The 55,922-nt window shown below is 68.8% G+C and carries 52 protein-coding genes and 1 pseudogene (1 of these 53 running past the window's edge); 31 read left to right on the forward strand and 22 right to left on the reverse strand.

Annotated elements, in window-relative coordinates; all coding sequences use genetic code 11:
* Positions 1-189: 189 nt before the first annotated feature.
* Positions 190-660, reverse strand: a complete 471-nt coding sequence (locus ACWFRU_RS36945; protein ID WP_453692483.1) for an MmcQ/YjbR family DNA-binding protein — start codon at positions 658-660, stop codon at positions 190-192.
* Between the two features lie 171 nt (positions 661-831).
* Here ACWFRU_RS36945 and ACWFRU_RS36950 point away from each other — a divergent pair.
* Together ACWFRU_RS36950 and ACWFRU_RS36955 are read left to right on the forward strand one after the other, a co-directional pair.
* A protein-coding gene (locus ACWFRU_RS36950) for an IS5 family transposase (RefSeq protein ID WP_453692484.1) occupies positions 832-1,649 on the forward strand; the annotation gives its coding sequence in 2 pieces (ribosomal slippage) (positions 832-1,183 and positions 1,183-1,649; 819 coding nt in all).
* A 141-nt stretch (positions 1,650-1,790) separates the two neighbouring features.
* A complete protein-coding gene (locus ACWFRU_RS36955; RefSeq protein ID WP_453692485.1) occupies positions 1,791-2,597 on the forward strand; it encodes a lysozyme in 807 nt (268 codons plus the stop codon).
* A 100-nt stretch (positions 2,598-2,697) separates the two neighbouring features.
* Here ACWFRU_RS36955 and ACWFRU_RS36960 read toward each other — a convergent pair whose 3' ends face one another.
* Positions 2,698-3,075 carry a nuclear transport factor 2 family protein gene (locus ACWFRU_RS36960; protein ID WP_453692486.1) on the reverse strand — a complete coding sequence of 126 codons (378 nt, stop codon included), beginning with the start codon at positions 3,073-3,075 and terminating at the stop codon, positions 2,698-2,700.
* Between the two features lie 94 nt (positions 3,076-3,169).
* On the opposite strand from ACWFRU_RS36960, the gene ACWFRU_RS36965 reads away from it, so the two are divergent.
* Entirely contained in the window at positions 3,170-4,558 is a 1,389-nt protein-coding gene (locus ACWFRU_RS36965) for a CoA transferase (RefSeq protein WP_453692487.1), read from the forward strand.
* A 26-nt stretch (positions 4,559-4,584) separates the two neighbouring features.
* On the opposite strand, the gene ACWFRU_RS36970 is transcribed toward ACWFRU_RS36965, so the two are convergent.
* Positions 4,585-5,424 carry a helix-turn-helix transcriptional regulator gene (locus ACWFRU_RS36970; RefSeq protein ID WP_453692488.1) on the reverse strand — a complete coding sequence of 280 codons (840 nt, stop codon included), beginning with the start codon at positions 5,422-5,424 and terminating at the stop codon, positions 4,585-4,587.
* Positions 5,425-5,563: 139 nt separating this feature from the next.
* Between ACWFRU_RS36970 and ACWFRU_RS36975 the strand changes: the two genes are divergently transcribed.
* On the forward strand, positions 5,564-6,343 hold the full coding sequence (locus ACWFRU_RS36975; protein ID WP_453692489.1) for an NAD(P)H-dependent oxidoreductase: 780 nt from the start codon (positions 5,564-5,566) through the stop codon (positions 6,341-6,343).
* Between the two features lie 15 nt (positions 6,344-6,358).
* On the opposite strand, the gene ACWFRU_RS36980 is transcribed toward ACWFRU_RS36975, so the two are convergent.
* The 3 genes from ACWFRU_RS36980 to ACWFRU_RS36990 all read right to left on the reverse strand — a co-directional run bounded on the left by ACWFRU_RS36980 (position 6,359) and on the right by ACWFRU_RS36990 (position 9,925).
* Positions 6,359-7,288: a hypothetical protein gene (locus tag ACWFRU_RS36980; protein WP_453692490.1), complete on the reverse strand. Its 930-nt coding sequence runs from the start codon at positions 7,286-7,288 to the stop codon at positions 6,359-6,361.
* Between the two features lie 254 nt (positions 7,289-7,542).
* Positions 7,543-8,556: a S1 family peptidase gene (locus ACWFRU_RS36985; RefSeq protein ID WP_453692491.1), complete on the reverse strand. Its 1,014-nt coding sequence runs from the start codon at positions 8,554-8,556 to the stop codon at positions 7,543-7,545.
* A gap of 436 nt (positions 8,557-8,992) precedes the next feature.
* Positions 8,993-9,925 carry an alpha/beta fold hydrolase gene (locus tag ACWFRU_RS36990; protein ID WP_453692492.1) on the reverse strand — a complete coding sequence of 311 codons (933 nt, stop codon included), beginning with the start codon at positions 9,923-9,925 and terminating at the stop codon, positions 8,993-8,995.
* A gap of 205 nt (positions 9,926-10,130) precedes the next feature.
* Here ACWFRU_RS36990 and ACWFRU_RS36995 point away from each other — a divergent pair, with 205 nt between their 5' ends.
* Both ACWFRU_RS36995 and ACWFRU_RS37000 read left to right on the forward strand, forming a co-directional pair.
* Positions 10,131-10,727 (forward strand): TetR/AcrR family transcriptional regulator, encoded by a 597-nt coding sequence (locus tag ACWFRU_RS36995; RefSeq protein WP_453692493.1) that lies wholly within the window; start codon positions 10,131-10,133, stop codon positions 10,725-10,727.
* Positions 10,724-11,455, forward strand: coding sequence for an alpha/beta fold hydrolase (locus ACWFRU_RS37000; RefSeq protein WP_453692494.1), 732 nt, complete (start codon positions 10,724-10,726; stop codon positions 11,453-11,455). Before ACWFRU_RS36995 ends, ACWFRU_RS37000 begins: the two co-directional genes overlap by 4 nt.
* 380 nt (positions 11,456-11,835) lie before the next feature.
* Here the strand turns inward: ACWFRU_RS37000 and ACWFRU_RS37005 are convergent, their stop codons facing one another.
* Positions 11,836-12,600 carry a hypothetical protein gene (locus tag ACWFRU_RS37005; protein ID WP_453692495.1) on the reverse strand — a complete coding sequence of 255 codons (765 nt, stop codon included), beginning with the start codon at positions 12,598-12,600 and terminating at the stop codon, positions 11,836-11,838.
* Positions 12,601-13,279: 679 nt separating this feature from the next.
* On the opposite strand from ACWFRU_RS37005, the gene ACWFRU_RS37010 reads away from it, so the two are divergent.
* Positions 13,280-13,669, forward strand: coding sequence for a nitroreductase family protein (locus tag ACWFRU_RS37010; protein WP_453692496.1), 390 nt, complete (start codon positions 13,280-13,282; stop codon positions 13,667-13,669).
* A gap of 88 nt (positions 13,670-13,757) precedes the next feature.
* Positions 13,758-14,321, forward strand: a complete 564-nt coding sequence (locus ACWFRU_RS37015; protein ID WP_453692497.1) for a dihydrofolate reductase family protein — start codon at positions 13,758-13,760, stop codon at positions 14,319-14,321.
* 90 nt (positions 14,322-14,411) lie between these two features.
* On the opposite strand, the gene ACWFRU_RS37020 is transcribed toward ACWFRU_RS37015, so the two are convergent.
* Positions 14,412-14,696 carry a hypothetical protein gene (locus ACWFRU_RS37020; protein WP_453692498.1) on the reverse strand — a complete coding sequence of 95 codons (285 nt, stop codon included), beginning with the start codon at positions 14,694-14,696 and terminating at the stop codon, positions 14,412-14,414.
* Between the two features lie 475 nt (positions 14,697-15,171).
* Here ACWFRU_RS37020 and ACWFRU_RS37025 point away from each other — a divergent pair, with 475 nt between their 5' ends.
* The gene (locus tag ACWFRU_RS37025) at positions 15,172-15,906 is read left to right on the forward strand and encodes an esterase/lipase family protein (protein WP_453692499.1); all 735 of its coding nucleotides are present in this window, start codon (positions 15,172-15,174) and stop codon (positions 15,904-15,906) included.
* Positions 15,907-16,005: 99 nt separating this feature from the next.
* Here ACWFRU_RS37025 and ACWFRU_RS37030 read toward each other — a convergent pair whose 3' ends face one another.
* Together ACWFRU_RS37030 and ACWFRU_RS37035 are read right to left on the reverse strand one after the other, a co-directional pair.
* Complete coding sequence (locus ACWFRU_RS37030) at positions 16,006-16,428, reverse strand: CBS domain-containing protein (protein ID WP_453692500.1); 423 nt, start codon at positions 16,426-16,428, stop codon at positions 16,006-16,008.
* A 238-nt stretch (positions 16,429-16,666) separates the two neighbouring features.
* Positions 16,667-16,939 (reverse strand): DUF4873 domain-containing protein, encoded by a 273-nt coding sequence (locus ACWFRU_RS37035; RefSeq protein WP_453692501.1) that lies wholly within the window; start codon positions 16,937-16,939, stop codon positions 16,667-16,669.
* Positions 16,940-17,152: 213 nt separating this feature from the next.
* Here ACWFRU_RS37035 and ACWFRU_RS37040 point away from each other — a divergent pair, with 213 nt between their 5' ends.
* The 3 genes and pseudogenes from ACWFRU_RS37040 to ACWFRU_RS37050 all read left to right on the forward strand — a co-directional run.
* Complete coding sequence (locus tag ACWFRU_RS37040) at positions 17,153-17,641, forward strand: hypothetical protein (RefSeq protein ID WP_453692502.1); 489 nt, start codon at positions 17,153-17,155, stop codon at positions 17,639-17,641.
* A 165-nt stretch (positions 17,642-17,806) separates the two neighbouring features.
* Positions 17,807-18,313 (forward strand): hypothetical protein, encoded by a 507-nt coding sequence (locus tag ACWFRU_RS37045; RefSeq protein WP_453692503.1) that lies wholly within the window; start codon positions 17,807-17,809, stop codon positions 18,311-18,313.
* 157 nt (positions 18,314-18,470) lie between these two features.
* Positions 18,471-18,761 (forward strand): annotated as a pseudogene (locus ACWFRU_RS37050) (transposase family protein); the annotation flags it as partial.
* 167 nt (positions 18,762-18,928) lie between these two features.
* On the opposite strand, the gene ACWFRU_RS37055 reads toward ACWFRU_RS37050, so the two are convergent.
* Complete coding sequence (locus ACWFRU_RS37055; RefSeq protein ID WP_453692504.1) at positions 18,929-19,606, reverse strand: hypothetical protein; 678 nt, start codon at positions 19,604-19,606, stop codon at positions 18,929-18,931.
* A gap of 182 nt (positions 19,607-19,788) precedes the next feature.
* Between ACWFRU_RS37055 and ACWFRU_RS37060 the strand changes: the two genes are divergently transcribed.
* Both ACWFRU_RS37060 and ACWFRU_RS37065 read left to right on the forward strand, forming a co-directional pair.
* Positions 19,789-20,265, forward strand: a complete 477-nt coding sequence (locus tag ACWFRU_RS37060) for a multicopper oxidase family protein (RefSeq protein ID WP_453692505.1) — start codon at positions 19,789-19,791, stop codon at positions 20,263-20,265.
* 9 nt (positions 20,266-20,274) lie between these two features.
* A complete protein-coding gene (locus tag ACWFRU_RS37065) occupies positions 20,275-20,520 on the forward strand; it encodes a multicopper oxidase domain-containing protein (protein ID WP_453692506.1) in 246 nt (81 codons plus the stop codon).
* Between the two features lie 158 nt (positions 20,521-20,678).
* On the opposite strand, the gene ACWFRU_RS37070 is transcribed toward ACWFRU_RS37065, so the two are convergent.
* Positions 20,679-23,438 carry a hypothetical protein gene (locus tag ACWFRU_RS37070; RefSeq protein ID WP_453692507.1) on the reverse strand — a complete coding sequence of 920 codons (2,760 nt, stop codon included), beginning with the start codon at positions 23,436-23,438 and terminating at the stop codon, positions 20,679-20,681.
* A gap of 728 nt (positions 23,439-24,166) precedes the next feature.
* Positions 24,167-25,375 (reverse strand): serine hydrolase domain-containing protein, encoded by a 1,209-nt coding sequence (locus ACWFRU_RS37075; RefSeq protein ID WP_453692508.1) that lies wholly within the window; start codon positions 25,373-25,375, stop codon positions 24,167-24,169.
* Between the two features lie 720 nt (positions 25,376-26,095).
* Here ACWFRU_RS37075 and ACWFRU_RS37080 point away from each other — a divergent pair.
* Positions 26,096-26,770, forward strand: coding sequence for a LysE family translocator (locus tag ACWFRU_RS37080; protein ID WP_453692509.1), 675 nt, complete (start codon positions 26,096-26,098; stop codon positions 26,768-26,770).
* 22 nt (positions 26,771-26,792) lie between these two features.
* On the opposite strand, the gene ACWFRU_RS37085 is transcribed toward ACWFRU_RS37080, so the two are convergent.
* Positions 26,793-27,986 carry an MFS transporter gene (locus ACWFRU_RS37085; protein WP_453692510.1) on the reverse strand — a complete coding sequence of 398 codons (1,194 nt, stop codon included), beginning with the start codon at positions 27,984-27,986 and terminating at the stop codon, positions 26,793-26,795.
* Between the two features lie 136 nt (positions 27,987-28,122).
* On the opposite strand from ACWFRU_RS37085, the gene ACWFRU_RS37090 reads away from it, so the two are divergent.
* Positions 28,123-28,701 carry a helix-turn-helix domain-containing protein gene (locus ACWFRU_RS37090; RefSeq protein ID WP_453692511.1) on the forward strand — a complete coding sequence of 193 codons (579 nt, stop codon included), beginning with the start codon at positions 28,123-28,125 and terminating at the stop codon, positions 28,699-28,701.
* Between the two features lie 32 nt (positions 28,702-28,733).
* Here ACWFRU_RS37090 and ACWFRU_RS37095 read toward each other — a convergent pair whose 3' ends face one another.
* On the reverse strand, positions 28,734-29,468 hold the full coding sequence (locus ACWFRU_RS37095; protein WP_453692512.1) for a maleylpyruvate isomerase family mycothiol-dependent enzyme: 735 nt from the start codon (positions 29,466-29,468) through the stop codon (positions 28,734-28,736).
* A gap of 209 nt (positions 29,469-29,677) precedes the next feature.
* Here ACWFRU_RS37095 and ACWFRU_RS37100 point away from each other — a divergent pair, with 209 nt between their 5' ends.
* Both ACWFRU_RS37100 and ACWFRU_RS37105 read left to right on the forward strand, forming a co-directional pair.
* Positions 29,678-30,226 (forward strand): hypothetical protein, encoded by a 549-nt coding sequence (locus ACWFRU_RS37100; RefSeq protein WP_453692513.1) that lies wholly within the window; start codon positions 29,678-29,680, stop codon positions 30,224-30,226.
* A gap of 151 nt (positions 30,227-30,377) precedes the next feature.
* Positions 30,378-31,232: a calcium-binding protein gene (locus ACWFRU_RS37105; RefSeq protein WP_453692514.1), complete on the forward strand. Its 855-nt coding sequence runs from the start codon at positions 30,378-30,380 to the stop codon at positions 31,230-31,232.
* A 75-nt stretch (positions 31,233-31,307) separates the two neighbouring features.
* Here ACWFRU_RS37105 and ACWFRU_RS37110 read toward each other — a convergent pair whose 3' ends face one another.
* Positions 31,308-32,681: a hypothetical protein gene (locus tag ACWFRU_RS37110; RefSeq protein WP_453692579.1), complete on the reverse strand. Its 1,374-nt coding sequence runs from the start codon at positions 32,679-32,681 to the stop codon at positions 31,308-31,310.
* A gap of 355 nt (positions 32,682-33,036) precedes the next feature.
* Here ACWFRU_RS37110 and ACWFRU_RS37115 point away from each other — a divergent pair, with 355 nt between their 5' ends.
* The 6 genes from ACWFRU_RS37115 (at position 33,037) to ACWFRU_RS37140 (ending at position 41,221) form a co-directional block, all read left to right on the forward strand.
* On the forward strand, positions 33,037-34,641 hold the full coding sequence (locus ACWFRU_RS37115; protein ID WP_453692515.1) for a hypothetical protein: 1,605 nt from the start codon (positions 33,037-33,039) through the stop codon (positions 34,639-34,641).
* A 258-nt stretch (positions 34,642-34,899) separates the two neighbouring features.
* Positions 34,900-35,646, forward strand: a complete 747-nt coding sequence (locus tag ACWFRU_RS37120; protein ID WP_453692516.1) for a methyltransferase domain-containing protein — start codon at positions 34,900-34,902, stop codon at positions 35,644-35,646.
* A 186-nt stretch (positions 35,647-35,832) separates the two neighbouring features.
* Complete coding sequence (locus ACWFRU_RS37125; RefSeq protein ID WP_453692517.1) at positions 35,833-36,345, forward strand: EF-hand domain-containing protein; 513 nt, start codon at positions 35,833-35,835, stop codon at positions 36,343-36,345.
* Positions 36,346-36,528: 183 nt separating this feature from the next.
* Positions 36,529-38,457 (forward strand): hypothetical protein, encoded by a 1,929-nt coding sequence (locus tag ACWFRU_RS37130; RefSeq protein WP_453692518.1) that lies wholly within the window; start codon positions 36,529-36,531, stop codon positions 38,455-38,457.
* Between the two features lie 173 nt (positions 38,458-38,630).
* Positions 38,631-39,611 carry an SDR family NAD(P)-dependent oxidoreductase gene (locus tag ACWFRU_RS37135; RefSeq protein ID WP_453692519.1) on the forward strand — a complete coding sequence of 327 codons (981 nt, stop codon included), beginning with the start codon at positions 38,631-38,633 and terminating at the stop codon, positions 39,609-39,611.
* Between the two features lie 305 nt (positions 39,612-39,916).
* On the forward strand, positions 39,917-41,221 hold the full coding sequence (locus ACWFRU_RS37140) for an ATP-binding protein (RefSeq protein WP_453692520.1): 1,305 nt from the start codon (positions 39,917-39,919) through the stop codon (positions 41,219-41,221).
* Positions 41,222-41,380: 159 nt separating this feature from the next.
* Here the strand turns inward: ACWFRU_RS37140 and ACWFRU_RS37145 are convergent, their stop codons facing one another.
* On the reverse strand, positions 41,381-41,737 hold the full coding sequence (locus ACWFRU_RS37145; RefSeq protein WP_453692521.1) for a DUF3662 domain-containing protein: 357 nt from the start codon (positions 41,735-41,737) through the stop codon (positions 41,381-41,383).
* Positions 41,738-42,461: 724 nt separating this feature from the next.
* Between ACWFRU_RS37145 and ACWFRU_RS37150 the strand changes: the two genes are divergently transcribed.
* Together ACWFRU_RS37150 and ACWFRU_RS37155 are read left to right on the forward strand one after the other, a co-directional pair.
* Positions 42,462-43,046: a DinB family protein gene (locus tag ACWFRU_RS37150; RefSeq protein WP_453692522.1), complete on the forward strand. Its 585-nt coding sequence runs from the start codon at positions 42,462-42,464 to the stop codon at positions 43,044-43,046.
* Between the two features lie 519 nt (positions 43,047-43,565).
* Positions 43,566-44,588 carry a cation diffusion facilitator family transporter gene (locus ACWFRU_RS37155; RefSeq protein ID WP_453692523.1) on the forward strand — a complete coding sequence of 341 codons (1,023 nt, stop codon included), beginning with the start codon at positions 43,566-43,568 and terminating at the stop codon, positions 44,586-44,588.
* Positions 44,589-44,882: 294 nt separating this feature from the next.
* Here the strand turns inward: ACWFRU_RS37155 and ACWFRU_RS37160 are convergent, their stop codons facing one another.
* Together ACWFRU_RS37160 and ACWFRU_RS37165 are read right to left on the reverse strand one after the other, a co-directional pair.
* Positions 44,883-45,350 (reverse strand): cupin domain-containing protein, encoded by a 468-nt coding sequence (locus ACWFRU_RS37160; RefSeq protein WP_453692524.1) that lies wholly within the window; start codon positions 45,348-45,350, stop codon positions 44,883-44,885.
* A gap of 83 nt (positions 45,351-45,433) precedes the next feature.
* Entirely contained in the window at positions 45,434-46,267 is an 834-nt protein-coding gene (locus ACWFRU_RS37165) for a helix-turn-helix domain-containing protein (protein WP_453692525.1), read from the reverse strand.
* A 127-nt stretch (positions 46,268-46,394) separates the two neighbouring features.
* On the opposite strand from ACWFRU_RS37165, the gene ACWFRU_RS37170 reads away from it, so the two are divergent.
* Together ACWFRU_RS37170 and ACWFRU_RS37175 are read left to right on the forward strand one after the other, a co-directional pair.
* Positions 46,395-46,991, forward strand: coding sequence for a GNAT family N-acetyltransferase (locus ACWFRU_RS37170; RefSeq protein WP_453692526.1), 597 nt, complete (start codon positions 46,395-46,397; stop codon positions 46,989-46,991).
* A gap of 145 nt (positions 46,992-47,136) precedes the next feature.
* Positions 47,137-47,805, forward strand: a complete 669-nt coding sequence (locus ACWFRU_RS37175; protein ID WP_453692527.1) for a hypothetical protein — start codon at positions 47,137-47,139, stop codon at positions 47,803-47,805.
* A gap of 76 nt (positions 47,806-47,881) precedes the next feature.
* Here ACWFRU_RS37175 and ACWFRU_RS37180 read toward each other — a convergent pair whose 3' ends face one another.
* Positions 47,882-48,427 (reverse strand): hypothetical protein, encoded by a 546-nt coding sequence (locus tag ACWFRU_RS37180; RefSeq protein ID WP_453692528.1) that lies wholly within the window; start codon positions 48,425-48,427, stop codon positions 47,882-47,884.
* A 131-nt stretch (positions 48,428-48,558) separates the two neighbouring features.
* On the opposite strand from ACWFRU_RS37180, the gene ACWFRU_RS37185 reads away from it, so the two are divergent.
* Complete coding sequence (locus ACWFRU_RS37185; protein WP_453692529.1) at positions 48,559-49,719, forward strand: serine hydrolase domain-containing protein; 1,161 nt, start codon at positions 48,559-48,561, stop codon at positions 49,717-49,719.
* Between the two features lie 101 nt (positions 49,720-49,820).
* Here ACWFRU_RS37185 and ACWFRU_RS37190 read toward each other — a convergent pair whose 3' ends face one another.
* A complete protein-coding gene (locus ACWFRU_RS37190; protein ID WP_453692530.1) occupies positions 49,821-50,747 on the reverse strand; it encodes a LysR family transcriptional regulator in 927 nt (308 codons plus the stop codon).
* Between the two features lie 99 nt (positions 50,748-50,846).
* Here ACWFRU_RS37190 and pcaD point away from each other — a divergent pair, with 99 nt between their 5' ends.
* Positions 50,847-51,653 carry a 3-oxoadipate enol-lactonase gene (pcaD, locus tag ACWFRU_RS37195; RefSeq protein ID WP_453692531.1) on the forward strand — a complete coding sequence of 269 codons (807 nt, stop codon included), beginning with the start codon at positions 50,847-50,849 and terminating at the stop codon, positions 51,651-51,653.
* A 135-nt stretch (positions 51,654-51,788) separates the two neighbouring features.
* Here pcaD and ACWFRU_RS37200 read toward each other — a convergent pair whose 3' ends face one another.
* Complete coding sequence (locus tag ACWFRU_RS37200) at positions 51,789-55,565, reverse strand: CHAT domain-containing protein (protein WP_453692532.1); 3,777 nt, start codon at positions 55,563-55,565, stop codon at positions 51,789-51,791.
* Positions 55,566-55,646: 81 nt separating this feature from the next.
* Here ACWFRU_RS37200 and ACWFRU_RS37205 point away from each other — a divergent pair, with 81 nt between their 5' ends.
* On the forward strand, positions 55,647-55,922 hold the 5' portion of the coding sequence (locus ACWFRU_RS37205; RefSeq protein ID WP_453692533.1) for a hypothetical protein. Its footprint extends 120 nt past the window's final position; 276 of the gene's 396 nt are visible here — the first part of the coding sequence; its start codon is at positions 55,647-55,649; its stop codon lies off the right edge, out of view.

Below are 55,922 nucleotides of genomic sequence, written 5' to 3' on the forward strand. Positions count from 1 at the left end.
GGCCGCCAAGGCCCTGCCGCGCCCTTAGCCGGCCGCACCCGCCGGACCCGCGAGAGCGTCGCGGGTCCGGCGGCTGCGGCTGTTGGGCGGCCTTGGGGCGGGTGCGGCGGGTGTACGCTCCCGCCGCTCCGGGGCGGACCGGAAGGAGCCGTGCCTGACCCGTGGCTGGAGCACGGGGTGGGTGACAGCTCAGCGAGGCAGTCCGGGACCGGCGGTGATGTCACCGGGCGGGCTCGCCGGGCTGCCCTCCGCATCGAGGCGCGTCACCCGCCGGACGCCGGCGACCTGACGGTAGGACGTGTCCAGGAGCTCGGCCACCTCCTGCCAGTCCACCTCCTGCGGAGCCGTGGTGCCGCCGGCTGCGAGGTCGATGCCGATCCAGCCGGACGGTGCGAGGTAGGCAGGGACGAAGAACCGCTTGTCCCCGGCGAGGGCCGCACGGCCCGCGTCGTCCGGCAGGACGATCAGGGCCTGGTCGTAGCGGATACGGTCATCAGCGGAGCCCTTGGTCGAACCGCCGTACCAGGCGAAGTATTTGCCGGCCCGGAAGCCCGGCCGGCCATGGGCGATCTGCTCCTCCGCATCCGGGAACGCCAGCGCCACCGTGCGCAGCCGTACCAGGTACGGGTCGTCGTCCTCGAACATCACAGCATGTGGCATAGCCCCAGGTCCCGTCTTGACGCGTTTACGACCTCCTCCAAGGTAGACGTGGCCGGGCGGAGCCGCCGAGACAAGGCGCCCAGCAGCCGCTCGCCGTCGACGCCGTACTTAGAGGTCCTAACAGAAGCTGTGATCGTGTGACTGTCGGCTTGATCGCTCGTTGTCGTTGTTGTGGGAAAGAGGGATTCGCGGCCGTGGATCGTCTCTGACGAACTGTGGTCGCTCATCGAGCCGTTGCTGCCCCAGCCGGGACCGAAGCTGGCGGAGGGCAGACCTCGGGTCCCCGACCGGCAGGCACTGTGCGGGATCCTGTTCGTGCTGCATACCGGCATCCAGTGGGAGTACCTGCCCCAGGAGCTGGGCTTCGGCTCGGGGATGACGTGCTGGCGGCGTCTTGCCGCGTGGAACGAGGCCGGCGTGTGGGACGAACTGCACCTGGTGCTGCTGGAGAAGCTGCGGGCCGCGAAGAAGCTGGACTGGTCGCGGGCGGTGATCGATTCCTCCCACGTCAGGGCGGCCCGGCGGGGCCCAAAAGCGGCCCCAGCCCGGTCGACCGAGCGCGGCCGGGCAGCAAGCACCACGTCGTCACCGACGCCGCGGGCATCCCGCTCGCGGTGTCGCTGACCGGCGGAAACCGCAACGACGTCACGCAGTTGCTTCCCCTGCTGGACAAGATTCCAGCGGTGGCGGGTGCCGTCGGCCGGCCGCGACGCAGACCCGATGCCCTGCTCGCCGACCGCGCCTACGACCACGACAAGTACCGTCGCCAGCTCTGGCAGCGCCGCATCCGCCCGGTCATCGCCGAACGAGGCGTCGAACACGGCTCTGGCCTGGGCGTCTTCCGTTGGGTGGTGGAGCGCACGATTGCCTGGCTGCACGGCTTCCGACGGCTGCGGATCCGTTGGGAACGACGCGACGACATCCACGAAGCCTTCCTCAGCCTCGCCACCTGCCTGATCACCCACCGACACGTCCAACGCCTTTGTTAGGACCTCTTAGGGCGTTTCAGGTGACGTGAGTCGCGCTCTCCGCGCGCCCATCGGGGATGGTCCCTGTCTCCATGCACGCTGAGCGTGCTCTAGAGGAGGAGTCCCATGTCTGTGTCTGTGCCCGCCCGTACACCTTGCCGGATGTCGACTGCCCTCACCGCCCTGGGTGGCGGCGTCTGCGCTCTTGCCCTGGTCCTGTCCGGCACAGCAGATGCCGCACCAGCAGCCCCCGAGCCCACTCACCCCGACGATGATTTCGCCGGCTCCCAGATCCTCAAGCATGAGGCAACGACCAGGAACGCCGTTGGACTCACCGCCGCCGCGGGAACCGAAGGCGTGGACGTCAGCAGCCATCAGCGCAAAGTCGCATGGTCCACGCTGCGCAAGTCCGGGGTGAGATTCGCCTACATCAAAGCCACGGAGTCCAAGAGCTACAAGAACCCCTACTTCACCCAGCAGTACAACGGGGCATACAACGTCGGCATGATCCGGGGTGCCTACCACTTTGCCCTGCCCAACACCTCCAGCGGCGCGACCCAGGCCCGCTACTTCCTCGCTCACGGCGGTGGCTGGTCCAAGGACGGCAGGACGCTTCCCGGTGCGCTGGACATGGAGTACAACCCCTACGGAGCCACTTGCTACGGACTGAGCAAGCAGGCCATGGTCAACTGGGTCAGAGACTTCTTCAGGACCTACAAGGCCAGCACCGGCCGGGACGTCGTCCTGTACACCTCGACCAACTGGTGGAAGAACTGCACCGGCAACTACACCGGGTTCGGCAAGACCAATCCGCTGTGGGTTCCGCGCTACGGTTCGTCGGTCGGTGCCCTGCCCGGGGGCTGGAAGTACCAGACCATCTGGCAGTACACGTCAAAGGGACCGACGGTCGGCGACCACGACCGGTTCAACGGGGGCATGGACCGCGTGCAAGCGCTGGCGAACGGCTGAGCGATGGTCCACCCCAGCCGCCCCTGGGACGCACAGGACGTCGGCCGCGGACGGGCGGGCTATTTCTGATGCAGCCGAAGCCTGGAGCTGATCGACCGGCCTACATCCGCTGCACGTACGGAGCCCGCCATTCCGGCGAGGGGTCCGTACCCAGCTCCGTCCAGTACTCCCGCCCAGCCATGACCTGGCCGTCCCGAACGGTCCAGAACGACGCCACGCGGTGGACCCCCATGGAGTCGTGCGGGACCTCCACCTCGGAGACCACACTCTCGCCATCCGCCACGATGCGCAGTACGCGGATCGACCACCCCTCCGGATACTCCGCGTTGATACGCACGAAGTTGGCGCGGCCCACGATCCGCTCTCCACTCACGGGCCACTCGACCACCACCTTCTCGGCAAGCAATCCACCGAGCCCCTCCCAGTCCCGCGCCTGCATGCGGTCCCACAACGCTTCAACGACCTTCGATGACTCCATGCCGCATCCTGACAGGCGCCACTGACAACCCTCGTAGGGCCCAGCCGATGGCGACGCCCTTCCCGTAGGTGGCCCTCAGTGCCACAGTGCGGGTATGAATTCTCCGATCATGGCCGGGACTTCGCAGGCTTGGGCGGCACTGGGTGCCGACCCTTCGCTGCTCGAGCGGGTGTCCTACGGCGGCACGTCGGGAGGGCTGCCGGCGCGGCTGCCGGTCATGGAGCTGGCGCGGGCCACCGTTGCGGTGTGCTCGCTCGCGGCTGCCGAGCTTGCTTCCCTGCGCACGGGACGCCCCGTGCCCCGTGTGCGGGTGGATGACGAGGCCGTCGCGACGGCGTTCCTCAGCGACCGGTTGGTGCGGGTCGACGGCACGGCGTGGTCGACCTTCTCGCCGCTGTCCCGATTCTGGCGGGCAGCCGATGGGTGGGTTCGTACGCACGCCAACTACCCCCACCACCGGGGCCGACTGCTCGCCGCTCTCGGGGCGGCGCGGGACCTCGGCGAGGAGGCAGTGGACGCGGTGGCCCGGGCGATCGCGGGGCTGACCGCGCTCGAGGTGGAGGAGAGCGTGTACGCGAGGGGCGGTTTGGCCGTCGCGGCACGGGGCGCTGACGCCTGGGCCAAGAGCGAGCAGGGGATTCTGGTCGCGGGGCAGCCGCTGCTGACGACGGCGCGCATCGATGAAGCCCCCGAGCGGATGCTCAGGCATGCCGCACTGCCGTGCGCGGGGCTGCGCGTCCTGGATCTGACCCGGGTACTGGCCGGACCGGTCGCCACCCGAACGCTGGCGTTGCTCGGCGCCGACGTGCTGCGGATCGATGCCCCGCAGCTGCCGGAAAGCCAGGAGGCCCACAACGACACAGGGATGGGGAAACGCTCGACCACACTGGACCTGGCACAGCCCACGGACCGGAAGGTCTTCGGAGATCTGCTCGAGACGGCGGACGTGGTGGTCACCGGCTACCGGCCGGGAGCGCTGGAGCGGTTCGGGCTGACCCCCGAGGCGCTCGCCGAGCGCCGTCCGGGTCTGGTGATCGCCCAACTCTCCGCGTGGGGCCGTTACGGGCCGTGGCACGAGCGGCGCGGCTTCGACAGCCTGGTCCAGGTGGCCACCGGCATCGCCCAGTTGGAGGGCTCACCGGACGCGCCGGGTGTGCTGCCCGCCCAGGCCCTGGACCATGGCACCGGCTATCTGCTCGCGGCCGGAGTGCTGCGCGCGCTCACCGAGCAACACCGCACCGGCGGCACTCGACTGATCCGCCTGGCCCTGACACAGACCGCGCACTGGCTGGTCCACGACCTGGCACCCGCTCCGGGCAAGAATGAGGGCTTCGACGCCACGCGCCGGCTGACCGAGACCGACAGCCCCATGGGTCGACTGCGGCACGCACTGCCGCCCATCTCGTACGAGGGGGGCGCGACGAACTGGGCACGCCCGCCGGGCCGGTGGGGGACAGACGCCCCGGTCTGGAAGGACGCCTGACCAACCCTCTCGGGGCGGTACACCCGTCACACCGAGCTCGACGTCGAGGATGAATGCCCTGCCGTCGTGTCAAGGCCCGCCAGCAGGCGCAGCCCGTCCGCGGCGGGGCTGCCGGTGGCCGCGGTCAGTACCAGCAGTTCCATGCCCGAGTCATCGGGCAGCGCGAAGTTCTCCTGGTGCAGCTCAAGGAGTCCGACCAGCGGGTGCTGGTACACCTTGCGGCCATGTGTGCGGGCGCGTACGTCCGCGCGGGCCCAGAGGCGGCGGAAGCGCTCGCTGCTCATCGCCAGTTCGCCGATGAGCGAGGCCAGGCGGGGGTCGTCGGGGTATTTGCCGGCGGCCAGGCGCAGGTGTCCGACCACGTCGAGGGTGCAGTTCTCCCATTCCGCGTACAGGCCGCGCTCGGCCTCCTCGAGGAAAATGTGCCGGGCGGTGTTCAGGCCCGGCAGTGCCCGGCCGAAGAGGAGCCCGGCGAGACGGTTGCCGGCGAGTACGTCAAGGCGATGATCCATGATCAGCGCGGGTACGTCGGTGACCAGGTCGAGGATGCGCAGGACCTCTGGGCGGACCCGCCCGCCGGGCGCCGTCGCGCGCCGGCGGGGCTGCCGGGCGAGCCGGGAGAGATGTCCTCGTTCGGTCTCGTCCAGGCCGAGGACGCGGGCGAGCGCGTCGAGGACCTGCTCGGAGGGCTGGGTCGCGCGGCCCTGCTCCAGGCGTACGTAGTAATCGACGCTGACTCCGGACAGGTGCGCGACCTCTTCGCGGCGCAGCCCGTCGACCCGGCGGCGGCTGTCGGTGGGGATGCCGACGGCCTTCGGGTCGACCCGGGAACGCCGGGTCCGCAGGAAGCTCGCGAGATCGTCCATGCCGCCCAGTATGGCCTCTGCGGGCCCTGCGAAGGTGGTCCTGCCGATACCAGGAAGTCCGGTCCGACGGACGCGGCGCCCCTGAACGCCCGGTGTCACGGTGCCCAGAATCGAAGGCATCCGATCCGAAGGAGTTCCCATGAAGACGCTGATCGTCCATGCCCACCCCGAGCCGAAGTCGCTCAACGGCTCACTGAAGGACCTCGCAGTCTCCACCTTGGAGAACGCAGGGCATCAGGTGCGGGTGAGCGACCTGTACGCGATGAACTGGAAGGCGGTGGTGGACGCCGCGGACTACGGCCCGCACGCTTCAAGTCCGCTGCAGGTCGCGCGGGATTCGGGCCGGGCCTTCGACGCCGGGGCACTCACTCCGGACGTCCGCAGCGAGCAGGAGAAGCTGCTGTGGGCCGACACGATCATCTTCCAGTTCCCGCTGTGGTGGTACTCGATGCCCGCGATCCTCAAGGGCTGGGTGGACCGGGTGTTCACCTTCCACTTCGCCTACGGCGTGGGTGAGCACAGCGACACCAAGTACGGCGAGCGCTTCGGCGAAGGCACCCTCGCGGGCCGCAAGGCCCTGCTGTCGGTGACCGCGGGCGGCCCGGAGTCGCATTACGCCGCCCGCGGGATCAATGGCCCCATCGACGATCTGCTGTTCCCGATCCACCACGGCATCCTCTACTACCCCGGCATCGAGGTGCTGCCGCCGTTCGTGCTCTACGGCACCGACCGGCTGACCGAGGAGGAGTACTCGGACGTCGCCAAGGCCTGGGAACAGCGGTTGCTCACTTTGGAGTCGACCGAGCCGCTCGCGTTCCGGCAGCAGAACTTCGGCGACTACGAGATCCCCTCGCTGCAACTGAAGGAGGGTTTGGAGCCCGCGGGTCGCACGGGCTTCGGGCTGCATCTGCGGGGCTGAGTGCGGCCAGGGAAGTCAACTCCAGCTCGGTGAGAAGCTGTTCGGCTCGCCGTACGGTATGGGCCGTGCGGTGAACGCGTCCAGAAGAGTGCGCTCTCCGACGGGCCGGTTCAGTTTCACGGTCACTTCCTCGCCGCGCAGCTCACTGGTGCAGGAACCGTCCTGTGTTCCCACCACAGACGCAGAAAGCAGCACGCTGCCGTCTGTCTCCAGCACGTCCACGGTGGGGCCGTCGTCACAGCTTCCATGATTGGCCACTACGGTGACGGACTGCCCGTCCGCCGCCAACTCGACCAGCCGTCCGACCGGCGACAGCTCGTTGGCGGAGACATCCTTGGACGGCCCGATGGGTGAGGTGGGGAGCTTCGACGGTCTCACTGCGGCACGCTTGAGCGGAGTCTTGTAGCCCTCCAAGGTGAACAGCCATGCGGGAACGGTGGCGGGTCCGCGGCTGGTGGCCAGGTCCATCTCGCCCAGTTGCGCCCCGGTCACGACGAGCTTGGCTCCGTCGTTGCCGCCGCGAGCCACTGTCTCGTATGCCTGCCTGGCGCTCACGACGGGGAGCATGAGTGAGCCTCCGTTCTTCCACCTCACCGTCCCTTCGCCGTGTGAGGTGTGGGGGAGGGGGCTGCGCAGGGCGAAGTTCTGGGTCTTGTATGCCTGCTTGTCGTCTTCGTTGTGCAGTCCTTCTTCAGGCAGTTGGACCGCCTCACCCATCGGGTAGTAGCCCTTGCCCCACACCTCAGCTGCTTTGGAGCCGTCCCAGGCCTCGGCGACCCGGCGGGCCCGGACCTCCGGCTTCGGCGCCGAGCTTGGGTCGTGGGTCTCCGCCCCGCTGTCGCGGGACTCCTCGCTGCCGCAACCTGCGAGCGCACCGGCTCCCGCAGTGAGCAGGATCGATGCGATGAGCAGGCTGGTGGTGGTGCGCGCGTTCTTCGAGCGCATGTGTCTCCCAAGGGCTGACGTCGGCGAGTGACGGCCGGATGGCGCGGTGCAAGCAAGGCGGTGCCACCGGAGCTGCGCAGTGCGGACGTGCGGCGAGTGGCGTTGGCGCCGGTCCGCACTGCGCATGGTGGTGCGTCGGTGGTGGTCGCGGTGGTGGTCGCGGTGGTGGTGATCGCGGTGGTGACTTGACCTCGCTCAGGTCTCTGTCAGACCGAGAACAAACCGGTCACTCAGCAAGACCCCAAGACCCAGGGTCAGAAGACGCTGACGTTGTTCTTGATGATCACGTCTTGCACCGGGTGATAGAAGGAGACGCGATCCGGCTGCGCGTCGGTGTTGCCGCACGGCTCCGTGACGTAGTTGCCGCCCGACGTGATGCCCAGCGCGGTGGTCCCGGTGAACATCGCCCCGCCGCTGTCGCCCAACTTGTTGCAGAGGCTTGATTCGACCTGGTTGTAGAGCGTGGAGCCGTCGTCGTAGTTGACGGTGATGCTCGGCCGAAGAATCATGCCGTCCAGGTCTTGGCTGGTGGTTCCCACGCGCTTGACCTTCTCGCCGTCCACGACCCATCGAGAGCTGGCGATCTGCGACGCGGAGCCATCCTTGTACTGGACGGTCCCGTACGGGGAGACGTTGGAGTTGCGGTACTCGATGACGGCCCAGTCGCCGGGCTCGAACTCCCAGTCGGTCTGCCTGCCCAGGTAGATGTTTCCGCTGTCCCGGTACCACTCGTAGTTCCCGCCGAGGATGCAGTGCCCGGCGGTGAGCATGAACTTCTTACCTGAGTCGTCGGCGACGTTGAAAGCCGAGCTGCAGCCCGTGTTGCCGGAGTGGATACCGAGACCGCCGCGCATGTCATAGGCAGATCGCTGCAGCTTCCCGGAGTGACGCTCGATACGTACCGCGTCTCCATGGGTCGCGGCGGCGGCTTCGATCCGGTTGCGATCGGCGGCGGATACTCCGTCGTAAATCTCGACGGACACCTTGTTGCTGCTCGGGTCGACGCCCCATGCGGTGTTGGGGATCCCGGCCAGCCGGTCCATGTCGGAGTTGACGGAGTTGAGCCGGGCCGCGCTGCGGGTGACGACCTTCGCCGTCCCGCCGGCTTCTCGAACCGATCTCGCGGCTGCCTGGTCGGTGACCGCAGTGGTGAGGCGCCCGTCCTCGTAGTAGACGCCGGCGGTACGGTCGTCGCCGAGCCGGGCGGCAACTGCGGCCGCCCTGGCCGACTCGCTCAGCGGGACCGGGGCCGCCTGGGCGGCCGGCATGGCAAGCAGCGAGAACAGACCGCCAACCGCCGCCGAGATTGCTACGAGACGTATCCGAGGTCTTCGCACTGGTTCCTCCCCCACGTAGATGAAAGGCACGCCCCCTTGATCGACCATGCCCGGGAGCAGGATGGGCAGGTCGGGTTGCCGCCAGGTGAACACAAGTGGTCGTAGAACTGTGAACTACCGTGCGTCAGTGGGGTGTTGATGCCAGCAGGGGGCGGAGGCGTCGAGGATGTACCGTGGACGTTCGGCGGAGTGTTGTTCGCCCGCGGCAACATCCTGCACGTCGACGGTGATGGGGTGGTCGTTCTGCCGCGTTCTCGATGGCGGGCAGAGCGACGCAGCCCGTCCGTCTCGCGTCGGCCCCGGCCTCCGTGACGCCGAGGAGCCGAAACCGGCGCGCTTGGCCGAGCGGTCAGAACATCGCCCAGTCTCAATCGCTTTGGGCGATGAAGTCGGTCAGTGCGGCAGCGACGGCGTCGGGCTGTTCATCGGGGATGAAGTGTCCTGCGTCCGGCACGACGACCCCGATGGCGTGGTCGGCCCATGGCCTGACAGAAGCTGCCATGTCGGGTATGGAGCCGTGGCTGCTGGAGATCCCAAGAACCGGGACCGCGAGGCGCTGTTGTGCCAGCGCTTCGTGATTTTTCCGCGCCGAGTCCGAGGCGTTCCGGTAGTAGGCAAGGGATGCACGCAGACCGCCGTCGGCGGCCACGGACGCGGCGTATTGCGCAATTTCGGCGTCGTCGAAGGTGTCGCGGGAGAGGGCCTTGGCCTTCAGGAACCAGCCGACGTATTCCCGTTCGCGGCCGACGAGCAGAGTTTCGGGCAGGTCGGGCACGAGGTGGAAGGCGAAGTGCCAGGTCTTCCATGCGTGCTCGGGGTCGGTTGGGATGGCGTCAGGGAGTGTGATGCCGGGGATGCCGGCATCGAGCAGTGCCAGGCCACGCAGCTGGTTCTGGTACTTCAGGGCGAGGGAAAAGGCGACCCACGCGCCGATGTCGTGGGCGGCCAGCCAGTATGTCGAGACTCCGAGCGCCTTGACCGCGGCGTGGACGAGCGCGGCGGCCGTGTGCGTGTCGTAGCTGATGTCCGGGCGTTCGGAGTGGCCCTGGCCCGGCAGGTCGATCGCGATGACGTGGAATCGGTCGGCCAGGTTCGGCATCACCTTGCGCCACGCCCACCAGGTTTGAGGGAACCCGGCGAGCAGCACGATGGCGGGATCGCCCGGCTGACCGCCCTCAACCGCGTGAAGCCGGACGCCGTCCGCGTCGACCCAACGGTGGGTGAATCCGTCCAGGTCGGTCAGCGGCAGATCGTGGACCGGGTTGCCGGGGTCGCTGCGGGTGCTCGCGTGGTCGTTCATGGTTCTCCTCCACAGGTGCGAGGTGCGAGGTGCGAGGTGCGAGGTGCGAGGTGCGAGGTGCGAGGTTCGAGGCATGTGGGCGGGCTGGCCGGAAGAATGGCATCCGGCCGTGATCATGCCTGCACCCTAACTCATCTTGAACTGATCAGTTCAAGATGGAATAGTGATCCACTAGGAGGTCCCAGCAAGAGGGAGGTGGGCCGGCATGGCAGGGAAGAAGCAGTTCGACATCGCCACGGCGCTCGATGCCGCGATGATCCAGTTCTGGCGGGCCGGCTACGCGGACACGTCGGTGGACGACCTGTCCCGCGCGACCGGACTCAACCGCAGCTCCATCTACTCCTCCCTCGGCGACAAGGACACGCTCTTTCTGCGCTGCCTGGAGCGCTACACCACGCGCTACGGAGCCAAGTACGACGCCGCGTTGTCCTGCGCCGCCGACCGGCCCCTGGCGGCCGCGCGGGCGTTCTTCGGTATCACCCTGGAACGCATCGCGGACCCCGGTCTGCCCGATGGATGCCTGGTGGCCCAAACGGTCATGGCGACCCCGGTGTTGAGCGCGAGCATCGCTGCGCGTGCGCGGGAGGCGATCGGCCTGCAGCACACTCGGCTACGCGCCGCGCTGCAGGCCGGCCGGCTGCACGACGAGGCGGCCGAGTCCTTCGCGACCCACCTTGCGGCCGTGAACCAGTCCCTTGCCATCATGAGCAGAGCCGGAACGAGCGCGGAGCAACTGCGGGCCATCGTGGACGTGACCCTCGACGCGCTCGCGCAAACTCTGTCTCCTGGGGGAAGCCGATGAAAACAGCGGATGCAGTGCCCATGGTCTTCGTTCACGGGACGCGCTTCAGCGCGGGACAGTGGAGCATGCAACTTGCCGCGCTCCGCGACGAATACCCAGTAGTCGCCATCGACCTGCCCGGCCACGGTGAGCGCGCGGCTCAGCCCTGGAGCCTGGACAGCGCGACAGAGATCATCGCTTCCGCGGTGGACTCGCTCGACTGCGGTCCAGCCCTGGTCGTCGGGCACTCGCTCGGCGGGTATGCCTCGCTGGAGTTCGCGCGGCGCCGTCCGGAGCAACTCCGCGGGCTGATCCTCGCGGGAGCCAGTGCCTCCACCGGTGGCCTCCGGGCAGCGCCATACCGGTGGGTCGCCAGGCTCGTCCCTCGTGTGCCGGCGGATCGCCTGGCCCGGTGGAACGACCGGTTGCTGCGACGGCTCTACCCACGAGAAGTGGTGGAGGCGACCATCCGTTCCGGCTACGCCTTCCATACCCTGCCCGCGGCCTGGAACGAAGTACTCGGACGCTTCGACGCGGGGGCGATGCGTCATGTGAAGGCCCCGGTCCTCATCCTGAACGGGGAGAAGGACGCCGTCTTCCGCGCCGGGGAGGCGGACTTCGCCCGCGCTCATCCGGACGCTCGCGTCGAGTTGATCCCGCGGGCACGACACCTCGCGAACTTCGACGACCCGGCTGCCTTCACTGATGCCGTGCGCCGCTTCGCCCGCCAGCTCCCTGCCATCAGTTGAGCGTGCCGCACAGATGTGGGCCAGCTGAGCGGGACGGTCAGACCGGGCGCTGCCAGCATGGGCTGCCTTGGGCTCAGGAGTTCAGCGTGCCCGCCGCGCCCGCAGCGCCGAGGCAACGATGTTCGCCGCGCCCTTGCCGCGTCAGCTCCCACCGGCTGCCGGCGTGGAAAGCCGTGCTACCCATCGCCGAGCGGGGGAGTGATCGGCTCTCCCCACGGCCGGGGGAATGCATGACTCCCGTGACGCGCACGCAGGACTCACCCTCCGCAATCGGCAGAGGGACGCATTCACTGTCTGACCTGAAGGGTGCGGGGCATCCTCCGTTCAAGGTCGGTGGCCGCTGCCTGATTGGTCCCCGACGCCGTCGTCCGAGTCTGTGGTCAGGACTCGACCTCGAATTCGAGTTCGTCGTAACGGCGTTCGGCGATCTGCTCGCGAGTCCCCGAGACGAGGGTGATGCAGTCCCCGTCGAAGACCGCGCTCTCCGGGATGGACACGAACAGTACGTTCCCGCGGTCTTCCACTGGGTTGTGCCAGGCAGGGGAGAGACCGCCGAGCTGAATGCCGTAGCCCCAGCGTACGGCGAGAATCGCCCCGATCTCATCTATCAGGCTGTTCACGAGGCGGCCTCGCTCGACGTCCCCCTCGGCGTAGTCGACAGCTTCCGCCACACGCGTCCGGTGGAGAGCGACGGGCTCGGTGATTCCGGGTACCGCGTAGAGCGGGAACGACTCGTAGGGCTTCGGCGCGTCCGGCTCCGCCTCCCGAGGGGGGCGTTCGACTGTTTCGGTCCCCGCCGGCAGGTGGATGACGAAGCCTTCGTCCTGATCCGTGACTTCGGCGAGGATCACCACCTGGCCCTCGGCGGGAAAGTCGATGTCGAGGACGCCGGTGGGTATGGCGGCGCAGTTGATGGTCACCACGTGCGGTACGTACGCGGGCACGACCACATCTTCAGGCAGATGGGCAGGCCCGGCTGCCCGGGCCGCTGGACGGGCGTATTCCCTCAGCTCCTCCGGTAGTTCCTCGTAGCGGCAGAGGTAGACACAGGGGCGCAGGAGGCGGACGAACGCCTCGGTCACCGACTCGGGTAGGCCAAGGGCCCACCCGGCATCGCGGATGGCTTCACGTGCGGTTGCGGTCATGGACGTCACCGTGCCACGCCCCACTGACATCACTGACACCACTGCGATGCTGGCGAGGCATGAGCCCCCCTGCGATGGACAGCGGGAGCCGCGCTCAGCGCACGTACAACTGCCACTTGCCTGAACCGTCGTATTAATGGCGGGAGTGCTCGGAATAGTCGCGGAAGGCTATGAGGACGCCGCCGGTGGCCTGGCACTCCCACTTGCTTCTGTGGTCGCTGGCCCATATCCAGTTGGCCGCCGACAACATGAGTGAGGCGATATCGGCCGCCTTGACGGCGTTCCCTCCCCGGCCATCGACGCGGAAACCTGGAACCCGTCCGGGACCAACTGAGCGCAGTTGCCGGAACGCTGAGGGGCGCGTTCGCCGGTCTGAGCGGTGGCAGCAGAGCCCTTGCTGTCAACTGGACTTCGAAAAGATGGACTCGCCGGGTGGCGCCGGGTACGGCGGTGCACGTGACTGCTCCCCGGGTTGCAGAGCGGTCGCCTCAACTTGCGCAGTAGCCGAGAAGTCAAACGGCTGTGGGTTCCACCAAGGGAAACCGCCCACTGGCCAGGGGCGCCCGGGGCGTGCTCGTGCGCTTGAGGTGGGGGCGGGTGAATTGACGACTACGCCGACTTCGGCCAGGGCACCTACCTCGACCGGGCCCACCACCATGCCGCGACCCTCTACGAGTCCATGGGCATCCCGCGCTCGGACAAGGCGGCCAGGAAGGCCGCAGCGCTCGAGAACCTCAGCTTTTTCGGCGCGCTCCATGCCGCCTTCCTGTTCATGCCGGCCTTCGGGGACGGGGTGCGGACAGCGGGCGACATCGGCATGTACGCCCAGAACTTCCTGCTGTCCTTGACCGCCCGGGGACTCGGCGGCATCCCACAGACCATGCTCGGCTTCTACGCCGACACCGTCCGCGAGGTCCTGGACGTCCCCAAGGACCTCAAGCTGCTGTTCGGCATCTCCTTCGGCACCGCCGACGAGAGCGCACCGGCCAACAGCTTTCGCATGCAACGGGCCACGCTGGACCAGAGCGTCGTCCTGCACGACACCCCCGGCGTCCTCAACAAGCAATAGAGAATCGCTTCCTCACACCGCGCACCGATGAGTTTCCCGCGCCGCGCCGGTCTGTACGCGCGAGACCGACTTACGGAAGGCTGGCGCCATGCGGAAACTGATCTACGGCATGAACCTGTCCCTGGACGGTTACATCGCCGCGCCCGGCGACGACCTCGGCTGGAGCGTGCCGAGCGACGAGCTGTTCCAGTTCTGGTCCGACCAGTTGTTGGCGACCGACCTGACGCTGTACGGGCGCAAGCTGTGGCAGGCGATGAGCTCTTACTGGCCGACCGGTGACCAGCAGCCCAATGCCACCCCGGCGGAGATCGAGTACGCGCGCCGCTGGCGGGACATGTCGAAGGTGGTGTTCTCCTCGACGATCGACAAGGTCGACTGGAACACCCGCCTGGTCACCGGCGACGCGGTTACCGAGATCACCCGGCTCAAGGCCGAGGACGGCGGCCCGATGGACATCGTTGGCGCGACGCTCGCCGGGGCGGCCATGCGGGCTGGGCTGATCGACGAGTACGTGCTGGCCACCGCGCCGGTTCTGGTGGGCGGCGGCACGCCGTTCTTCACCACGTTGGCCAGCTGGGTGAACCTGAAGCTGGTGGAGACGCGGACGCTTTCCTGCGGCGTGACCCTGACCAGGTACGAGACAAGGCGCTGAGCGCCCGTCGCTCGACTCGACCGCCTCTGGGGGAGGGGCAGCTCCCACTCCCGAGCGGGAGCTGCCCCTCCGGCAGCACGCTGCGCCTGTCTAACAGTGGTGCTTTGTCAGGATGGTGCGGTTGCAGGTCGTGTCGGGGCTCTGGTCGGGGAGCATGCCGACGGGCCGGCCGGTGGAGCGTTCCGCTCCTTTTCTGGCGACCTCGCCGACGATGTGGGCGGCAGGCTGTATCTCTTCGCGGGGAGTGGGGTGTGGGGCAGCCGGCGGGTGAAGCATGGCGGTGGTATCGGCGAACGCTGCCGCCGTCGGCATGGCGACGGCGGTCAGCGCGCCGAGGACGATCGCCAGGGCCCGAAGGCGCATGTGCAGGGGCATCGTCTTGTTCTCGGCTCCGGCTTTCGCCTCAGGCGGCCGGTGCGAACAGGATGCCGGTGTCAGGGGCCGGCTGGTCGTCGGGCTTGGTGGGGTCCGGCTTCGGGGCGGGCTTGACGGTGTCAGGGGCGGGCCGCGGGTCGGGCTGCACGTTGTTGTCCGGGGTGGGTCCGGGGGTCGGGCTGCACCTCGTCGTCGGGGGTCGGGGCGGGCGCGGGTTCGTCCTGTCCGGCCTTTTCCATCGCGTTTCGCCACCACGGCCGCCGCTGCCTGCTTCCTCGCTGCGCTCGCCTGCTCGCCTGCGCCCGCCGTGGCGAGCACGCCCGACGAACCCCGGCCGCACCACGACAGTGCCCCTGGGGCCACTGTGCCCACCCTGCTCTCACCCGCGACCGCCAATTCCAGCCCGCCAGGTGCCCAAGGGGACCCCGCCGGCCCCTGCCACGCCGACGCGGATCTGCGAGCCCACCCCCGTCCGGTGGTGCTGGTGCACGGGACGGCCATGAACGCCTACAACAGCTGGAACGCGATGGCCCCCGCGCTCGCCGATGCGGGCTACTGCGTCTACGCCCTCAACTATGGCGGCGACGGCAGCCCTCTCAACGCCCTGGGAGCCAAGGGCACCGGCCGGATCGAGGACTCCGCCAGGGAACTGGCCACCTATGTCAGCCGTGTGCTGCGCACCACCGGGGCCCGTGCGGTGGACCTTGTCGGGCACTCGCTGGGCGGGCTCATGCCGCGCCAGTACCTGAAGTTCGAGGGAGGCGCCTCAAAGGTGCACCGGCTGATCGGGCTCGCGCCGGACAACCACGGGACGACGGCGAACGGCCTCGATGTCCTCGTCAGGGCGGTGGCCCCGACGACCGACGTCGTCGTGGGCCCCTCATCGCGGCAGCAGATGGCGGGGTCAACGTTCTTGAAGCGCCTCAACGCGGGCGGCGACACCATGCCCGGGGTCGATTACACAGTGGTGGCCACCACCTACGACAGGATGGTCACCCCCTACACGTCGGGCTTCCTCACCTCCCCCGCCAACCGTCCTGAAGCGGTCGACAACATCACGCTCCAGCATGTGTGTCCCACCGACAGGTCGGGGCACCTCGACGTCCTGTACTCGCCGAACGCGATCAACTTGACCTTGGACGCCCTCGACCCCGCGCACCGCGCCACCTGGACCTGCACGACCCGCACTCCCCTCCTCCCGCTGCCCTGAGGAAGGGACGTCCCCGTAGCCCACGCGTCGGACTACGGCCGTAAGCGGGCGGGGGAGTTGGCCGCGGACCCTGCGCGCGCTGTAGCGGGCAGGGGAGATTCAGTCGGTGGAGAGCGCTTCGAGGAGACGTCCCGCGTCAGGGGCATCGAGCGCCCGGGCGGCGTCCGCAAGCGCAACCACGCCCACCAGGGAAGTGCCGTCGATCACCGGCAGACGCCGGACCTTGTGCCGGGTCATCGTGCTGAAGATTTGTTCCGCGTCGTCGTCCGCACCGATCGTGACGGCTTCGCCCTGCGCCAGGGTGCCTGTCTCCACCTCCGCCGGATCGAGCCCCTTGGCTAGGACCTTCACCACGATGTCCCGGTCGGTCACCACACCGACCAGCCGGTTGTTCTCGCCGCAGATGGGCAGGGCGCCCACCTGAAGTTCCGTCAGCTTGCGTGCCGCGTCGAGGGCGCTGTCGTGCCCTTGAACGCACTGCGCGCCGCCGGTCATGATGTCCCGTGCCGTCTTCGTGGCCATGGTGAAGTGCCGTCCTCTCTGTCCTGGATGCTTCGGCATGCCTCCGCGCCGGAGGCTGTCAGGATCGGGGGCCCGGGAGGGGCGCCTGTGAAACAGGATCGCCGGAGTTCATCTCGGACGAGCCGCGGTACCCACCGGGCTCGTCGGCCGGGGCGGCGGCAGTCGACCGATGAGGGCGGGCGGACGCTCCTCTTCGGCATGGGACACAGGCCAAGCAACCCGCCCAAGGGAGGGCGGCTCAAAAGGGCGCCGGGCCGTGGCCGGTGATTGCGGCGCTCCCACTCTCCGCGTCCATGTCGATCCGGGCGGTCCCCTGGTTCCCGTCGGGCATGCGGATCGTGACGCTGCTGCTCTGCACTGCGGCCCAGAACGATGCCTGCAGTCCGTCGGCGTGAACCGTGCCCGACCAGGTCCTGGACGCGCCGTGGTCGACGGCTTGCAGAGCGGCCATCACCTCGGTCGCCTCTCCGCTGATGACGAGTGTGACAGGGCCTTCGTAGATGTCGGTCATGCGTCCAGCCTGCCCGAAGAATCAACGACGACTCCGCCTTCATGAGCTGCTCGCCCGGCGCGGCGTTGCGAGCCCCTGGCTTTGGCACCGGACCGATGAGGTCCGCCCGGCGGGGGCCGGTCCGCTTCGGTCCGCGCGATGGACGGCCGTCGCGCCGTGCAGTAGACCCCTTGGGAAGGCACCTACCGACTACCGATATCCGAGGGAGGCCACATGCCTTCGATCACGGTTTCGCAGTTCCGGGAGTTCGTCTTCGACTGGATGCGGGAGAACGGCGCGCGGGCCCAGCGCGTGCAGCTCCTCGACTGGGGCTGGGAGTGGTGGCTGCAGGCCGAGCTCGCGGGCAATCTGCGGGCGCGCGACTCGCTGCTGGACGTGCGGCGGGAACAGTTCGTCTTCGATGGCAAGCAGCGTAGTGACCTGCTGCTCAACGGATCCAGCGCTGTGCCGGGCGAGCGGATCATCGTCGAGCTGAAGACCATGCGTGCCACGGAGTACAACACCCCTGCCTTCGTCAAGGAGATCGAGGCGGATGTGGACAAGCTCCAGAACCATCTGAAGGCGACGCACAAGGGCGCCCAACTGTTCGTCATGGCTTTTTACTTCGACGCCAATGCCCCCATCCCCACGGGCTTCCAGCGCAGGGAGAACCTCCACAAGGATCTGGCGATCTGCTGGCGGGAGATGGTGATTCTCGACTGAAGGCGACGTGAACGGTGGGTGAGGGCCCGGCAAGCCCTCACGCGCCATCTGCCCGACAGCCGGAGCGCGCCAGGTACTTGGCCATGCTCCGAGCACGCGGACCCGGCAGTGAAGCCTGCAACTTCGCGTCGCCCCGAGGAAGGGCGCCTCTGGCAAGATGACGATATGTTCGATTTCGGCATCGTCGGCTACCGGCCCACATGGTTGGACGGCCGAAGTGACGTCGTACGAGAGCATGGGCACCGGCTGCGTGGTCTCGTCGGCCGAACCCTCACAAGGGTCTGGATGGTCTGGGACCTCGGGGATGACGAGTGGTTCTCCGACTGTCCGGTGTTGTTCGACTTCGATGGCCAGCAGATCGAGATCAACCATCAAAAGCTGGGCGATCTCTCCCTGACGTGGAACATGATCGACCCCACTTGCCCGGTCCGGTGGCCCGGCTTCGACCTGCAGTGGCACCCGGAACCTCTTCCCGGGCTGCAGGCCCTGCGGGGGCTGCCGCTCAAATCGGCCGACCTGCTCGAATGGACGGGCAGGGACGTCGCTCAGGGCAACGTCGACGTCAGCTTCGTCTTCGGGACGGGGCGCGTGACTGTCTTCAACGCACTCGACGAGAACGGCGTGAGCTTTACCCCTCCCGGTCCGAGTCAGCGCACCCACCCGTTCCCTTGACACCCTCGGAGTTCAGGCATCGCGCCATTTCGGGCGAGCTCGCAACCGGTCGCGGTGAGCACGCAGAGCCAGCACCTCTCGGGGGCGGATCCCTGAGGACCTTCGGGGTCTGAGGTTGTCCCGTAGCTCATGCGGTTGCTGGGGCGTTGACTGGTCCACCGAGACCGGCGTCGACATCGCCTGCCGCGGCGTCCCCGTGATCGCCGATTGCGGCTACCAGGGCACCGGCCTGCTCATCCCTCACCGCCGTCGACGCGGTCAACAATCCCTGAGCCCGCAGCAGGAAGCCGAGAACAAGGTGCACCGCAAGGCCCGCGCCCGCGTCGAGCACGCCCTGTCCCGGCTGAAGAACTGGAAGATCCTGCGGGACTGCCGCCTCAAGGGCAGCGGCGTTCACCAGGCCATCCTTGGCATCGCACGCCTCCACAACATGGCCCTCACCGGATAACTCCCGCCCCATACGGGACAGCCTTCAGACGGTGCATGCACATCCGGCTGCGAGCACGTCGGTACAGATGCGAGAACGCCGCGTGCTCGCATCGCATGTTAGTCGAACAGATACCGGAGCTGACGTGCCGCTACGCGCGGCGGACGAAGGCCGGGCATTGCACCGCGTTACGGCCGCTTGGCGCTCGCCTTTTCGAGTTCCCGAAGGATGGCTGTTTCGTCTCGTCCCCGTACGGTCTCCTCCAAGCTGTGGCCGTCGCGCTGGGAGAACCGCTCGCCCTTGGCGAAGTCGTCCTCGCTCAGCGTCTGGCCGCACCACTCACCTTGCCCCGCCACATGGCCGTCGAACGGCACGGCGGCCCCCTCTCCGAGAACCACCCAGTGGCCTGCGTCCCAGCGCAGGGCAAGGACGTATGTGTGACCGGTCTCGAGCCGGGGTGCCTCCGGAGCCGTGCCCTTGATTCGTTTGCCGTTCCGGTGCACCTTCCAGCCTGGCGCGGTCATGTCGAACGTGCTTCCCAGCTCGTGCCGGGGGGTGGCGGCGGACCAGAGCACTTTCTCCTTTCGGAGCGTCAGTGCGCGGTCGATCGTGTACCGCACCGGTCCCTTGGCGAGGTCGTGCCGGTTGCTGTCGCGCTCGGCAGTCGGCAGCGCCACGACCACGTGGTCCGCGCCAGCCTTCCAGTCCGCTGCACTCTGCGAGGGGTAGGGGTTGTCGGCGGTGCCGCAACCCACCACGGTGCGGAGCCCTGGCCGGCCGATCAGTACACCTGCAGTGATACCGGCGAGCGCCAGCACGGCTATGGCGGGTCTACCGGACAGCGAGTGGCGAACCGTGAACTGCAACTCAGATCTCCCGTTCGAGAACAGCATGGGCCATTCAGGTTGTATTGGTGTTGATCACTTTTATCGCCGGTTGGTTCCGAGAAGGCGACAGCAAGTAGCTGCATGGGCATCTGCCCGCGAAGATGGACGGCGGGCCGCACCAGATGGTCAGACCGGGCGGCAAGTGCAGTCCGCGCTAGACCGTGGACCAGCCCGCATCGACGCTCTGGTACTGCCCTCATCCGCACGGCGCGACGGAGAAGCACGTGCAGCGCGGCCTCGCGGGCATGTCCCTCGTCATGTCCCTCGTCGACGACAAGCAAGCGTCGCGCGCGCTGCCCAAGAGATACGGGGTCGACGATCTGCCAGTGAACGTGCAGGACGTCAGGTTCGACGGCGCGCAGTTCGACCACGGCCACGACATGATGCGCCACGTCGGGTTCCTGGGCGACCGGACCATGGCCAACGGCACGCTCCACCCGTACCAGAAGGTCGGCGACGAGCTCGTTCGGCTGCGGCTGCTCAACGCCTCGACGGCTCGCACGTACGACTTCGGCTTCCCGGACGACCGCTCATTCTCACTGGTGGGCAAGGACGGCGGTCTTCTCGAGCAGTCGGCCCGCATGCGGGGGATACAGCTGTCACCCGGCGAACGGGCTGAAGATGGACCGAATAGATGAGACTTCCGGGTGCTTAGGGTGAACGGCGAGGCGCCACCGCCCGAGCTGCGCGGAGCCAAGGACACGGTGTTCCTGGCGAACGGCACGACGATGAAGCTGGCGACGCGATTCGAGGGATCGGCCGACCCGGATACCCCGTACATGTACCACTGCCATCTGCTGGCACACGAAGACGGCGGAATGATGGGTCAGTTCGTCGTCGCGGAGAAGGGGCAGAAAGCGGGCACGCCGTCACGAGGACACGACAGCCATTAGCTGTGTGCAGGAACCTGCACATCTGCTTCCGTGCGCCGGCCGGGGAGCGATCCGCTCTCCCCGGCCGGCTGACCTCACGGGCACGGTGTGGCCGTCCGCTGTCCTCGTGGTGGTCTCAAGACACCGGGAGGACAGCGGTGCGGGGCCTGTGCCCGGGGCTACCTCTTCTTGCGGTGGGTGGTGCGGGTCTTTCCTTGGTGGATGGCGGCGCGGGTCTCCTCGGCCTGCGCCTTGATGGTCTTTTGGACCGGTGCGGGCAGGCCCTTGCCGCGGAACGTGTCGACCATCTTGTTGAGGACGGCGTCGGCTTCCACCAGGTTGCCGTCCTTGGCGTGGACGCGGGCGAGGCGGCGCATGGCCTTGTTGAGGGTGATGTTGTCCAGGCCCTCGTCGCCGGTGGAGGCGTTGATGGCGGCGCTGAGCTGCTGGACGCTTTCCTTGATGTCGGGTTCGCGGACGACGAGCCGGCCGTCGCGGATGTACTGGAAGTGACGGCCGGCGTTGGCGCCGCGGGCCAGCCGGGCGTGCGCGGCGAGCGGGTGGTCGCCGTAACGCTCGATGACTTCCTGCAGGGCGTCGTTGCCGCCCTGCAGCTGCGGGGCGTCGGAGCCGAGGAACGTCAGCAGCTGTCCCTGGTCGTCGCCCTGCAACAGTTCGCCGATGTGCTGGTCGGCGGCGGCGAGCGGCTGGCGGATGCGGATCGTGCGCGGGGCGGAGACCACGCGGGATCCGTCGGGCGCCTGGTAGGCGGCGCTCACCTTGTACAGGCCCGGTTCGCTGAAGTAGAGACCGTCGGCGCCGTAACCGAGATACACGCTCGCGTAGAGGGGTGGCGTCTCGGTGGTGAGCGTGGTGGTGTCGTGCCCGCAGGTGTGGGTGAGGGGCTTGAACAGGCGGCTCTGCCCGTAGGGGTCGGTGATCGCGACGGTGACGTGTCCTGCCTCCGGGTTCAGGTCAGGGTACACGGTGACCTGGCTGCGGCTGCCGCTGCGGCCCAGTTTGAGCTGGGCGACGACCGGCTCGCCGTAGGCGAAGGCCGCTTGTCCCTCCAGCTCCAGTGCGAGGCCGGATTCGTCGGTCAGCGGTTGTGCGACCAGCTCCAGGGTGGGCTGCTCCTTGGCGGCGCCGGTCCCGAAGTTGCTGCCGCCCAGGATCACGTTGCGGTAGAAGCCGTGCCGCAGGTGGCGGATCTCGTCCTCGGTGAAGCTGAAGGGGAAGGCACGGAAGAACGCGGCGGTGCGCTCGTTCTCGGCTGCGCTGGGGTCTCCGTCGTAGAGGTGTGGGTAGGACATCCACGACAGGTCGCTGTAACGGCCGCGGGGATTCAGCGGTGCGGGCGGGTCGGCCGCGTCCTTGGAGAAGGAGTGCAGCAGGTTGAAGGCGTGGCCGAGTTCGTGGATGTAGGTGTGCAGTTCGTCGTTGGTGCCGAGGACGTTGTTCTTCGTGAAGACCGCGATGCCTTGCCGTTGCAGGCCCGTGGCGTCGAACATGACGCCGGCCACGGACTTTCCGTCGGAGTAGTCACGCGCGACGAGGGTCCACAGCTTCCACTGCGGTATGTCGCGGTACTCGCTGAAGTTGGCCACCATCGCCGCGTGCAGTTCGGCCTTGGACCACAACAGGTCCGCGCCGGCCCCGGTGGTGTCCAGGACGTTGCGGGTGCCGACGGTGCGCAGCTCGACGCCCGCTTCGGCGAAGGAGGAGGGCACCGTGAGCACACGGTCCGCGAATCCGGGCGGCGTGGTGGCCTTCGACGTGTCGTAACTGACGAGTTCGGCCTCTCCGACCACCGTGTCGACCTCGTAGTCCACCGTGCGGAAGTACGTGGTTGCCTTGGGCAGTTCCCGCCAGATGGCGCGGTAGTAGGAGTTCGCGTCCTCCAGGGTCAGCCACGCGGCAGTCCGCTGCGGCTGGCCGACCGTGGTGAGATTGATCAGCATCCGGACCTGGACGAGGTCGGGTGACGGGGTGGCCCACGTGAGTCCCTTACCCACGATCACGACGTAGTCATGAGTCCACTGCACGTCGATGCTGGTGGTGCGGAAGGAGTTGGCGTAGGTGGTGGTCTGGCCCGACACCGTGAAGAGGTCGCCGCTGATCGTGGACAGCGTGCCGACGCCGTCGACGTCGATCCGCGCCTCGAGGCTTTGGCCGGTGTTGGCTGCCTGGTAGGTCCCCGACAGAGGAAGGTACTGCGCCGTGTAGTGTGCCGGAATCTTGCCCAGGCCCGTGGTGAGGGAGGTGAGCGCGCCCGACTTCTCCACGCCGGTCTGCCAGTTGAGGATGACTCCTTGTGTTCCCTTGACGAGCAGCGTGCGGCGTACCCCGGCGGCGGGCGCAAGGGCGACGACGTGGTCGAGGTCGGAGCGGAAGTCGGCCGGGAGCTGGGCCCACCCGGGCGCGTCCGCGTCCGGTCCTTGCGTGATCAGCGCATTACGTTCGACGGACTCCGCGTTGACACCCCAGTTGTAGGTGAGGACGCGGCTGCCCTTGAACACGTACGTGCGCCATTCGTTCGCCGAGGAGTTGGGAGCCTGCAGCAGCGCGTCGATGTTGTTCTGCCAGTCGGCGGGCAGCCAGCTGCGCATGGCCAGCTCTCCGCACTTCACCACGCCGGTGCCCACGCGATACTGAAGGCTGTCCGAGCCGGTGAGGAACAGATACTGTGCCGAGCCGTCCGTGTAGGCGGGCAGTTGGACTACGGCGTGCGGGTACAGCATGAAGTCCTGGTACTGCGTCTGCCGCAGCTCGGTGAACTGGCTCCCGTACACGTCGTGCGTTGCCGCGTCGGAGAGCAGCGCCGTCTCGCTGATGGCCGCGGCAGTGGAGGGCCGCAGGAACATCGCGGACCAGCCCTGAGCAGTCGGGCAGGCCACCGCGCAGCGGAACCCCGTGGACTTGTGCCTGAGGAACGCCATGAGCGTCCCCTCTCTGAAGTGGTCGCGGCTTCAAGCACGCGAACGCTGGGCCTTCACCACAGCACCGAGGCGCACATTCCCCCAGACGCGCTACCGGCCATCTCGTCCCGATGGGGGCTCCGGTCAGCGGACGTGCACACCGGGCGCTCAAGGCACCCATGGACCGGTAGTGGCCCACCTTGCTCGCCAGCACCGGGAGCCGGTCACATGCGCCCGAAGCCGACGGCTCCACTGGCCGCAAAAGGCACCCTTGCCTCATCCGGCGGACCTGAGGCTTCCACCGTCCGGAGACCGGACAACTACTACGGCTGAACTTCGCAAACGAGCCCGAACTGTCAATGGGGTACCGCCCGTCGGCGCGGGCGCCGCCGACGGGCGCGTTGCCCTGGTTCCAGGATCTTTATCCTGGCCGAGGATTGCGCCGCGGAGGTGCGGCGTCGGTTGCCTTCGGGCAATCCAAAGAGTTCTTCGTGCCGTAGATGGCCGCCGTCGTCCAGACCGGCACCGAGCCTGCCCAGCGCGGCTCCCTCACACAGTCGTACGCTGGCCGATGAGGACGGGGGAGGTGCTCAACGCAGCAAGCACCTTCACCCTGCTTACCGCCACCGCCAAAGCCTGTGGGCCGTTGTCTGTGGCCTGACTCCCGGACCGGCTGGGTCTCACGCCGCTGCGTACACGTGGGGGGGAGTGCGTTCGTTCAGGACGCCGTCGGCGACACCGCGCAGTATCTAGCGCGGGGGAACCGGACGATCGTAGACGTTGTTGGGGGTGACGATCTCGGTGATTGCTCGAGCGACCAGCGAGGACGGCTCCTGGCCGTCATGCGTGATGTCGGTGTTGAGGAGCAGGACCAAGGTCGCCTTCTGCGAGGGAAGGTAGACCGTCACGCTCTCATAGCCCGGGATGGAACCGTTGTGCCCGATCCAGCCACCAGTCTTGAAGATGCCGAGGCCGTAGCTCGTTCCGGGGTGGCCGGTCGGCAGCATCCGGAGCCGCTGCTTCTGGGTCTCCGGGCGGAGCAGCGTCCCCGTGGCGACGGTCTTGGCCCAGCGGCGCAGGTCGTGCAGGTTCGAGATCATCGCCCCAGCGGCTCCGGCCCAACTGGGGTTCCAGTCGGTGGAGTCCTCGATCTTGCCGCTCAGTGTCTGGTTGGTGTAGCCGCGGGCGTGCGGCTCGGGGAACTCCGGGCCACTGGGGAACAGCGTGTGTTCGAGGTGGGCCGGGTGCAGCACCCGCTTGTGAATGACGTCGGCGACGCGATGACCGGTGACCTTCTCGATCACCAGACCCAGAAGAACCAGGTTGCTGTTGGAGTACTGGAACTGCTTGCCCGGCGCGAAGGTGTTCCGGTGCTTGAAGCCGTACGCGAGCACCTCCCGCTGGGCGAACGAGCGGCCCGGGTCGCTCAGCAGATCGCGCACGAAATCCGGGTCTTCGGTGTACGGGAACAAGCCGCTGCGCATCTCGGCGAGGTGGCGCAGTGTGATCCGGTGACCGTTCGGCACGCCGCGGACGTAGCGGGAGATCGGGTCGTCAAGCCGGATGCACCCGTCGTCCACGAGCTGCAGCAGGGCGGTCACCGTGAAGGTCTTGGTCTCGCTGCCGATCCGCGTGTAGAGGTCGGTGGTCATCGGTTGACCGGTGGTGGTGTCGGCGACCCCGCTCGCGCGGACGTAGCGTCCCTTGCCGGGCATCCATAGCCCGACGGCGATGCCGGGGATGTTGGCCTCCCGGCGGACCTCCTCGATGGCCTTGTCCAGTCGTGCGGTCATGCCACGGCTGAAGCCGCCCGGCTGGTGTTCGTCCTGGTCGTGGCGGTCGACCTCCGTGAGGCGGGTGGCAGTACCGGCAGCGGCGGGAACCGTCCCCATCGGGGCCAGTACGGTCGCCACCAAGACTGCAGCTGCGAGCAGGCGGCGGGAGGGAGTACGTCTCATGTCGGTGCACTTCTTCCGGATCGGGGCTGAGGGTGCAACGGCACCATCCGGAGTCCGGCGGGGAGCCCTCCTGCGGTAGGCGTCCTTGCGAATCCACTCGATCGGACCGAGCCGCGGTCTCGCGGAGCGGTCGCCGAACGTGGCGAGACCCTCTCAACAGCCCCGCGCCCCACTCGTGGCCGCTGACCGGAATGGCCCCCAGGTCGCGGGTGGCGGTGAGCACCTTGGGGTCGATCTCGACCCTGGTGCCGTACAGATCGGGCAGCAAGAGGCGCTGCGCGAGGTCATCGATCCAGTGCACGGAGATCAGGCGTTCGGTGCGCACCATCATTTGCGTGTCCATGTGCCTCAGGGGGTACACGGGCCCCATGGCCCTCACCTTGGTGCGCCCCGCTTACGATGCGTGGCGCCCAGGCGAGCACCGTGGCACCTTCGGTGGCGGCTGTCCGGCGTGCGTCACCGCCACCGGGGCGCTGAAGTTGTGCAGCTTCGACGGCGCGAGCCAGGCCGGGACCGCACAGTTGGCCAGATCCGTAGATAAGGCAGTGACGGAAGCGCCGCACCGTGACGGCAGGCCCGACCCGCGGGGTCAACGTCTGGCCGAGGGCTATTTCCTGGACCGTTCGGGCGAGACAAGCGGGGTGCGCGGCGCCGTCTACCGCACCGGAGGCCCCCCGCGCCCGCGGCCACCAGGCTGCGGTGCTGATGAACGGAGAACGGATGTCAGTTGACCTCATCGGTTTCCTGGGTGTGGTGCTCGTTGCCTATGTGGTCCCAGGGCCGGACTTTTTGGTGGCGCTCCGCTCAGCAGCCGAGCACCCCTCCCAAGGCCGGGCGGCAGCACTGGGAGCTCAAGCGGGACTGTGCGTGCACATGCTCGCCGCCGCCGTCGGCCTGTCCGTGATCGCTGCCCACACACCCGTGGTGTACGACTCCATCAAACTCATGGGCGCTGCCTATCTCGTATACCTGGGCGTACGGGCGGTGCTCGCCGCGCGGCGCAGTGCCCGAGAGCGCGCCGCCGCGGGTCGCGAACAGCGCAAGATCCCCCGCGCGGCCGCCCAGAACGCCCCAGGTCAACCGCAGTCGGCCGCCGTGCGATGGCGCTCCAGCTTCACCCAGGGATTTTTCACCAACGTACTCAACCCCAAGGCGGCGCTGTTCTTCCTCAGCATCCTGCCGCAGTTCGTCAGCGGAGGCGGCTCCAGGACCCAGCAGATCTTCCTGCTCGGCATCCTGGATGTCCTCATCGGGGTCGGCTTCTGGTTCGCCCTGGTCGCGGTCGCCGTGCGGCTACGCACCCTGTTGACCCGGCCGAAGATCCGCCACCGCTGGGAACTGACCACCGGCTGGCTGTTCATCGCCATGGGCGTCGGCGTCGCCACGGCAGCCTGACTGATGGCTTGTCGAGCAGTGCTCAGCTACGGGCTCCACGGGCCCGGTCCAGGAGGATGAGGGGCACCGCGGCCGCAGCCAGGGCGGCTCCGATCCAGGAGACCGAGGTGAGAGCGGCGCCGTGGGTGAGTACGGCTGCGGCCAGTACGGGGGTGATGCTGATGCCCAGTTGGAAGGCCGAGACGGTGGTGGCGCCGGCGAGGGTGGGGGCGGCGGCCGCGATGGCGAACACCCTCCCGTACAACGCCGGATTCAGTACGAAGGCGGCGACACCGAGCAGGAACACCGTGGGCAGCACGGCCCAGACGCGGTGAATGGCGGCCACCATCAGGAGCGACAGCAGCGCGGTTGCCAGGGCGCCGGTGAGCAGTGCGAGGTGGGGGCGCCGGTCGGCGACCCGGCCGCCGATGGAGAGCCCGGCGAAGGCCCCGACGCCGAACAGTGCGAGGACGGCAGGGATCCAGCTTTCGGGCATCTTCGTGATCTCGTCGAGCATCGCTGCCAGGTAGTTGAACGTGATCATGTATGCCGCGGTGGTCAGAATCGTGATCGCGTAGATGCCCCACAGCGACGGCTTGCGCATCGTGGTCAGCTCTGCCGACACCCTCGGCCGCGCGTCGGGCGCGGCGCCGGGGCGGGCGGCGGGGAGTCCGAGTAGGCAGCCGGCCATCCCTGCGACGGTCAGGGCCACGACTGCCCAGAAACCGCCACGCCAGGTGGTGAAGTGGCTCAGCAGTGTGCCTGCCGGACCACCCGCGACCATCGCCACGCTGAGGCCGCTGACCACGACGGCGGAGGCCCGCGCCGCGAGGTTGGGTGTCACCAGCCGCAGCGCTGTCACCGAGGCGACGGCGAAGAATCCGGCGTAGGCAATGCCCGATAGTGCCCTGCTGAGCAGCAGGACCTGGTAGTTGCCCAGCAGCCCGGCCGCCACACTCGCGGCGAACACGGCCTGGGTGGCCACCAGTGTGGTGCGCCGCGGCCAGCGCAGGCTGAGCACGGCGAACGGGGGCCCGCCGATCACGACGCCGACCGCGAACGCCGTGATGAGCAGCCCGGCCGAGGGCAGCGTGACGTTCAGATCGGCGGCGACCGCAGGTAGCACGCCTGCCAGCAGGAACTCCGCGCTTCCCATGGCGAACAGACTGAAGCCCAGCAGGTACACCCCTGTGGGCAGGCGGTCGGCGCGTCCGCCCCAACGCCGCCTGGCAGTCATGGTTGTGGGTTCCGTCCCGACCGGATCCATCCCGATTGTGTCCATCCGGATCACCTCCGCCGACAGGATCCGCAGCCCTGGCAGCCACCGGCCAAAACCGTTGCCGTTTCCGGGACGGAATGGTTGCCTGCTGCTCATGCAGGATCAACCGAGTATCGATGCGGTGATCGAGCAGATCGCCCCCCGGCTGCGCCGCGCACGCGAGAAGAAGGACTGGAGCCTGGCCGAACTCGCCCGCGCCACCGGCATTTCGACCAGTACCTTGTCCCGGCTGGAATCCGCGCAGCGCAAGCCGAGCCTGGAGCTTCTCCTGCCGGTCACCGCGGCGCTGGGCATCCCCCTGGACGAGATCGTTGCCGCGCCGCGCATCGTCGATCCGCGCGTAGAGCAACAGCCCTCCAAGAAGAACGGCCGGGTGCTGGTCCCGCTGTCCCGGCAGCAGGCCGAGCCGCGTGCGTACAAGCTGACGATCCCGGCCCACGACACGGAACCCCATCTGCGCACCCATGCGGGCCACGAGTGGCTCTACGTGCTCCGCGGTCGGCTGCGTGTGCAGATGGGCGAGCGCGATTTCATCGTCGGGGCAGGGGAGGCCGCCGAGTTCGACTGCCGGATTCCGCACTGGTTCGGTGCCGCCGGGCGCGGCAGCGTCGAAGTGCTGAGCCTCTTCGGCAAGCAGGGCGAGCGCATCCACTTCCATACCGCGCGGCGATGACGAGGACGAGTCTGTGCCGGGGTCCTCGACCGTCAGGTTCGCCAGGCGGGCACGGCCGGCAAAGGCCCTGGGGGCTCGATGGTCAAGGTGTGCCCGTCACGGCGTCCGGTGAGCCAGCCCAGGAGCTCGGCCGCGGGGCCGTTCACACAGGGCCCCGGGCCGTCGCCGATGACCCGCAGGACCTGGTCCTCGTCGGCGCGCAAGGTCATGGGCGGCGTGTGGGGATCGGCGCGTAGTTTCGTGATGGTCTTCTTCAGTTCGCGGGCGGTGAAGGAGGCGGGCCAGTGGGCCGGGGAGTGTCCGGTCGCCAGGTCGGTGTGGTGCACCTCCACCTCGCGCAGCATGCTGGAGACCGCCCGGCGCACCGGCCGTTGACCGGCCCCGAGCCAGCGCACCGGCACATCCCACGCGTGTGAGGGATGGGTTTCGGCTGCGGTGAGGAACCGGTGCAACGCGGTGTCCATGTCGTCCAGGAGGGCCTCGGCGGTCCGTCGAGCGCCCTCCTGGATCTCCCGCTCCCGCTGAGCCTCGTCGGCGTACTGCGCAACGTCGCAGCCGGTGCGGGCGGAGGCGAGCAGCCGGGTGCGGGAGTCCGCGCTGCGGGCGAGGTGGGTCAGGACATGGGCGCGGGTCCAGCCCGGCAGCAGGGAAGGAGCCCGTACGTCCTGGTCCGACAGCGTGGCCGCGGTCGCGAGTAACCGGTCCACGCAGATGCGCAGCAGGGGCAGCAGCGCGGCAGGACTGTCCTCGTCTTCGTCGTGCGGCATGGTCCTCCGATCGGTGACGACGTGTCGCCGTACCTGTTCCCGGTCTGCCACGCGATGCACACCACTTGTGCCCGGCGGCGCCGTTGGGCTGGCTGTTCCTGCCGGGTGGATTGATCAACATAAGGTGTCGTCTTATGTTTAACCCACAGAGTCAGCACGCGGCCCGTCTCGGTCGACGGCTTGCACTGATAGCCGTCGGCGCTGCCACGGTGTGCACCGCCACTGCGTGCTTCCCCAGCGAGGCCGATTCCCCGAAGGACGCCCCCTCCAAAGCTTCTGAGGCTCCCAAGAAGCTGCGGATCGGTCAGCCGGGCCCGGAGCAGGAGATCACCAGCTACAAGAAGACCGCCAAGTTCGTGTTCACGCCGATGAAGGTCGTCGAGGGCAAGCCGGAGGATCTCGACGAACTCGATGAACCCGACAAGTACGCGGGCAAGAAGGTCGTGTGGGTCTACGTCAATGCCCGCCACGTCGGGGGCGCCACGCTCAAGAAGCCGCCCCAGGTGATGAGCGATGTCAATGTCGAGACTGCTTCGGGCCCGGGCACGAAGTTCATCCTCATCGGCGCACTCAGCAGCACGCCGAAGGACTGCAACCTCCTCAACGGCGTCAAGGAACTCGGGACCGAGGACGTGTGGAAGAAGGGCGAGAAGCGCACTGTCTGCGAGCCGTACCTCGTCCCCGAAGGGGATGAGGTGGACAAGGTCACCTACTCCCAGGGCTACTACAAGGAGCCGCTGAAGTGGAGCGTGACGTAGCACCGCTGCCGCTGTAGAGCGTCCACGTGCCGGTCATCGCGTCGTCCGTCGCTGTTCATGCGTGCGCGGGCAACGGCGTGCTGGGGCCTCTTGTCTAACGGGGTGAACAGGAGCACCACCGCACACGAGCACCCTGAAGGGGCCCTTCCGCATGCGCATTCACCGGACCATCGCAGCCACCGCCACTCTTGCCCTGACGTTCGGCACGGCCGCGTTAACGGCGTCGACCGTTCAGGCCGCCCCGTCTGCCGTCCGTGCCACGGCGGCCGTCGTCGTGGCGGACGGCGAGCTCTGGTACAAGGCGGCACCCGGCCAGCAGAACAAGGTGACGGTCGACGAAGAGATCGACCACCGAGGTGAGCACGACTCCTACTACGTGCTCACCTTCCACGACCGGTACGACATCGCCATCTCCGCCGACGCGGCGGAGTGGGATGAGTGCGTGTACCCCGAGGAGGGCGACCGTACGGTTGTACGGTGCGCGGTCAAGATCCCGGAGAACTCCGACGACTCCGACAGCTACGACATCGACCTCGGCGACGGAAACGACAGCGCGACCCTGGCGCCCGACAGCCAGGCCTGGGCAGGGATCTACGGCGGCCCGGGCAACGATGTCATCGTGGCGTCGGAGTCCGCGCTGCTGCACGGTGGCGACGGCGACGACCGCCTCGAGGGCGGCGGCGGCCCGATGGGCTTCGGCCCGTGGGGCGATGCCGGGAACGACACCCTCACCCGCTGCAGCCAGGACTGCTTCGGCGGCCCCGGAAACGACTCCCTGACCGGCACCGGCGAGGACAACACCCTGCACGGCGAAGACGGAAGTGACGTTCTGCGCGGCGGGGGCGCAGCCGACGTCCTGTACGGCGGCAAGGGCAACGACAAGCTGTACGGCGAGGCGGGCAACGACACGCTGTGGGGCAACAGCGGCGACGACGTCCTGTGGGGCGGCACCGGCACCGACCAGCTCTCCGGCGGCCCGGGGCGCAACGAACTCCACCAGGACTGAGCACACCTGAAGGCCGGGGTCCCGGCTGCGGCCGGGACCCCGGGGGTGGCACTTCGACTCAGTTCTGGGGCAGTTCTAGTCGGCAGCGATACCAACGCCGTCGATCCGGCTCCACATTCTCTCCTGCCAAGCCGACATGGAAGGCCACCTGGTGCCACCAGGCCGGGGAGCGACCCGTGAGGCGTAGGGGGCCGGGGTGAAGGCCGGATCGTAGAAGCAGCCGGTCCCGTAGGCCCGGTCGAATGCTGGGCAGGACGCTGCGATGCCCGCCGAACTGGGCTTCTTGCCCGTGCGGGCCCATCTGTCCAGTGCCGCGACGGAGTTGGCGTACTCAGAGTTGCTCAGCCCGCTGTGCTCACTCTCTCGGGTGAACGTCTGCACCAGGTACCGGCTTCGGTGCGCACCGGCGAGGGACGCGCGGTAGGCCGCCTCGTGCTCCACGTACACAGTCGGGTCGTCGATGGCGTGCAGCGTCAGGACGGGAACCGACACCTTCCCGGTGAGGTCGCTGTCGTAGGACAGGTCGCGTACGGCGGTCGGGTCAGCACTGAACCGTGCCACGCCGGCATTGAGGGCCTTGTCGTCGTGGGATCCGGAGTACCGCACCCCCGTGTTGCTGAACGGATTGCGGCCACCGAGGCGGTGGTGCACGATGTCGCGGAAAGTGAACGTCGCGAAGCGCAGGTGTGATTCCAGGGTGCGCTCGGGGACACCGGTCACGGCCAGGATGTCGTCCAGGTTGCGCTGCTGCAGTGCGCTTCGTTCCTCCGGAGGCGAGGTGTGTCCGGTGCACTCCTGCAGCCGGGCGCGCAGGTCGGTGTTCGTCATCGACGACCCGGCGCGCAGGCCCTCCCACAGTGGGTACTGCGGCTCGCTCGGGCGGGGATGGTTGCGGCAGTAGTACTGGTAGACCGCGCGCAGGTCCACGCGGTAGTCGTAGCCACGCGATCCTCCTGCCAGCAGGCCGTTGGTCAGCAGGGCTCCGTCGTACGGGCCGCGCTTCGAGGCGTAGGTCTCGACCACCTTGGCGGCCACGCCCCCACCCCAGGACTGGCCGTGCACATACGTGCGCTTCGGCTTTGCGAACTTCTGCCAGAACAGGCGCCGTACGTTCTCCGTGTCCGCGGCGGCCATCCGGGTGCCATAGCCACCGCGACGATACGACGAGCCGGCCCAGGCATAGCCCTCCTTGACCATCACCGACCAGCGCTCCAGATCGCCGGCGCTGCGCTCGGGGTCGGAGCCGTCACCGAGGTCAGGACCGCCGTGGGCATGTACGACGAGCGAGCCGTTCCAGTTCCGGGGGATGGCGATGGAGTAGTACGCGCCGTTCGCGTCCTGGCCGGTGTAGCACGCCGCCGTGTCCTTCAAGTCCGCGGGGCAGGCGGCCTGGTGGGGGCCGCCTGGTTCGGCGTGGGCGTTGGGTGTGCCGGTGAGAGTGCCGGCCACGACGAGGCCGGCGAGGCCGACGAGGAGTGCCGCGCGTTGCTGTCGCTGTCTGCGCTGTCTGCGCTGTGTGGGGTGCTTCCCGTCTCGCGCCCGTTGTGGGTGGGACAGCAACGATCTCAGGCTCTTCAAGACGCGGCTCCTTGTCCTACGCGACACATGGTGCGCCGCGGGGAGGATGCTAGGGAGGGGGTGGATCCGATAGCTACGCCCTGGTCGTTTCGGTCATAGTGTTCGGCTCGCGGGCCGGCCCAGGGAAGCGGCACTTCGACTGCCAACTGCCTGGTCGCAGGGGGGGCCTGTGCTCTGCGGTCAGCGTGCGTACGAACCGGGGATCTTCGGGCGATACGCTCCTGCGGTGCACCTCATACCCGATGACCCGTTCCCCGAGATCGGCCACCCGTTCACGACCGACGTGAGCGCGGACGGCCGCTGGATCGCCGTGAGTTGTCACACGAGCGGCCGCGGTAATCTGGGTCGGGTCGTCGTGTACCGATCCAGCGACCTCGTCCTGTGGGACGAGATCGAGCTGGAGAAGGGCATCGAGGGGCTCACCTTCCATCCCGTCCTGCCCCTGCTCGCCGTGGGCACGGAGGACGGCGACGAGTATGAACTCCGGGGCGGACTGCACCTGTACGAGGTGGAGTCCCGCCGTCGTACCGACGTGGCCGTCGCCGGGGTTGGTGTGCCCCATCTGTGCTGGCGGGACGCGCGCCATCTGGAGGTGACGTTCGCTCGGTCGGTCACCGACTTCGACGAGCCGGTCCTGACGTACACACGCTCGGCCGTCGAGCTCGACGACTGGCGCGGTGTGACCGCTGACGTGCTGGCGGCACAGGTCTCCTGGCCGCAGGTGCCGGTGGAAGTCGACTGGGCCAGCATCAAGGGGCCGTACATCGATCAGCCTCAGCGCTATCTTGCCGGGGTCGCTGCCGAGCAGGGCCGCGCCTGGGCGCGGCGGTCCGGAACGTCCCTGGTGGAGGTGTTGGGGGATGGGCGGATGCTGGTTTCGTCGTCGGGTGGAGCCCTGGTGGAGTGCTGGTCGGCGCACGGCGTCCTGCAGTGGTCCGTGCCGGTGCCCGACGACCCGTTTCAGCGCAATGGCTGTCGTTGGTATGTCACTCCGGATGAGGAGAGCATCTGGACTACCGTCCTGGAGGGCGACAGCGCTAACCGGCGCACCCTGCTGCACCGGTACGCCCTCGCCGACGGCGCCCAACTCGCCGAACTGCGTCTGGACTTCCCGGTCGCCATCGCTGCGCGCACGGATGGCGCCTGGGTGGCCCGGGACTCCCGGGAGCTGTTCCCCGGACCGACCTGGCCTCCGAGCGAGAGCGTCGTGCTCACGCCGTCCGGGCGACAGCTTTCCACCCTGGCACTGGGGGAGTGCGGCACCTCCTACGACTTTCCGGTGCGGCGCTCGCCCCATCTGCTCTTCCTCTACGGCGTCGGTGGCGCGGACGTACGGGTGGAACTGTTGGAGAAGTGGGTCGTGCGGGCGGACCCCAGTGGAATCGAGCGACTGTTTCCGCTTGCCTGGGACGACTGCCTCGGTCCCGTCCTGCGCGGCGGTCCCGCCGTGTACGTCGATGACGAGGCCGGGCCGGGGATCGTCCACACGTGCACGGCAGGTGATGGCAGCTATCTCGTACGTCGCGCCTACCCGGACGGTGCTGTGGTCTGGGCCCACCGCTTCGGCGCGCGGGTCACCGGAGTTGATGTGCACGGCGGTCTCGTCCACGCCGTGACCGGCGCCTGCGAGCTGCTCGCGCTGCGCGCCGCGGACGGCACGGTGGTGCAGCGCAGGACGCTCACCCGTGGCGGGCACGTCTACACCCCCACGTGCCTGAGTGCCGGTCCGGACGGTGACCTGGCGATCGGCACGGTGGAGGGGCGGCTGATCAGGACCAGGCACCTGGCAGGGCGCTCTGATGCGTCCTGCGGCGCGAATGCGTCTTCCTGAGGGCCAGCCGGTGTGCGGGGGTCTGCGACCCTGGGCAGCGGTGAACCGCAGCGCTGCCGTGGGAGCGCAACTTGGCGTGCAGGAGACCACGTCGGGTAATTCGGTGGAGACGCCACCCGGGGGCGTTTACACTCGGCGGCTCAAGATCCATGCGTGCGAACGAGGTGTGTTTGATGACGGTCCGAGCCACGACTGCCGACTCCGGTCGGCTGTCTCCCGCACACGCCATGACCTCATCAAACCGAAGGAACACCTCAAGTGGATCTTCCACGCATCTTCACCATTCGCGAGAGTAGCCACCGCGTCCACAACCCGATCACCGCTGGCAAGCTCGCCGCCCTGGGCCAGGCACTTCACCTGGTGCCCGGCACACGCGCACTCGACCTCGCCAGCGGGTCGGGCGAGATGCTGTGCACCTGGGCCCGCGACCACGGCGTCACCGGGACCGGAGTGGACATCAGCACGGTGTTCACCGAGAAGGCACGCGCCCGTGCCGCCGAACTCGGCGTCGCGGACCGGGTCACCTTCGTGCACGACGACGCCGTCGGCTTCGTCGCGGACGAGTCGGTCGATCTCGCCGCGTGCGTCGGCGCCACCTGGATCGGTGGCGGCGTGGCGGGCACCGTCGAGCTGCTGGGCGAGAGTCTGCGCCCCGGCGGCCTGATGCTGATCGGTGAGCCGTACTGGCGTCGGGAAGTGCCGGACCAGGAGACCGCCAAGGCCTGCCACGCCGCCGGCATGGACGACTTCCTGATGCTGCCGGAGCTGATCGGGCAGTTCGGCGATCTCGGCTACGACGTCGTGGAAATGGTCCATGCCGATCAGGACAGCTGGGACCGCTATCAGGCGGCACAGTGGCTCAACCTCCGCCGGTGGCTGGACGGGAACCCCGATGACGAGCTGGCCGCCGAAGTGCGGGCCGAGCTCACCACCGAGCCCGCCCGCTACACGCGGTATCAGCGTGAATACCTCGGCTGGGGGGTCTTCGCACTGATGGCCCGCTGACGGCCTGATGAGCGCGGGTCCGGACAGCATTGCTGTCCGGACCCGCGTGTTCGCTACGTCTCGTTCGTGAGGTCACGTCTACGGGTTCGCCAGGGAGCGCGGTGTGACCTGGCGCAGGGCTGATCGTTTCCGTGAGGGGAGCGGCGCCCGCCGCTTCTGTGGCTTCGCGCAGGAATGAGAGCCCCGATGGACACCATCACGGCCAAGCGGCACATCTTCTCGATGCTGGACGTCGACGGCGACGGAGTGATCTCCCGCCAGGAGTACCTTGCCCGGCCCGAACGCGCGGCGGCGGCACTGGGCCGGACCGGTGACGACCCGCTCCTGGCTGCGGCGCGCACCGCGCACGAGCAGGTCTTCGCGTCGATGGACGCCGAGCAGGACGGACAGGTGACCTTCGCGCAGTACGCGGCATGGGCGGGCGGGCAGGCCTTCGACGAGGTGTGCAGGACAGCCCTGGGATCGCTGTTCGACCTGGCCGACACGGACCGCGACGGACACCTCGACCGGCCGGAGTTCACCCGGCTGCGCCACGCCTTGGGCAACCCCGCCGACAACGCCCGTGCGGCGTTCGACGCCATGGACGACGACGAGGACGGGCTCATCGACCGCGACGCCTACCTGGCACAGATCCGCTCCTTCGTCACCGACGGGTCCTCTCCGATGGCGCGGGCCCTCCACGCGGAGGCCCGCAGCTGACCTGGGCACAACCTGCCCAGTCGACCCGGCTGCCGGTACTCGACGGGCGGCCGATTCCAGCCGCCGGGGTGTGACCGCCAAGCGATCCCGCAGCCGGTCACATCGATGCGGGGGAGGGCCGGGGCCGGTGGGGCCGGGCCGCGGACCTTGTTCCACCACCGGCCGGCACGCGATCATGATCGCGTGCAGCACCGAGAAGAAGTCCACGAACTCCTCGCACACGCCGGGCTCACGGTCGTCGAGGACGTGCGCCCGGGCAGCTTGTTCCCGCCGGAGGCCGCCTGGCGGATCGCGCGGGGCATCGCGGCACCGGACGGCGTGGCCCGGACAGAGCTTGATGCCACGTGGTGGCGCCGGCTTCGCGATGCCGACGGCGAGTTCCTGCTCGCCGTCCTCAGGCACCGGATCGGCGGCAACGACGCCTGGTGGACCCGGGTCCGGCACGCCGGGAACGGCCTGCCGGATTTGAGCGGCGCACCCGGGTTCGTGGCGCTCTCCCTCGACGGACAGGTGCTGCTGGCGGAGGTGCCCGCCGCGGACGGGCTGCGGGTGACGGCCCTCGACCGACTGCCGCAGCGGTTGGAGGAGGCTGCCGCGGCCGCCGGGCGCGAGACGGAGGTCGAGCGGGCCATGGTATGGGCGACGGTGCCCGGCCCAGGCGCGTGGCCCGCCCACTGGGCAGAGGGGATCGGGTTCAATCCGGCCGCGACGGACGAACTGCTGATCCGGCTCCTGGACGTAGAGGAGAGTTTCCTGCACGGATGTGACCGGCCCGCCGTCCTCGACGCCGCACTGGCCCACCCAAATCCGCAGGTGCGCTCAAGGCTCGCCGACACCTTCCGGCCCCAGTTCACGTCCGATCAGTGGATACGCCTGATCCGCGCCGAACCATCACCGGATCGACGCCTGCTGTGGGCGGAGCACGCCTGCGTCTGGGGCACCGAACTTCCCGAGGACCTGTACGACGACCTCCTCGCAGGCCCCTGCCGCGCGCGAGCGGCCGAACTGCCGGGGCTCCCCGCACGGCACCTCGCCGGCCTCGCGACCGACGCCGATCCTCCGACGCGGACTGCGGCCTGCGCCCGGTGGGAGGACCTCGCCGCGCCGCTGCGGGAGCGGCTGCTGACCGACACCGACCACACGGTGCGAACGGCCGCGCTGCTCGCCCACCACACCGGCGTACCCATGCCTCGCGAGGTCTTCAACACCCTGCCCCAACCGCGGCCGGCGCTCGATGCGCTCGAACGGTGCCGCCTCGCGCCCGAGCTGGAGGCGGAGCTGATCCGGGACGGGGACGCGGAGGTACGTCGGGCGCTCGCCGCCAACCCGGGCCTGAGCGCGCACGGCGTCCTGGTGCTGGCCGAGGACCCGCACGACGACATCCGCTCCGCGGTGGCGCTGCGCCCCGACCTCACCGAGGAGCAACGGGCCGCGGTGCGCCACGACTTCGACCCGACGTCGATGACGCACACCCTGCCCTGGGTCAAGGACCTGCACGAAGACGCCGACGCGATGCGCCGCCTCGCCGCGTCGTCCCACCCCTTGGTCCGCCGCAGTGTGGCCCGAGCCCGGCGCCTCCCGCCGGACGTTGTGGCCCGCCTGGCGCGGGACGCGGACCGGGTGGTCCGCCTGTTCCTCGCCGAATCGTGCGACGACGCACCGGCTGACATGCTGCTGGAGGTCTGGCGCTGGTGGGACGGCAGCTTCAGTCACCCCGACCGGCCCCTCAACCACCCCAACTTCCCCCGTACGGGCCTGCTGCGCCATACCGCTGACGCCAGCGGACGAATGCGCCGCCTGGCCCTGGACGACCCGGAGTCGACACCGGCCGACGTCGCCCGCCTGACCCGGGACCCCGAAGCCGAGGTGCGCCGCCGCGCGGCTGAGGACCCCCGTCTGTCACCGGCCGACGCGGTACGCCTGCTGAACGACCCGGAGGCCGGCGTGCGCGACACCGCGGTACGCAATCCGCGGCTGCCGGCCCGCGCCCTGGCGGGACTGCTGCACGATCGCGAAACGGCACGCGCGGCGGTCGCCAACCCGGCGATCCCGATTTCCGTCCTGGACCGCATCCTGACGGCGGCGGCGGCGGCTGGGGCGGCCCCGCGCTGAACTCCGGCGGAGCCGAGCGAGCGAATGCGCGGTGGTGTCGGTGGTCTGCCGGTGACGGCTGCGTCCTGTCGGTGGGATGTAGGCGGCCACTGGGACCGTGACGACTGGGCGTGACCGGATGTGCAGGTACGGTCCCGCTCGCCTCAGATCACTCCGAGCTCCGGGAGCACGCCATGCCCTCTATGTCCAAGGCCTCGCAGTGGGACGTTCACCGGCTGCCACGCGCCGAGGGGAAAAGCGTTCTGGTCACCGGCGGCAACGCGGGCATCGGATACTTCGTCGCCGAACAGCTCGCCGGCGCCGGGGCCACGGTCGTTCTCGGCAGCCGGGACGCGTCGAAGGCTGAAGCCGCGATCGTCTCCATCAACTCGCGTATTCACGGCGCCCAGGTGAAGCACGTACCACTGGACTTGGACGATCTCACTTCATTGGAGGCATCCGTACACGCGCTCGGGCTGGACCGGCTGGACGCGGTCGTCCACAACGCCGGCGTGGCACTCGACCACCCTCCACGCCGCGAGACCAAGGCCGGCCACGAGCTGATGTTCGCCACCAACCACCTGGGCCACTTCGCGCTGACCCACCACCTGGCCCCCTTGCTCGCGGCGACCCCGGGAAGCCGGATCGTCACCACCGGAAGCTTCGCCGCCAAGTCCGAACGCCTGAACCCCGAGGATCTCCAGAGCGCGCACGACTATCAGCCCAAGCGTGCCTACGGGCGGTCCAAGCTGGCCCAGATGCTCTTCGCCCTCGAACTCGACCGCCGCCTGCGTGCCGGCGGCAGCACGACGATGAGCGTGCTCGCCCACCCCGGTGGCGCACTCGACTCCCTCACCCCTTCGCGGCCGCCGGTCCATGCCCGAACCACCGGCGGGCGACTGCGCCACTTCCCACTCGGCCTCGTCGTCCAGGGCAAGGATGCCGGCGCGTGGCCCGCTGTCCGGGCCGTACTCGACCCGAGCGTGCGCGGCGGCCAGATGTGGAGCCCACGCGTGTTCGGACTGCGCGGCACTCCCCGGCTCGAACCCCTCTGGGACCACCTGACCGACACCACGACCGCGGCACGTCTCTGGGAGACCAGCTGCGCGTTGACCGGCACCACCCCGACGTTCGACCCGCCGGCCAGGTACGACGGGGCAGGGGCCGACGGCTGAGTTCACCGGCCGACGCCTCGACGGCCACGCCTCGGGGCCGCTGCGGCCGCGCGGGGAGGGCGGCAGACCGTCCTGTTCGGCCCGGCGGATCACCGCAACCCGTATGCGGCATTTCACCGCCTATGCGGCTCTGTTCCAGCTGGTGGCCCCGAGACGGCGTGCACGCTCGACGCGTCCGCGCCCAGTGACGGTTCGGAGCATCGCCCCCTCGCGCCTTGTGCGCAGTGGCACACGCCCCGTGGCCTTTCGCGCCCCTAGCCTCGCCGCACCGGCGCGACAACGAGAACGATCGAGGGGCGAGGCCTGTGAACTGGCTGATCCACGACTACCGCGAGAGCGATCTCGCCGCGGTGGTCCACCTGATGGACACGACGGCCGAGCTCGGCCAGGAATCCGTCTTCTCCGTGGCGGAGTGCATCAGCGCCTTGACCTCCCGCCAGCCGGGCGTCGTTGCTGTCCACCAGGGCGTGCCCATCGGGATGGCTTTGGCCTGTGTGGCGGGGGAACGTGCCTGGGTGATGCGGATCGCGATCGCTCCGGGCTGGCGTGGGCGTGGTCTGGCCAGCGCACTGCTGGTCGAGCTGGAGCGCCGCCTGGTCGCCGCGCGGGTCGGCCGGATCGCCTACGTCCTGCCCGAGGAGGACCTGTTCGGCGATGGACTTCTCAACGCGGGCTACACCCGCCGCCCGGCCGTCGCCTACTTCGAGAAGGTCGAGCCGGTGCACGGGCCGGCCGCCAGCCTTCTCGACGACCTCGGTGGCCGGCTGCTGCCCGGTGACCTGTGGGCCAAGGTCGTCGGCATGGAGCGTGAGAAGGACCTGATCGAACGGCGGGTCGTGCTTCCGCTCGCCGAGCCGGAGCGTGCGGCGCGACACGGTGTGCGCCCGCCGCGGGCAGTGGGCCTCTTCGGCCCGCCGGGCACCGGCAAGACGACCTTCGCGCGCGCCATCGCCTCGCGGCTGGGCTGGCCGTTTGTGGAGATCCTGCCCTCGCGGCTGGCCGACGGGGGCAATCTGGCGGCGGCGCTGCGCTCCGCGTTCGCGGCGATCGCCGAGCTGGAACGCGTCCTGGTCTTCATCGACGAGGTCGAGGAGATCGCCCCGGTCCGCCAGGAGCCGGCGCAGCCCGGCGGGATGCACGGGGTGACCAACGAACTCCTCAAGCTCATCCCGGGCTTCAGGGAGCGCGACGAGCGGCTCCTGGTGTGTGCGACGAACTCGATCCGCTCCCTGGACCCGGCCTTTCTGCGCCCCGGCCGTTTCGACTACCTGATTCCGATCGGTACGCCGGACAAGGCCGCACGGGCGGCGATCTGGGCGCGCTACACCGACGGCAGACCGCAGGTGGACGTCGATGAACTGGTGGCAGCGAGCGACCAGTTCACGCCCGCTGACATCGAGCATGCCGCCCGGATCGCCGCGCAGAACTCCTTTGAGCGCGATCTGGTCTCGGCCGGTGTTGCGGTTGGCGGGCAGGTGGCCGCGGCGGAGAGCCTGCCCGGCGCGAGCACGGCGGGCTACCTGGAGGCGATCGCCCAGTGCCGCCCTACGGTGACGCCGAAGATGCTCGACCAATTCGAGTCTGACATCACCACACACGCCCGATTCTGACCCCGGGCAGGCCTCCGGGAGTTCTGTGGATCTTCCGGGGGCTTGGCTGCTCTTGAGGGTGCCGCTTGTCCGCGCGAGCACGATATGCGCGAGCACGGTACTGCTGTCCGGCACCGCGGCGAGCGCGCTCCAGTCGGCGATGCGATGCGCAGGCTTCGCTCAGCCGGGATTGACCGCGCTGTGCAGGCGGAACTGGCCGACGGTGTCGTCTGGAGCGGCATGTACATGCACTGAGACCGGGCCGGGGAAGGTGTATCCCTGCTCGGCCGCGTGCCGGCATACCTGAGCGCCCAGCTGGCGTTGCACCTGTGCCTTGTACTTGGCCAGCCGCCGGTGAGCAGTTGTCGGGAGCTCAAGGGTGTAGATGTTGGGTGCCAGGACGCGTTGCCGATCGACGATGACCGTGTTGTCGTCGCACGTCTGGCGAAGTTCGGCCAGTACTTCTGGCTGGTCCCGTTGCGTGGGCAGCAGGCGCTGCCACAGCGGTTCGGTCCACTTCTCCAGGGTCTTCTCCACGTTACTGATGCTTCCCATACTGAGCCGGGTTCCCGGCCGGACGCGATGCACGCACGGAGGCGGGCGATGGAATCGACACGTCGCGATCACGGCATCGTCTTGGCAGGCAGCTCCAATGGGTCCGCCGTCAGAAGAACCAGTTCGTACGCGATCGGGGCGGACGCGTGGCCGGCCCGGCCCGATGCGGGGCACGCGGACCCTAGCCAGTACAGGTTCGAACTGTGGCGGGTCCTCACGCTGCCCTGCCGTGACCACGATCGCCATGGGCTTTTGGCCCTGCTCGACAGCGGGGTGAAGTTTGATGGTGAACCCGCCGCGCGAGCGTCCCAGCCCGTGATCACTGGGCTCCGCCGACACCCACCCCGGCGGTTCCTTCTGCAGGTCACCCTGCTTCCGCGCCCCGGCCGCATTCAGATGGGCGCGGCACACCGTGGAGTCAACGCTCAGGTCCCACACGATCGCTCCCTTCGCGTCGGACCGAGACTGGAGCCGGGTGAGGACCCTGTGCCAGGTTTCAGGCCGCTTCTATGATGGTGCGTCAACGTACGTACGTGGAGCGCGTGTTGGGTTGTTGGGTGAGGTGGAGTGCTCTGCCGGGTATCTGCGAGCTGCTGCGCTGCGGACGGTGACGTGAGTCTCGGGGCACCAATGCGGCTGTGCCTGTCGTTGCGGACCACGTATGGGATCTTGAGACCGTGAGCAGCCCATGGCAGTGTCAAGCCGCATGATCGATGAATTCGCGAAAGGCACCCTGCACGGGAGGCTGCGGCGTGACCGTGAGGCGCTGCTGTGGAAGCTCGACGGCTTGTCGGAATACGACGCCCGCCGACCTTTGACAGCGACCGGAACCAACCTCCTTGGCCTGGTCAAACACGTGGCCACCGTCGAGGCGAGATACTTCGGCGAGGTCTTCGACCGCCCTTCCCCGGAACCGCTGCCCCGGTGGCAGGACTCCGACGGCAGTGATCTGTGGGCGGCCGAGGGCGAGACCCGTGATCAGATCGTCGGGTTCTACCGGCGCACGTGGGAACACGCGGACGCGACGATCAACGAGCTTCCGTTCGACGCCCCCGGCCACGTGCCGTGGTGGCCGGAGCCTTCTCCCAACACGAACCTGTTCGCCATCATGGTCCACGTCCTTGGTGAGACCATCCGGCATGCCGGGCATGCCGACATCCTGCGCGAGGACCTCGACGGCCGGACCGGGGTGCGCGCCGAGAACGAGCAGCAGATCGACGAGGAAGCCCGTGTGGCCCTCTGCGCGAAGATCGAGCAGGCCGCCGGGTCGGCCGCACCAATCAAGCCTTAGGTTCCTCTGAGGCAGACGGGCGGGCCTCCTTGGCGTTGCACCGGCGGCTGCCATCGAGGGCCTGAGCAGTGGGCAGTTGGCAGGGTGGGTGAGGTGCGGTAATGATGTTGGTCCGCGAAGAGCATGCGCCGCCCGCCTGCAGAGCGACCCAACGACGCGGGGTGGTCAGCTGAGGCGTGTCCCTTGGGCCGATGGGGTGGCTCTGAGCGTCCGGCTCCACCGGGTGCGCAGGCGCGGCGCCGCTTCGTGCCGGCTTCTGTGCCCGTGAGTGAGGGCACCGTCACCAGTACTGGATCACCACCTTGGTGAGAGTCGGTTTGACCGGCAGCGAGAGGCGGGGGCGGGGCTCTGACCGGCGAAGGCGCCGAGGTCGGCCCAGAACGTCGTGTCAGCCAGACCGTGCACTCGGCGCACGTGCGCAGCGACGGCTCCCGCACGTCTGGAGCCACACCCTTGGGGTACACGGCGGCGTGTTGTCCGCTGCAAGCACGCTTGAGACCCCCAGAACTGTGAGGCCTGATGACCGCCAAGCCGTCGACCGAGCAAGCGTCGGACCTACCGGCGTCGGCCGAGCGAGTGCCAAGCGAGCAGGCCGCGAGGAACAAGTCGTCGAAGGACCAGGAGACGAAGACCACCGTGTGGGTGGCGCTTGCCGCGAACCTGGTCATCGCCCTGGCCAAGGTGGTGGGCGGACTGTTCGCCGGCTCACCCGCGCTTCTCTCTGAGGCTGCTCACTCGATCGCCGACAGCATGAACGAGGTCTTCTTGCTGGCCGCGCTGCGCCGCAGCCGTAAACCGGCCGACCCCCAACACCCCTTCGGCTACGGCAAGGAACGCTTCTTCTGGTCGCTGCTCGCCGCCGTCGGCATCTTCGTCACCGGTGGCTGCTTCTCCATCTTCCAGGGAGTCGAGGCGCTGCGCGCCGAAAGCTCCGAAAGCACGACCGGCTACATCATCGGTCTCGTCGTACTCGGTGTCGCCTTCCTCGCCGAGGGTGCTTCCCTGGTCCGCGCGCTGTGGCAGGTGCGGCGGCAGGAGGGCGGCGTCGGCTCCGACCCGGCCTTGCGCACCGTCATCGCCGAAGACGGTACCGCCGTACTCGGCGTGACCCTCGCGATGATCGGCATGGGCCTGCACATGGCGACCGGCAAGGTCGTCTACGAGGCAGCTGCCTCCATAGCGATCGGCCTGCTCCTCATCGCGGTGGCCTACCGCCTGGGCCAAGAGGCCAGGGAGCAACTCATCGGCGAGTCCGTCGATCCCGAACTGCGCGAGGAGATAGCCCACTTCCTCGCCGAGCAGCCGGAGATCGACCGTGTCGCGAGCCTGCTCACGATGCGGCTCGGCATGGACTCGACGCTTGTCGCCGCCCGCATCGACCTCGCGCCCGGCCGGGACAGCGAGGTGGTGGAACTCGTGATGGAGCGCATCAAGGCCGGCGTGGCCGAACGCTGGCCACAGGCCGATCAGGTGTTCCTCGACGTCACCGAGGCACCACCTCTGCCGGGTGCCGAGGTCGACCCTGGTCTCACGGCACGGTAGAAGTCTCCGGTCACCGCTACGGTGCAGTTTGCCGCAGGTGACAAGGGCTCGTAGAAGGCACTGAGTTGAGACGATGTGCACAAGGCGCACTATGCGGTGAGCATCCATCCGGGGGTGCCCACCGCATAGTGCATCTACGCACCCAGGGCGGTCACATCAACCCAACCGATCAAGTCGTGGCGGCGCGGCCCGCCGCGGGTATTCGTATCCCCCAAGCGCAGCAGTCTTCCTGGCCTGTGGCCGGTCCCATTCCCGCAGGGGTGGGGCTGTCGCCGAGGCACGTGAAGCTTCGCCTCACTGGACCTGCGAACCGGGCGCGGCGGCGTGCTCGGTGGGGCGGGCGTCGGTCCGGGGGCGATGGTCGGTGCCCAGGCCGGCGGTGATGGTCAGAATGGACGACGGCCCCGCCATGTCGACCGCATGCCAGACCCCGGCCGGGTTGACGGTGGCCTGGCCCGGCCCGAGCAAAACGCTCTCGGGAACCCCGTCCACCTCGCGGGTGACGGTCACCGACCCGCTGAGGCAGACGACCAGTTCGTCGCCGGAGGGGTGACGCTCCCACTCGTCGCCGAGGCCGTCACCATCGAAGATCGTCACGATTCGGCCCTCGGCGCCGTCCGCCGCTACCGCGGCGCTGTAGGCCTGGAGCACCTGCGGGTCCCAGGCGAAACCCTCGATGGGTTTCGCCCTCGATCCCAGTCCGAGGTGCACGGGGGTGGTGCGCAGGTCGATGGCTTCGCGTTCGTGGTCGAGGAGTCTCATGCCGACGATCGTCACAGGACGACGGATGGGTGGTCTTGAAGAAATGGGAACGAAGGCCGCCGCGAGGGACAGCCGGCCGGCGGCTACCCGGTGCCGAGGAGGATTTCGCCGCGACGCCAGACTGTGGGCGACCGGCCGGTGAACTCGCGCCAGTCCCGCACGAGATGGGCCTGGTCGGCGTAGCCGGAGACGCTCGCCAGCTCGGCCCAGGGGAGCGGTGCGTGCGCCGTCGCCAGTTCGTGCGCGTGCTCGAAGCGCAGCACTCGGGCGAACATCTTGGGCGACAACCCCACCTCACCGCGGAAGCGCTCGGTGAGGTAGCGGCGGCTCCAGCCCAGTTCTGCGGCGAGCGCCCCAACCTGAAGGCGGCCCCGCGCGGCGACGAGGCGGCGCCAACCCTCGGCCACCTCGGGCCCCGCCTGGGGCGCGCGGTCGCCGGTGGTGCGGGTAACGGCTCGTAGGAGCACCTCATCCAGCGCGGCGAACCGCGCCGCCCATGTCCTCGCCGCTCTGAGCCGGTCGATCAGCTCGCTGCCGAGCGCTCCGAGGAGAACCTCGAGTGGGATCAGTTGGTGGGCGAGGGCAGCGGCGGGCATGCCGTAGACGGCCCGCGCCCCAAGCGGTGTCAGCGACACCTGCACGCCGTGCTGGCGTCCGTCGTGGTGGATCGCCACGGACCGGGACATCAGACCGCCCGCCACGCCGTCGAACCGGGTGACCGGTGACCCGTCGTCGACGCCCGCCGCCACTTCCACAGGGCCCGACAGGCTGATCACCGTAGTGAGCACGCGGCCCGGCGGCCCGCAGTGCACCCCCGCCGGAAACCCGCGCAGGTCGAATCCGACATACGAGCCGACGTACCGCCGCAAGGCGGGCGCCGGACGTGCATCGATCCTGGTAGCCGTATGGTCCTCCACCCTGGCCAGTGTACGAACCGGCGAGCCCACCGACTGGCAGAGCCGAGGCCTGGTCATGATCGCCACCGCGACCTGCTACAAAAGGCTCACGAAACGCGCCACGTGAGGCAGCCCCTAAGATCCGCGGATGACCACATCCAACTACTTCCTGCAAGGGCCGCGGGTGGCCGTTCGTCACATAGTGCGTGAGGACTACGAAGAGGTGGTCGCGCTGAGGAGGGCCAGCGCGGACATGCTGCAGCGTTGGCTGGGAACGCCTGAACTCTCCGAGGAAGCTTTCCACGACTATCTTGCGCGGTTTGAGCAGCCAACTCACGAAGGATTCGTGGTCTGTCTGCGCGACACCGGTGCGATCGTCGGCGGAGCAAACATCAACAACATCGTCAGAGGTGCGCTCCAGAGCGGCACCCTTGGATATACCGCGTACGCGTCCACGACCGGCCGGGGCTACATGACGGAGGGGCTCAGGCTTGTCCTGCAGCACGCCTTCGGTCAACTGAAGTTGCACCGACTGGAAGCGAACATCCAACCCGACAACGTCTCTTCACTGAACTTGGTCAAGCGCCTCGGATTCGAGGCGGAGGGCTTCTCCAGGGCTTTCCAGCTCATCAACGGCGAATGGCGAGATCACGAGCGCTGGGCCATCACCGCGGAAGCCTTCGAGGCCACGGCGCAAGCCATCAGGGCCACCGAAGCAACCGCCACCAGCGTCACACCCAGGTGAGCTGAGCTTCCCCCACAGGAAGGCCACGACCGGCCTGCGCCGGACGTGCGGCAGGGCGCAGCGTGCCTGGTCACCCGGGTACGCAGGGTCGATATGAGTACTTGCGCGGATTCGCATCGGCGTGGGGCTGCCTACCGTGAGGTCCATGACTGCACCCGTTTCCGCCCCCGCGACCAGGCGCCGACGGCGCCGGATCATTGCCCTTCTGGTTACACCAGTGGCCCTGCTCGGCGCCGGTGCCTGGTTTGTGATGTATGGCTGGCCGGAGTGGTACGACAAAGAGCCGCCGCCGGAAATGTTGCGGCGTATCGCGGCCCACAACCAGGATGCCTACCGTGTACTGAATCTCGGGCCCGTGCTGAAGCCCCGGCCCGGGCCAAAGGATTCTGCTGAGCACCGTTCCAGCAACTCCGCCTCGACGGGGGAGTGTTATCCCGATGGCCTGGAAGCCATGGAGGACGAGCCTCTCGACGGGGTCTACAACGTTCAGCATGGCTGGACCGCGGTCATAAAGGACGACACCGGGGTACGGGATGCCTTCGGCCGTCTGCAGCGCCATCTGGCGGCACAGGGCTGGGACGTCGAATGGGGCGAATCCATCAACAAGCAGAACTTCGGCGTGATCGCCGATAAGTACGGCTACCGGCTGTCGATTCACTGGGATGCGGATTTCAGGGAGGTCACTGGACTTGGGAGCAGCCCCTGTGCCCGCTTCCCCGACCGAACGCAGGCGCGTGCGTACCGCCCCGCCGACCCCTACACGGCCCCGGACCAGCAACTGATACCGCCGGTTCTCGTGCCTGGGCGGCGCTGAGAGGACCACTTGATCAAACGCAGGTGGGGCATTGAACGGGCCACCGCAGTCGATGCGTGAATCGCCAGTGGATCTTTTAGGGCTGCTGGGTGCTCACCTCCACCTGCTCTTCCTGCGCGGTCATGGTGCCGACGGCCGCCGCGCTCGCGCCGACGAGGACCGCGAAGGCCGTGGCTACGCCGAGGAACCTATGCCGCAAGCGCGGCCGCATTCGCTGCACGAGCGACGCTGCGGCAGGTATAGCGGGCGTGGTCGGCGTGGTCGGCGTGGTCGGCGTGGTCGGCGTGGTCGGCGTGGTGGGCGTGACGGGTGTGTCGGGCGGGATAGGCGTAGCGGATGGCTCTGCGCCCATCGCGAGTTCACGGCGGGCGGCCACCCATCGCCGGGTGTCGTCTGCGTCGAGACCGCACGCGATGACGAACGCGACCAGGACGGTCTCGCGGGGCAGTCGCTCCCGGCGCAGCATGGTCGCCGCCGTCGAGTACGGCAGCACCTCGCCGGCCGTGGCAGCCGCCCGCTCCAGTTCTCGGTAGCTGAGGCCCGACCAAGCCTTGAGGCGGCGCAACTGCGCCATGAACGCGGGCGTTTCGGCAGTGTGGGGCGGCATGGGTGGTGGCGTCATGCGGGTCCCTCCGGTTCCGGTGTACGTCGCTGACCTGCGTACAGGCAGACTCGCACAAGCTCGAACAGCACATCCGTTGAATGAGCTCGTAAGCGGCGAACAGCCTTGGTCTCACATCTGTCGTCGCTGTCTTGGAGGCATACGTGGGCCGCCTCGGTTCCCTCGTGCTGTTGCTCGTGCTCGCACTGGTGGGGTGTTCGAATGTGCACACCGTGGCCGGAACAGGGTCCGGTGGCGGGAAGGCGGGAGGGGCCCCGGCGAGCCGGGACCCGGCGGATCCGGACATCGACCGCTACCTCGACCGCGTACTCCCGCAGGGGGCAGGCATCACCGTGGCCGCCGCCCGAGGGGGCAGGCTCCAGCACTGCGCGGGCCGCGGACTCGCCGACCGCGCGGCGAAGACACTCGCGACCTGCGACACCGTGTACGACGTCATGTCGATCACGAAGCAGTTCACCGCCGCCGCGATCCTGAAGCTGGAGATGAGCGGGAAGCTCCGGGTGAGCGACCGGATCGGTGCGCATCTGAGCTCCGTGCCCAAGGACAAGCGGGACATCACCCTGCACCAGCTCCTCACGCACACGGCGGGCCTGCCCGAATCGCTCGGTGACGACTACGAACCGCTGTCGCGGGGGGAGTTGCTGGACGGGGTGCTGAAAGCCCGGCTGCGGTCGGCTCCCGGCAAGGAGTTTCGCTATTCGAATACCGGCTACAGCGTGCTCGCCGCGATTGTCGAGAAGGTCTCGGGCCTCAGCTATGAACGTTACTTGGCCCAGAACTTGTTCAGGCCCGCGGGGATGACCCGTACCGGCTATGTGCTGCCCGCGTGGAAGCGCGAGCAGGTCGCCGTCGAGTACGACCGTCACGGGCGAGCGCAGGGACGGCCGATGGACCACGCGTGGGCGCCAGATGGGCCGTCCTGGAATCTGCGCGGCAACGGCGGGATGCTCTCCACGGCCCGGGACATGTTCCGCTGGCATCGCGCCCTCGCCGGCGACAATGTCCTGTCCGCGACCGCGAAGCGGAAGCTGTTCGCTCCGCAGGTGCGGGTGCCGGAGCTGGACGCTGCCTATGGCTACGGCTGGGTCGTCGTGGATTCCGATGACGGCCCGGGTGTCTGGCACGACGGGGGCAACGACTGGTCGCTGGCGACGCTCGCCAGATTCCGCCGCGACGGAATCCTGGTGTTCTGGGTGAGCAATCAGGCGTACCAGAAGGGGAAATGGAACCTTGAGGACGTTCAGATGAAGCTGACGCATGGCATCGCTGAGCGGCTACGACGCCGCGCCTGACGACGGGGGGGCGTCGGCGCGGGCCTGGTGGCCGGCCACGTGGACAGGTCGTCATCCGTGCCGAGCTGACGCATGGCGCGTCCGTGCTCAATGCGCAATGCTCACTTCGCCTTGGGTACATGGCCCAGCGTCGGCTGCAGGAGCGGTGCGTGGCGGGTCAAGAAGTCCCATAGCTGTTCGGCGACGGGTCCGTGCGGGCGGTCGCGCCGACGAGCTGCCGAGAGATCCTCGACCACACCGGGAAAGTGCCGTCCGGCAATGGAGAGCAGGCTTCCGTCACGCAACTCCTTTTCGATCAGGAATCGCGGCACGTGGCCCCAAGCCATGCCGTGCAAGATCAGCTCCTTCTTCATGAGGTGGTCCGGAACAGAGCTCTGGGGCGCGCCTTCGACCAGGAAATGGCCCGGTTCGGACGGATGCCGCGCCGAGTCCCGCACCACGCATTGGGTGAAGGCCTGCATCCGCTGCGGTGTGATGTCAGCGTCCGGAGGGAAGGGCAGGAAGCCGGGTGCCACGACGGGGATCAGCGCGACGCGGCCGAGGTCGATCCATTCCATCCGCACGTCGCTCTTGGGGACGCGGTGCACGATGAGGTCGGCCTCGTCCTCCAGCAGCCGCTCCCATGGACCGGTGACTGTCTCGAACTGCAGGTGCAGTCGTGTCTGTGGGCACTGCGCGAAGAAGCGGCTGAGTATCTCCAGCACCGGTGGAAGGGGGCACAGGTCGCCGAGTACCACGCGCAGTTCGGCTTCCTCGCCCATCGCCAACTGTGCGGCGTAGGTCTGCAGTTCCTCGGCCTCGTGCAGCAGGAGGCGCGCCTTGCGGTGGAAGGCGTGCCCCGCCTCGGTGAGTTGAACCCGATAGCCCGAGCGATCCAGCAGGTCCAGGCCCAGCTGGCGCTCCAACTTGGCGACTGCTGCGAACACGGAAGGGTGCGAGCGGTGCAGCCGCTCGGCGGCGGCCTGGAAGCCGCCATCGATCACAACGGCGTTGAAGCACTGCAACTCGTGGAGCGTGAAATTCGACATCGTCCAGAAAACCTACAGGCTGCGTCTGATCTTTGTAATGGAAGTCTGCAGATGGCATTCCTAGGCTGAGCGCATAGCCGCTAGATCACTGGAGCTGACATGACGTCACAAGCCCGTACTGCCATCACCACCGGCGATGGCGTCCGCATCGCCTACCGCTTCGACGGTGACGAGAACAAGCCGGTGCTGCTGCTCTCGAACTCCATCGGCACCGACCTCCACATGTGGGATGGCCAGGTGTCGGCGCTGACGGATCACTTCCGGCTGCTGCGCTACGACGCACGCGGACACGGCGCCTCAGATGTCCCGAAGGGCCCGTACTCCCTGGACCGGCTGGGGCGCGACGTCGTGGAGCTGCTGGACGCCCTGGGGCTGCAGCGGGTGCACGTACTGGGCCTTTCTCTGGGTGGAATCGTCGCGCAGTGGCTGGGGATCCACGTTCCGGAGCGCGTTGACCGGTTGGTGCTCTCCAACACCGCCGCCTACCTCGGCCCGGCCAGTCAGTGGGATCGACCGATCGCCGACCTGCTGGCAGCGCCCGACATGCAGGCCACTGCGGAGATGTTCCTGCACAACTGGTTCCCGGCCCGCATGCTGGGAGGCGACGACGAGGTGGTCGAGGGCTTCCGCCGCACCCTGCTCACCACGCAACGCGAGGGCGTGGCCGGCAGCTGGGCTGCGGTGCGCGACTATGACCTGCGCCGCACAGCCACCCTCATCGAGGCTCCGACACTGGTCATCGCGGGCGAACACGACACCGTCACGTCCGCCGACCACGGCAAGGAGCTCGCCGCGACCGTCCCCAGCGCGCGGTTCACCGTCCTGCCCACCGTGCACATGGCGAACATCGAAGGGGAGGCGGAGTTCTTGGATGCCGTGCTGACCTTCCTCACCGCACAGTCGTGACGGCTACGGCCTCGTTTGCCGACGGCCCCTTCCCACTGACCACGAGCCAACCAGGCCCCACCCCACGACCCGGAGCTCTGGATCCTCCATCCCTCCAACTGCGGCGAACATCCCGGATCTCCCCGAGGCGGATCGTCACGGCCCCGCGTGGACCTGGCACGCCCACAGGCTGGGCGTGTGGGGGTAGGTGTCGCGCAGGCTGCGGACGGCGCGGTGCAGGGCTTCGGCCGTGCGGGCGACGTCGAGTGTGCCATCGCCCCTGTTCAAGGTGTCGTACACGCTGAGCGCGACGTCCGCCCCGATCTCGTCGTCGACGTGCCACAGGGAGCCGACGACATGGGGGAAGCCGGCCATCTGGAAGGCGCTGACGATGTGGACGGCCTCGTCGGCGAGTTCGGGGCTGGTGCGCAGGGTGTCGCAGGCGGACAGGTAGGCGAGCCGGACCGACGGCAAGCGCAGTCGGGCCAGGTCGCGTACGGTCAGCGGGCGTTCGGTGTGGTCGTGCAGGACGAGCCGGCTGCCGGAGGCACGTTCCAGGTCGCCCAGAGCGTGGCAGGCGAAGTGGGCGTAGGGGTGGCGGGGCAGGGCCGAGACGACCGCGGAGTGTGTCGCGGAGGTGTCCGCGAGGAGCGTGGCCCCGGGCAGCAGGCGGGCCAGGTGGTCGGCCTCACGGCGTGCGCCGGGCAGCGGGGCCTGTCCACTGGCCTGGGCGGCGCTGACGATGAGGGTTCCGGTGCCCGTGGGGCGTGCGGTGCGTCGGCGGGCGTGGTGCAGGGCGCGCAGGGTGGGGGTGTAGGAGGAGACCACGCGGTCGAGGGCGCCCGGAGCGGCGTCGTGGGGCGCCGCCGCGTGCAGCGGCAGGGTGCCCAGGAGGCCGCCGGGCGACCACCACACGCGTACTGCCGTGGGGAGATGGTCGAGGACCGGTCCGGTGATCGTCTGCCACAGCCAGGCGAGGGTGTCCCGTACGTCCTGCTGCGCGCGCTGCGACTGTTTGCGCGAGGTGCCCGGTGTCTCGATGCGGATCAGCGCGTCCTGGAAGGTCTGGCGGCGTGTTGCCGTCGTTTGCGGGTCCAGGCCCGGAAGCGGAACGGCCTTGATGGCGTGCTCGGTGACGATCAGGGCGTCGCTGCCGTAGGGGGAGACGTTGACCAGGATCACGGGTCCCGCCGCGGCCGTGGCGCGCAGTTCGTCCTCGTCCCACTCCCGCACCGGACGCAGCAGGCCCAGTTCGGGGTGCTCGGCGCGGATCTGGGCGGTGAGGTCCCGCCAGTCGGCGGCCAGTTGTTGGCGTACATCGGCGCGGGCGTCGGCGGGGCCGGGCGATTCCTCGGCGAGTAACCCCTGGCTGTCGGTCGCCGTGTCGAGGGCTTGGCGCAGCTCCTCGAAGCGGTCGGCGAGACCGGGGGCATGCTCCCGCAGCCGCGTCAGATCGCTGTCGGCGTCGAAGGCGTGGGAGAGGATCACGCCCCTGGCCTGTTCGAGCAGTTTGACGGCGAGCCCGGGCCGGCCACAGCGCACCGCGCAGGCAGCGGCGGCGGCGCCGAGGCCGACGGTGCGGCTGAGCAGGAACTCCTGGTCGTCGCGGACGAGATGGCGGGGTGCGACCGCGTGCAGCAGGTCGACCGCCACAACGTAGCCGTCCAGGGCGCCGTCCCAGTCACCCAGCTCGGCGCGGACCTCGCCCCAGGACCGGGCCGCGTCCAGGCGCAGGACGGGCGCGCACTGCTGTTCCAGGGCTGCCTGCTGGAACCGCTCGGCTGCTTCGACCAGGTCGGCCGGGCGGCGACGGCGGCGGGGTCCCGGGGTGCGCAGGACGCCTCCGAGGTTCGACAGGCGTTGCGTGCGGGTGGGGTGGCCGGGCGCTGTGGCCTCGACCGCCCGGCGGTACAGCGCGACCGCCTCGTTCCGGGCGCCGGATGACAGCAGGGCGAGGGGGCTGATCAGCCGTGCGCCCGCGGCGACCGTGAGGGCACCGGGCAGGTCGGGGGAGCCCGGGGGCAGCGCCGCGATCACCGCGTCGGCCAGCTCGCGGGCCTCGCGGGCCTCGCCGATCCGCAGGGTTTTCGAGATGCGGGACAGCAGGGCGACGGCGAGGTTGTGGCGGCGGCGGGGCAGCTTCGGGTCGCCCTCCGGGGTGAGGGCGAGCGCCTCCCGCAGGAGCCCTACCGCCTCATCGAGTCGGGCCACGGGGTCGGGGACACGTTCGAGGCCCGTCAGGAGGCTGAGCCCGGTCGAGCTCAACAGCGCCGCCCGGTGCGCCGGGCCCATGCCGGGCAGGTCGAAGGCCCGTCGTCGGCACTCCCGGGACTCCCGCAGGTCGTCGCCGTCCTCGGTCAGCAGGTGCCGCAGACTCAACGCGGCACCGAGGTTGAGCAGCCGCAGTCCGAGTGACCCGTGCCCCTGTCGGGTGAGTGCCACCGACTCGCGGTGAGCCGATACGGCGTCGTTCAACTCCTGCGGTTTTCCCGATCGTTGATGGCAGGCGACCAGCACCAGGCCCAGGTCGTCGAGCGCCGCGGGACGGTCCGGGTGGCCCGGCGGCATGAGTCCTTCGGCGTGCCGGAGCTGGCGCAGTGCCTCGTCCAGGTCCGCTCCGTTCGCCCTCGGGTCCAGGAGGTAGCGGTTGTACAGGGCCATCGCGGGAGCGATGAGCGGCGGTTGCGGCCCCGCCGCCTTGGCGGAGGCAGCGGTCCGAGGGTGGTCGGTGAGAGCGAGCGCCGCGTCCAGGTCGGCCCGCGAGCCGGTCGCGACGGAGCGGGCGCGCAGGGCGTTGCCCAGTGCGTTGCGCAGGGCGGCGGTCTCACCTGGATTCCCGGCCGCCCGCAGGGCCTCGGTGAACACGGTGATCGCCTCGTCGAGATCCGCCGTGCGGCCGGTGTGGTGCGCCCTGAGGACGAGTGCCATGCCCAGATCGTGGCCCGCCGCCGCGGGTCCCCTCGGATGGCCGGCGCCGGCCCGGCGGCACACGTCCACCGCCTCGTCGCACTCCTCGGGCGTCGCTCCTTCCACCTGCCGCAGCAGCACCAGAGCGGCCCCCAGGGCGCTGAAGGAGTGGGGCAGATATGGGTCGCCGGGCGGCAGGTGGGCCAAGGCATCCCGCGCGATGCCCACGGCCTCGTGCAGGTCCTCGCCATCGTGCGAGTCCAGGTAGCGGTCCAGGAGCCGGCGGCCCAGACCGGTCAGAACGCGAGGCCGTTCGGGGGAGTCGGCCGGAATCTGCTTGAGGGCGCCGTGGATGAACCGGACGGGATCCGCGTCCGCCAGGTCCCCGAACGGCCAGGTCGCCCCCGTGAGGGTCACGATGTCGGCCATGCCTTTGAGCCGGTCGGGGAACCAGGGGTCGTACTCCGGTGTCGCGAGGACGGCGAGGCTGCCGAGCCCGATCACGCTGGCGAGCCGGGCCTCGGGCGGCAACGGCAGGGCGGCGAGGGCCACGGCCATCTCGTGAAGTCGTCGCACGTCCTCGGAGGCGCCCGGCGGCGGGTTGTGCTGCCGCCCCTCCACGACGATCTTGAATGCGGCGACCTGGGCCGCCCACGCGTCGGGACCGTCCGCGTCGGCCGGATCGGGGTGCATGGCCGGATCGTTGGCCGCATAGCCCGCCGACAACTGCGCCGGCACCAGTCGCGGGTCGGAGACCCACACCGGATAGAGCAAGGTCCCGGCCATGCACCCGTGGACGGTTCCGCGATTGTCCGGGGCGGCCATCGCGCGGGCGGCGCACAGCCAGCCGGCCGCGTGCCGGGCCGCCATGTCGGTGCTCGTGTCGCAGGTCCGCAGCAGCCCCCGCAGTTCGGCATCCGCGAGGGGGCCGAACACCACGTCCGCGTCCACACCGCCCTCCGCCGTAAAGGCCCGGTCGAGGCGCACGCTGACCGCCTGGAAGAACCACTCCCGGTCGTACCTCACGGCTTCGCTCCCCCCAGCCGTCACCTCCGACGGCACGTCAAGTCCCCCGTAACTCTGCCTGATGTACGGCACACTTGGACCATGACCGCATCTCCCGACTCCCCGCGACCCGACCGCAGGGCGGCAGCGGCGCTGTGCGCGCTGCTCGGCTCACCGGAAGACCTGCGGCAGCCCGGGATCCGGGAAACGGCCGAGCAGGCAAGGGACTTGCTGCGTTCAGGCGCCGACTCCGACGAACTCGTCGCCCACTTCCGTGCCTTGGACAGGCTGCTGCGCCAGAGCGGGGACGCACGCGGCCTGGTCAACGACTCTCGGGGCGGGGTAGCCCCCGGCATCGCGCCCCACATCAAGGTGGCC

The organism is Streptomyces sp. NPDC055099 (assembly GCF_053607685.1).

Bases quoted from the DNA above. Each gene is read 5' to 3' on its own strand.
- pcaD (WP_453692531.1), top strand. From the start codon at position 50,847: ATGACGTCACAAGCCCGTACTGCCATCACCACCGGCGATGGCGTCCGC.
- ACWFRU_RS37005 (WP_453692495.1), bottom strand. From the start codon at position 12,600: ATGACCGCAACCGCACGTGAAGCCATCCGCGATGCCGGGTGGGCCCTT.
- ACWFRU_RS37175 (WP_453692527.1), top strand. From the start codon at position 47,137: ATGACTGCACCCGTTTCCGCCCCCGCGACCAGGCGCCGACGGCGCCGG.
- ACWFRU_RS37090 (WP_453692511.1), top strand. From the start codon at position 28,123: ATGCAGGATCAACCGAGTATCGATGCGGTGATCGAGCAGATCGCCCCC.
- ACWFRU_RS37180 (WP_453692528.1), bottom strand. From the start codon at position 48,427: ATGACGCCACCACCCATGCCGCCCCACACTGCCGAAACGCCCGCGTTC.
- ACWFRU_RS36960 (WP_453692486.1), bottom strand. From the start codon at position 3,075: ATGGAGTCATCGAAGGTCGTTGAAGCGTTGTGGGACCGCATGCAGGCG.
- ACWFRU_RS36985 (WP_453692491.1), bottom strand. From the start codon at position 8,556: ATGCCGGCCGCCCAGGCGGCCCCGGTCCCGCTGAGCGAGTCGGCCAGG.
- ACWFRU_RS37030 (WP_453692500.1), bottom strand. From the start codon at position 16,428: ATGGCCACGAAGACGGCACGGGACATCATGACCGGCGGCGCGCAGTGC.
- ACWFRU_RS37095 (WP_453692512.1), bottom strand. From the start codon at position 29,468: ATGCCGCACGACGAAGACGAGGACAGTCCTGCCGCGCTGCTGCCCCTG.
- ACWFRU_RS37125 (WP_453692517.1), top strand. From the start codon at position 35,833: ATGGACACCATCACGGCCAAGCGGCACATCTTCTCGATGCTGGACGTC.
- ACWFRU_RS37155 (WP_453692523.1), top strand. From the start codon at position 43,566: ATGACCGCCAAGCCGTCGACCGAGCAAGCGTCGGACCTACCGGCGTCG.
- ACWFRU_RS37135 (WP_453692519.1), top strand. From the start codon at position 38,631: ATGCCCTCTATGTCCAAGGCCTCGCAGTGGGACGTTCACCGGCTGCCA.
- ACWFRU_RS37015 (WP_453692497.1), top strand. From the start codon at position 13,758: ATGCGGAAACTGATCTACGGCATGAACCTGTCCCTGGACGGTTACATC.
- ACWFRU_RS36995 (WP_453692493.1), top strand. From the start codon at position 10,131: ATGGCAGGGAAGAAGCAGTTCGACATCGCCACGGCGCTCGATGCCGCG.
- ACWFRU_RS36970 (WP_453692488.1), bottom strand. From the start codon at position 5,424: ATGGACGATCTCGCGAGCTTCCTGCGGACCCGGCGTTCCCGGGTCGAC.
- ACWFRU_RS37080 (WP_453692509.1), top strand. From the start codon at position 26,096: ATGTCAGTTGACCTCATCGGTTTCCTGGGTGTGGTGCTCGTTGCCTAT.
- ACWFRU_RS37105 (WP_453692514.1), top strand. From the start codon at position 30,378: ATGCGCATTCACCGGACCATCGCAGCCACCGCCACTCTTGCCCTGACG.
- ACWFRU_RS37190 (WP_453692530.1), bottom strand. From the start codon at position 50,747: ATGTCGAATTTCACGCTCCACGAGTTGCAGTGCTTCAACGCCGTTGTG.
- ACWFRU_RS37170 (WP_453692526.1), top strand. From the start codon at position 46,395: ATGACCACATCCAACTACTTCCTGCAAGGGCCGCGGGTGGCCGTTCGT.
- ACWFRU_RS36980 (WP_453692490.1), bottom strand. From the start codon at position 7,288: ATGCGCTCGAAGAACGCGCGCACCACCACCAGCCTGCTCATCGCATCG.
- ACWFRU_RS37160 (WP_453692524.1), bottom strand. From the start codon at position 45,350: ATGAGACTCCTCGACCACGAACGCGAAGCCATCGACCTGCGCACCACC.
- ACWFRU_RS36965 (WP_453692487.1), top strand. From the start codon at position 3,170: ATGAATTCTCCGATCATGGCCGGGACTTCGCAGGCTTGGGCGGCACTG.
- ACWFRU_RS37035 (WP_453692501.1), bottom strand. From the start codon at position 16,939: ATGACCGACATCTACGAAGGCCCTGTCACACTCGTCATCAGCGGAGAG.
- ACWFRU_RS37150 (WP_453692522.1), top strand. From the start codon at position 42,462: ATGATCGATGAATTCGCGAAAGGCACCCTGCACGGGAGGCTGCGGCGT.
- ACWFRU_RS37075 (WP_453692508.1), bottom strand. From the start codon at position 25,375: ATGAGACGTACTCCCTCCCGCCGCCTGCTCGCAGCTGCAGTCTTGGTG.
- ACWFRU_RS36975 (WP_453692489.1), top strand. From the start codon at position 5,564: ATGAAGACGCTGATCGTCCATGCCCACCCCGAGCCGAAGTCGCTCAAC.
- ACWFRU_RS37000 (WP_453692494.1), top strand. From the start codon at position 10,724: ATGAAAACAGCGGATGCAGTGCCCATGGTCTTCGTTCACGGGACGCGC.
- ACWFRU_RS37020 (WP_453692498.1), bottom strand. From the start codon at position 14,696: ATGCCCCTGCACATGCGCCTTCGGGCCCTGGCGATCGTCCTCGGCGCG.
- ACWFRU_RS36955 (WP_453692485.1), top strand. From the start codon at position 1,791: ATGTCGACTGCCCTCACCGCCCTGGGTGGCGGCGTCTGCGCTCTTGCC.
- ACWFRU_RS37010 (WP_453692496.1), top strand. From the start codon at position 13,280: ATGGGCATCCCGCGCTCGGACAAGGCGGCCAGGAAGGCCGCAGCGCTC.
- ACWFRU_RS37070 (WP_453692507.1), bottom strand. From the start codon at position 23,438: ATGGCGTTCCTCAGGCACAAGTCCACGGGGTTCCGCTGCGCGGTGGCC.
- ACWFRU_RS37040 (WP_453692502.1), top strand. From the start codon at position 17,153: ATGCCTTCGATCACGGTTTCGCAGTTCCGGGAGTTCGTCTTCGACTGG.
- ACWFRU_RS36990 (WP_453692492.1), bottom strand. From the start codon at position 9,925: ATGAACGACCACGCGAGCACCCGCAGCGACCCCGGCAACCCGGTCCAC.
- ACWFRU_RS37045 (WP_453692503.1), top strand. From the start codon at position 17,807: ATGTTCGATTTCGGCATCGTCGGCTACCGGCCCACATGGTTGGACGGC.
- ACWFRU_RS37085 (WP_453692510.1), bottom strand. From the start codon at position 27,986: ATGACTGCCAGGCGGCGTTGGGGCGGACGCGCCGACCGCCTGCCCACA.
- ACWFRU_RS36945 (WP_453692483.1), bottom strand. From the start codon at position 660: ATGCCACATGCTGTGATGTTCGAGGACGACGACCCGTACCTGGTACGG.